Source organism: [Flexibacter] sp. ATCC 35208 (assembly GCF_001975825.1).
Lineage (GTDB): Bacteria > Bacteroidota > Bacteroidia > Chitinophagales > Chitinophagaceae > Chitinophaga.
Genome location: NZ_MTKN01000001.1, coordinates 115,343 through 157,558, shown reverse-complemented (window position 1 = coordinate 157,558; position 42,216 = coordinate 115,343). Strand labels below are relative to the sequence as shown.

The following is a 42,216-nucleotide window of genomic DNA, read 5'->3' as shown; positions in this document are numbered from 1 at the left end:
TTAAAAATTGAAGAATATCTCAATCATTTCAATCACCCAATTATCACTTCAAACTCACCTCCTTCACCCTCTCCAAAAACCATACACTCATCTCCCCCTCTCCCCTATTCGCCCAACTATAATAAGGTATCAACGTCACCCCCTCTTTTACCGTCTCCACCTCCTGCTCCTCCCGCTCTACATTCACCCTCTTCCCCTCTCCCTTCAACACCACTACCCCATTCAACAACCCCTTCTCCATCACCACATCCCACTTTCTCCCCAACTGAAACAAATTACTCACCTTCCCCCCATTGTCCTTCCACTCCGCACAATACACCAACGGCCCCCGCTGGATCGCCACCTTCCCCACATCATCCACCAACCTGCTATCCGCCAACACCTCCTTCACCTCCATCGGCAAATTCATCGTCACCACATCCCCCTTCTTCCACTGCCTGCTCACCACCGCATACCCCTTCTCCATCTTATATGAAACCGGCTGCCCATTTACATTTATCACTACAGCAGCAAAAGCAGTATCCCTAAACCGATACAACCCATCCGGTATCGCCTCTCCCTTCGCCCATCCCGGTACCCGCACATACAAATCAAATGCACTCGCCTTTACCGGATCTATTTTTAATACAATATTCCCCTCCCACGGATAATTATGCTGCTGCGTAACCACCACATCCGCATTATTCACTTTCAATTTCGCTGTACTATTTATAAACAAATTCACATACACCCTCTTCCCCTCCTGCGCATACATATAACCCGGCACTGATGGCAAAAACCGCACTAAATTCGTCGGACAACATGAACACTCAAACCACCCTGAACGACCCGGCTCTAAACTACCATGCTTCACCCCATCCGTCACCTGCATCGCATTCGTATAAAAGAACGACTTCCCATCCAACCCCAATCCTGATATCAACCCATTATACATCACCTTCTCCAACAAATCTATATACTTCGCATCCCCATGCAATAAAAACATCCGCTCATTCCAAAATGCATTCCCTATCGCCGCACACGTCTCATTATAAGCCGTCGCATTCGGCAACTCATAATCCTCTCCAAACCGCTCCCCTTCCGGCACCGCACCTATCCCTCCCTGTACATATATCTTCTTACCCGTCATATTATTCCATATCCTGTCTATCGCCGCCAAATAAGCCGTATCCCCATCTATCGCCGCTATATCTGCCATCGCTGCATACAAATACATCGCCCTTACCGCATGCCCTTCCGCCTCATCCTGCGCCGTCACCGGCTTATCATCCTGCCAATACTTCCCATTCTGCCACTCATTCTTACTCCTCTTATCATACGCCCGCTTCCCTCTCTCATCTATAAAAAACTTCGCCAGCGCCAGATAATCTTTCCGCCCCGTAATACGATATAATTTCACTAACCCCATCTCTACTACCTCATGCCCAGGCGCCACCCCTCTCTTCCCTGGCCCAAATGTTTGCACCAACAAATCCGCATTCTTCAACGCGATATCCAAAAAATTCTTCTTCCCCGTCGCCAGATAATGCGCACTCGCCGCCTCAAATAAATGCCCTGAATTATACAACTCATGACTCAACACATGCTCATTCACCCACCGCTCTGGCCCCGCCCACTCTGGTGGATGCAAAGGATCAATCGTCCTCGCCGTATACAAATACCCATCCGGCTCCTGCGCCTTCGCCACTATCGCTATCAATGAATCTACATACCGGTCCATTTGCTTATCCGGCGTCACTGCCATCGAAAACGAAGCCCCTTCTATCGTCTTGTAAATATCCGTATCATCAAATGTAAACTTCGTACAAAACTTCCCCGAATGCGCTGCCGCCATCTCAAAATTCTTTACCCTGCCGGTATTCTCACACCGCGCAAACGACGCCGGTATCGTTACGGTATGATTCACCTGAATACGCGGCAACCAAAAGTTGTCCGTCAATTTTACCGCTGTAAAATTGACTGCACGGATCGGGTAATCCGCTTGTTGGGCTGATAAGGTAACTGAATAGAACAGTGACAATGATAAAAATAATCGCTTCATAATCGTGCATGTTTATTATCAAAAAGTGGAAAAGGCTATCGCCCTCTCCCCAAAGACCTATCTCAAAAAATAATTCTTCCAAAAAAATTAAAAAAACGCGCTGTAAGTCTACAAAAATCCATCAACACCCTGCAAAATCTTTCCAATACATCACTAAAAAGCATTCAGTAAACTCACAAAAAAGCATCCACTCAATCCTAGTAACCCGCATTCTGCTTCAAATTCGCATTCTTATTCAACTCCGTCCTCGGTATCGGATACAAACTCCTATAATCCCCATTCGGACTATGCGAAAACCAACTCTTCTTCGTAAACACCCCAAACCTGATCATATCCTGCCTCCTTCTCCCCTCCTGACTAAACTCCCATCCCAACTCATCCAAAAACCGCCCATACACCACATCACTCCCCCCCTGAAAACTTGAATCCAAATGATTCCTCAACCCATAATCATACTCACTCCCCTTCAACAAATCTGCCCCCGTCACCGTCGCCTTTGATGGATTCGTTGAAAATGACCGCTGCCTTACCGTCGTCACCAACGTCGCCGCATCTGCTGTATTTCCCGTCCGTAACAAACTCTCCGCCTTCATCATCAACACATCCGCATACCTGAACAACGGCCAGTCATTACTCAACTGCACCTGCGCCTTCTGCTTTATCTCAAACTTCCCCAATCTATACCCATGTATCTCCTCCGATGCATCTATCCCCGGTACCGCATTGATGTAATTCAATGGCTGCCCTGAATAAGCCCCCATTGTACAATTCAACACCTCCCCACCCGCACTGTACTGCTGCCCCTTTATCCAGTTATCCCTGAGCCGGTCATCATCTGCATCATACGTCTTTATAAACTGTGGTATCGCACATATCCCTCCCCACGGCGTTGACTTCAAATTATACGTCGCCTGGTTCGCCGGCTGCAATGTCTCCATATGTATATCAAATGCATTCCAGTTCGTCACATACGTCTCATCGAAAGGTAATGCGAAAATGATCTCTGGTGAGTTCTCATTCTCTGTAATGAACACATTCTTCTGCGCTGCCTCCAATGCAAACCCTACATGAGAATCTATCAACGTATCACACTGCTTTATACACGCTGCCCACGCCGGCACACCCGTATACACCTCCGCATTCAGGTACATCTTTGCCAACAACGCATGCGCCGCCCACTGATTGAATTTCCCATACGTCGTTCCATCATTCTTCGCACTCAACAATGGCAGATAGGTATTGATCTCATTCACGATAAAATCATATACCTCTTTCCGTGTGTTCTGTGTAGGCAGATATCCTGACGGCACATTGAACTCCGTCACTAACGGTACATTCCCATAAAAATCACACAACACATAATAATATGATGCCCGCAATACATGCAACTCCGCCAGCGTGGCATGCTTGGCCGTTGAATCTGATATAGGTATGATCCCTGACTCTAACTGATAGATCACCCTGTTACAATTCGTAATCCCCGCATATGCACGCCCCCATGTCTGCACCACTATATCATCATCCGCTGTCCAGGTATGCTCATGTATACGCAGATAAACACCCCCATCTACCCAACCATTCGGCCTCGCCGGTATCACCACTTCATCTCCTGATACTTCCTGCGCACGGAACAATCCATTCCAATCATTCATCACATACCGCCAGTTTACATACGCTGCCCCCACCAGACTCGCCAAATCTTCTGTAGTCGGATCAAACTGACTATCAATGATCTTATTATAACTGGTATCTTTTAGTTTGGTACAGGCCATTGCAAACAGCACTGTTATCCATATGTATCTTTTCATTGCTTTGGTTTTAAAAATTCAGATTCACACCTACAGTAAATGTTCTTACAGAAGGATACTTATCCCTGTCATCCACGCCCGGCGCCAGTCCCAGCCTGTTCACTTCCGGATCTATCCCTTTGTAACCTGTGAGTGTCAGCGTGTTCAGTGTGGATACATATACCCTCGCCCCATGGATGTACTTACTCTGAATGTGATTGAAATTATAGCCTAAAGTGATGTTATCTATCTTCCAGAAATCTCCGTTTTCCACATAGTTACTATTGAACTCCAATGGCATATCCGTACTCAATACTGCCTTGCCCATTACCTTGTCATACGCTGATTTCAGACGATTGTACTGCTGCAACCCCGTGTTCTCATAATACATGCGCTGAAAGTTCAGTATCTGGTACTTGAACGCCCCACGCATGGTCACACTCAGATCAAAACTCTTATAGCGGAATGTATTATTCCACCCTCCATAATACCTTGGCAAACCATTCCCCAATACCCGCTTATCTTCAAATGCATGTTGATATGAAGCATAATCTACCGGCTTCCCATCACGACCTTCATAGATCCACTTTCCATCATTTGATATATCTACTACTTTAAAACCATAGAAGTCGCCGATATTACGACCCACTCTCACAATATTGGTAAATGTCTGAATCGGCTCTCCCGTACTACCCGTGGTGATGTAATCCACACTCGCCTGGTACAACTCATTGGAAAGTGTGATCAGTTTGTTCGTATTGGTTGAGAACATCAGACTCGTACTCCATTCAAAATCTTTCGTCTTCACCGGAATGATATTCACCATTACTTCCAGCCCTTTGTTTTCCATCTTACCCACATTCGCACGGGTGCTGCTATACAAGTTCGGAGGACTAGGCACCGCATAATCATACAGCAAACCATTGATCCTCCTGATATAATAATCCACATTCCCACTCACCCGGCCATTGAACAATGTATAGTCTACTCCAAAGTTGGATTCATGCTTCTCTTCCCAACGCAGTTTATCATTCGGATTCTGTGAAGGACCCAGTGTCTGTATCCATACCCCATTGTTATACACATAATCGCCATAACTCAGGATACCCACACCCAGAAACAGATCTGTAGGCTGTGTACCCGTCACCCCATAACCCGCACGAAGCTTCAGGTCTGTGAGCCAGCTGATGCCTTTCATAAATGGCTCATTGCTTACTCTCCAACCAAATGATACCGCCGGAAAATTACCCCATGGCTGCTTCGTTCCATACAACTGACTCGCTGCCTCATGTCTCAGTGAAGCCAGCAATAAATATTTATCATCATAACTATAAGTCGTACGACCAAAGAAACCTATCAGGTTGGTTTCTGACTTCTCACTAAATTGCACAGCCAGCCCTTGTTTCAAGGCATACCCTATACCAATGTCATTATATGAAAAACGATCTGTCGGAAAATCCCAGTTCTGCATATAAGAATTCCGGTAGTCTGTTTCCTGGTAACTATACCCACCCATCACACTGAATTTATGCTTGCCGATATTCTTATTATACTGCGCCGTTAGTTCCATCAATCGCTGCACATTCTGTAATGAACCTACTGAAGCATATCCATTCCTGCCATCACGCAAGGTTGATATGTGTTGCTTGGTCTCTGAATAACCACGCTCTTCATTGTAACGGGTATAAGAAAACAACGCTGACAGTTTCAATCCCTCTATTGGCAACAACGTGATGGTACTGTTCATACGCGTATTCTGTGAAGTGTTTTCTCCACTGCTCTCATACAATCTTGACAAAGGATTTTCATAGTTGAACAAACCTGTCTGTTCAAACCACTTACCTGTTGAGTCGTATATTGGAGATGTCGGATTCCTTATCAATGCCTGTCTGTAGGTATACCCGTTAAAACTAATGCCATCACCTGTAGTGGTGAACTTATTATTTGAATTCAATAAACCTACATTGATGCGCAGCTTATCGTCCAGCATGCTATGATTGATATCCACTCTACCTGTAAAAGTATTGTTGTCAGACTTTTTCATAATCCCTTCCAATGAACGATAGTTCACATTCGCGAGGTAATTCGTCTTGCTGTTACCACCACGGAATGTCAGGTTATGCACATGCGTGATCGGGGTCTGTGTAATCGCTTTCTGCCAGTCCGTACTGGACCCCAGATCCCATGATTTATCACGCGTACCATCTGCTATCTGTTGACGGTAATCTGCAGCTGTCAGCATATCCATTTTACGGGCCACCGTCTGTGTACCCACATAACCACTATAATCTACGGTGTTGGTATACGCACCACCTGGCCTTCTGGTGGTTACAATGATCACACCGTTCGTTCCACGTGTACCATATATCGCCGCTGCTGAACCATCTTTCAGTACATCCATAGATTCTATATCTTCCGGCGCCACTGTTTTCAGATCACCAGGTATACCATCGATCAGTATAAGCGGACTACTATTCGCACCTAACAATGTGGTATTACCTCTTAATAAGATCTGTGTACCACTGGTAGGATCGCCACTTGGTGCAGATACAGAAAGACCGGCTACTTTACCTTGTAATAACTGTCCCGCATCGAGTACATTTCCCTTTACAAAACTTTCAGATTTCACAGTAGCAACGGAACTGGTCAGATCGCCTTTACGCTGACTACCATACCCAATTACCACTACATCCTGCAGGGAGTTTTCACTCAGTGCCAATCTGATCGTGAGCTGACTGGTACCTTTCACCGGAACTTCCTGTGTTTTATAACCTACATAACTGATGACCAGTGTATCATTGTCAGTAGAACTATTCAAAGAGAAAACACCTTTCTCATTAGAGATCGTACCCGCATGAGATCCTTTAACAGAGATACTCACACCTGGCAACGGCTCTCCCTTTTCATCTGTCACCACACCAGAAATAGGCTTTACAAAAACAGCAGGAATAGATTTTTTAATAATGATGTAATGTCCATCCTGTATATAAGCAAGATCGTTTGGCGCCAGTACTGCATCCAGGATCTCTTTGAGAGAGCGTTCTTTATCTTCCAGTGATGGAACCGACGCCTGCTGGGCTACAGTGCCGTCAATGATAAAAAGCAGTTCAGTGTTGCGTTCAATTTGTTTTAGTACTTTATTCAGTTTGGCGTCATGGATATCCAGATGGAGTCTGATGGCGCTCAGGTCCTGCCCGCGGCCATCGCGGGCTACCAACAGCAGCGTCGTTGTACATAAAACCAGTATGACCAGGAACAGGAAGCGCATGATCTTTAATAACGGTTGAAAACGTTCGTATAAGGGAATAGGAACCCCGCTTAAAATACCGCAGTATTTCATATCTTTAAATGCATTTTGTATGATGAAATAGAAGTACAATGCCGTAGCGCTGAGGCATCTGAAGTTTGCAGACCGTGGATGCTGAAAGCGCTATGTTCTTTCTATCATGAAGAATCACCGGCGGGCATGCTGATAAATTTCATAACGGGAATATTTAATCAATAAAAAAACTATCCTTAATTACTACAGCCACTACCTGAAATAGTTACCTCCCTCTTATCTTCACTGATGCTAAATGTGGAATTGTTAATCTTACACAACATGGATAAAATGAATGGCAGATTGGCTGCCTGGTCAAAACTGGCCAGGAAAGTACAGTGCGCAAGTGCCGGATTTTCAAAGTGAACATCGACATCATACTTCCGGCTTAAGCGATGGGCGACTTCTTCAAAAGTTTCATTGTTGACTTCAAAGCTGCCGTCTATCCAGGCTTTATATACGACTGCGTTTACCTGTTTTTCCCTGATCGCTCCTGTGATTGGTTCCAGCGCAATCTGTTTGTTGGCAGTGAGCACTTTCAATTGCTGATGTTGATCTTCTACCTGTACTTTGCCGGTGGCGACGGTGATGAGGACTTTAGGATCATTTTTGTAAGCTTTAACGTTGAAAGATGTCCCTAAAACTGTGGCGGTACAGGGGCCAGCTTTTACGACGAAAGGGCGGCCTGCAGCCTGTTTGATATTGAAGAAGGCCTCGCCTTCCAGTGTTACTTCTCTTTTATTGTCAGTTTCGTTATACGTAAGTTTACTATCTGCATTGAGCCATACTTCAGAGCTATCTGGCAACAATAATCGATTTTGGTGTTCGCGGGGAACATAAACAGCCATTTGCCTGGTAACTGGTTTTTTATAATAATGATAGCCAGCGGCAAACAATAGCAACACCGCAGCAGCGATGCTTACCCATGTAAAAGATTTTCTTCGGGAACCAATTTGAATCCCCTCCCTGATCCGTACCCCCATCTGTGCATCCGGTACTGGCGTGGGCATGGCTTCCCGGGCCTGGTACCACTCCTGCAAACGCTGTATTTCAGCAGGGGTAGCAGTGCCATTGAGCCATTTTTCAGCTAGTTCCTGAATGTTTTCTTTTGACATGGGAATTGCCCTTTTATAGGTAGAGTATATTTCAAAAGGTTTACCCTTGGTCCGACGAAAAAAAATTTCACATAAATAAAGTAGTGTACAAAGTACCCAGTTTTAACCGCACTGTTTTCAGTGCACGGGTCAGATGCCCCTCAGCAGTTTTGACGGAGATATTAAATGATTGGGCAGATTCAGAGAGCGCATGATCTTTCAGTTTATTATCCGCAAAAACCAGGCGGCTTTTTTCAGGCAGTTCTGCCGCAATGGTATCCACCAGTTGCAACAGTAAGCGGGCATTCACAATCGCTTCTATATCGGGTGCCGACTGCGTCATGGCAGCCATTTCCTGCATACGCGTGCGAATGGTTTCCTGACGGGCATGATAATGGAAAATAGCGTAACGGGTAATAGCGAAGAGATAACTTTTTAAAGTCGTAACTTCAATGGAATGCCGCTTCTCCCAGAGAATAATAAATGTATCCTGTACAATTTCTTCGGCGATTTCCTTCGAAGGAAGACGTTTGTAAGCCATACGGAACAGCACCTCCCAGTAGCGGGAGTATACTTCATTAAAAGCCGGAATAGAATCCGCTTTTATCAAATTCCATAAATCGGAATCCTGATGAAGATGCGCATTTTTCACGTGGTACTTATAAAGTATATATTATAAGTGTGTAATCTACAATTATTTTTTCTTTTATCCAACATTCACCGCATTCATCATGGTGCACCCCACCACACCCGCAGTCTCCGTACGCAATCTGGTTTCACCCAGTGACACAGGTTTAAAACCCTTACCCAGGGCCAGTGAAATTTCTTCAGGCGTAAAATCGCCTTCTGGCCCGATCAGCAACAGCGAATCTTTCCCTTTTTCCATAGCTTGCCAGAGATGTTGTTTTTGTTCTGGCAGACAATGCGCGATGAATAATTGCTCAGAAGGCGGCTCATTCACCAGTTTATCAAAATTGGCTGGCGTAGTCAGTTCCGGTAAATAATATTGCTGGGATTGCAGCATGGCAGAAACAAGGATGTTTTCCAGCCTGTCTGCCCGGAATTTCTCCTTTTCAGAACGATGACTGATCAGCGGGATAATAGATTGTATACCAATCTCTGTGGCCTTTTCCAGGAACCACTCGATACGGGAAGTATTCTTTGTAAACGCAATCGCTATTCTTACAGGCGCAGCCACCGCTGGCATCAGGGTGTATTGGGAGATGGTTATGACACATTTCTTGCGGTTATCGTCCGTAATCACCCCCTGGTACCGTCCCCCTTTTCCATCGGTCAAAATCACCTCATCCCCTGCTGTATGGCGCAATACCATGATGCAATACTTGGAACCAGGTTCATCCATTGTGTAAGTGGCTGCAGATGGCAGCAGTTCTTTTGCGTAAAACATGGGTGCAAAGCTATTTAATTGGTACGAGAAAATGATGCTGACTCTTCTGAATCGTATGACCGAACCAAATCAATCAAATTACTGTCTGATGTATCAAACATCATCTCTTATCCTCTTATCCTCTTTTCCCCTTCAGTCGCAATTTCCCCCTTTATTGACGTACTCCCCCCTCACAATTTTCTGTGAACAAATCTATATTTACAATTGTAAATTATACTATATGAAAACGACTAAGATCATTTACTGGGTTACCACCTCTATCTTCTTCCTCTTCGAAGGCGTGATGCCTGCCATCTATGGCAATTCTCAATTAGCCAAAGAAGGGTTTGTACATCTGGGCTATCCTGAATATTTCCGGGTACTCCTCACCATCTTCAAAGTAACGGGAGCGCTGGTATTAATTCTCCCCTTCTTCAAAGGCAGGATCAAAGAATGGGCATATGCCGGCTTTACTTTTAACCTGATCAGCGCAGCAGTTTCCCATGCCGCAGTAGACGGTCTTTCCAACGGCCAGACCTTCTTCCCTATATTTGTCATGCTGATTTTAGCGATCAGCTATTTCACCTATCATAAAATATTTGGTGTATCTTCAAGGTAATAAAAATTATATGCCACGAAAGACCGCCATTGTTATATTACTTGCATGCCTGTCTGCTACCGTTCACGCACAAACTACCGCTCTCCGGAAAACGATCGATTCTATCGCCACACATTCCAATGCACATATCGGCGTAGCTGCCTTATTGCTGGAAACCGGTGATACTCTTACTTACAGAGGCAATGATCATTATCCTATGCAAAGCGTGTATAAGTTCCCCATCTCCCTGGCCATCCTGCATCAGGTAGATATCGGGAAATATAAACTGGATGAAAAGATCCTCATTACCAAAGACGACATTATGCCCATAGGACATAGCCCTATCCGTGATGCACATCCAAATGGCGGTGTGAGCATGACCCTCAGGGAAATATCCAGGTACAATATCATGGAGAGCGATGGCACAGCCTGCGATGTATTGCTGCGCTTATTAGGAGGAACTAAGAAAACAAACGCTTACATTAAAAGCCTCGGTGTAAAAGGTATCAACATCGCCACCACCGAAAAGGAACAACAAAGCAATGATACCACCCAATATCGTAACTGGGCAACGCCAATAGGTATCACCCAATTATATAAGATCTACCTCCAAAATAAAGTATTGTCCAGCGCATCATACAATACCCTCTGGAAAGATTTAGCCGGATCTTACCCGGGCGCAAACCGCATCAAAGGGCTATTGCCCAAAGGCACAATAGTGGCTCATAAAACCGGCACCTCCGGCACACATAATGGATTCACTGCTGCCACAAATGATAGTGGTATCATTATCTTACCAAATGGGAAACACCTGATACTGACAGTATTCGTATCCGATTCAAAAGGAAGTGATGCTGAAAGAGAAGCCTGGATCGCCCAAATTTCCAAAGCAATATTTGATCACTGGACCAGGTAATCACTACCTGGTTCTCCACCTCCGGATTATATTATCAAAGATCCGCTGTAATACACTCTTTTCATCCACCATTATTTCTCCCACACCTTCCATCTCCCCCCGGTAGTCTAACCACTGCCTGCGGGTAGTATACAATCCCTTTTCCAGCCGCAGATCAGCCATATAAACGCTGTCCTGCGCCTTGATAGTAGTAACCCTCGCCTTCAGAGATCCATATTCCTCAAATGGATATTCGGCAAATTTCAGCAATACCTCCTGCCCCGGTTGCACCTTCCCGGATTTGTACCTGCTGATCAGGGCCTTTACAAGATAAGTGGTATCGCCGCCTGTGACTCTCCGGGTCAGCCACACACTGGATGGAATCGTATCCGGCAACCGGATGAATGCACCTCCTGCCAGTACGATCAACACTCCAAATGCAATCGCCGTAATCCCCCTCCTGATCACCCAGGAAGGCACCCTCCCGATGATCTCCTGTACTTCTTCACTATGTTCATTGAATTTCAATTCTGCTGGCATACTACAAGGATTTAATTACCCAGTTCAAGCTGGTTTTTTACAAGCGAAAAATAATGCCCTTTCTTCATGGTCAATTGCTGATGATTGCCAATTTCCACAATCTTCCCTTTCTCCAGCACCACTATCTGATCTGCATTTTTTACTGTGCTCAACCTGTGCGCAATAATAAACACCGTTCGGCCCGTAAAAAACTTCTGCAGGTTTTCCATGATGATCCGTTCATTATTAGCATCCAGCGTACTAGTCGCCTCATCCAAAAATATAAACTTCGGTTGCTTATAGATCGCCCTGGCAATCAGGATACGTTGCTTTTGCCCCGAACTGATATCGTTGCCCGATGTACCAATCTTAGTATTTAATCCCAATGGAAGATTGTTGATAAACTGCTCAATGTTCGCCATCCGGATTGCATACAACAACCTCTCCCGGTCTGCATCTTCCTGTACCGTTATGTTCTTTGCTATCGTATCTGCAAAGATATACCCATTCGTCATCACCACCCCACATTGATCTCTCCACCACCGGGGAGATACATTGCCCATAGCCGTATTACCAATATAGATCTGCCCTTCTGCCGGCTCATAAAATTTCAACAACAGCTTCATCAATGTCGTCTTTCCACTACCACTGGTGCCCACTATAGCAGTCACCTTTCCCATCGTCAGGTCCAGGTTGATATGATTCAGCACATGTGCCGACGAAGGCCCCCCGTATTGGAAGGAAATATCCTGCAACCGGATAATGCCCTCCCTCGAAGGTTTTGTTTCTGCAAGGATGTCTACATGATGCCCATTCAATGGGGCCTCCGAAACGGCCACCAGCTCATGATCCGGCGTTACCTCATCCGGCTTCTCTTCTTCCTCACGGGTATGAATTTCACTCAGTCTTTCAAGGCTGATCTTCGCATCCTGCGCACCCTGTATAAAGTTAATCAACTGATCTACCGGCGAATTAAGTTGCCCGATCACATAAGATACGCTCAACATCATACCAAGCGACATATGACCATTCAATACCTCACGGGCTGCAATATAAGTAGCCAGTATATTCTTTAACTGTGAAAAGAAATTAGACCCTACCAACTGATACTGGTTGATGGCCAGTCCACTCACATTGATCTTAAACATCTTCGCCTGTATCCGCTCCCATCCCCACCTGAACGTGGTTTCACTATTGTTCATCTTGATCTCCTGCATACCGGATACGATCTCAAACAAGGTATTCTGGTTATCTGTCAGCTGCTGAAACCGCGCATAATTCAACTCTCTCCGCTTCTTCTGATAAAACAATATCCAGACAATAGCACATACTGAACCACCAAAGAATACCCAGAATACCGTAAGACTATATACCGCCAGTACGACAGCAAATACCACCAGGTTCACCAGCGAGAACAAAGTATTAAATGACGTGCCCGTCAGGAATGATTCTATCTTATTGTGATCGGCTATCCGCTGACTAATATCACCCGGCATCTTGGTGTCAAAAAACCTGACCGGCAATTTCATCAGCTTACTGAGAAAATCAGATATGATTGAAATATTGATCCTGCTACCAACATGCAACAATAACCATCCCCTTATCACATCTATCGCCGTATTGCCTGCAAATAATGCCAGTTGTGAAAACAATATTAGCGACACAAATTCCGGATGCTGCTGGTTTATACCATAATCCACCAACGCCTGCGTCAAAAAAGGAGCGATCAGTGACAATACACTACCCACTAACATTCCCAATAACAACTGCCAAAAATAACTTCTATAAGGACGAACATAATTCAGCAAAAACGAAAAGCTCTTTACCTCTTTTTTTTCCCCCTCGTTATCATAAAACGATGCAGTCGGAGACATCAACAATGCAATTCCACAATTATCAGCCGTTCTGACCCACGCCTTTATAAAAGTAGCCTTATCCACCTTTACCAATCCAAATGCAGGATCCGCTACCAGTATCTTGCCGTTTCTCCTGCTGTTATAATCCTGCGGTGGCAACACTACAAAATGGTTCTGGTTCCAATATAATATACATGGCAGGGTTGCCTCGCTATCCAACTGCTCAAACGACAATTTCGCACCTACCGTGCGGAACCCAATCTTAGTCGCCAGGTCACTGATGTTTTTTAAATTCACACCCTCCCTGGTCATATAAGAATGATCCCTCAATGTCTGCAATGAATAGTGCTTACCATACCAGGCAGCAATCATCTTCAGACACGTAGGTCCGCAATCCATTTTATCAAGTTGCTTATATATCGGGAATCTCCTACGCATTTAGAGGTTGCTTATGACTGTTAAAATCATTCAGGGCAAAGTTCGTCGCACTAATATCCTTTCTTAAATTTTCCTTCACATGCAGCTTTTCATCCAGGTGATTTTCCAGTTTCAACAACAATGCTTCTTTCTTTGCATAATCACTGCTTTGAATCAGCACCAGCATATCCTGGAACAGGGAAATCTTCAGCAGGTCGAACATCATGCTGGCCGGCTCATTCATAAACTCTATAAAGTTGTCTACAAACAATGGATAGTCCTTTTTCCTGAAACTATTCTTCACTTCCAGCCAGTTGGATATAATCACACGCTCAATAGTATCTGCATTAATTTCCAGCCCCTCAAAAATCGCCGTATACATATCAGGACAATCCGGAAAATTTGCCGCCATCCTGATCGTCATAGACACCATCGCCCTGAAAGTTTCATAAGTATAATACTCTCTTGCATATGGAATAGCATTCCATATAGCAGGATCATGGTAAATGCCGCCTTTCAGTGAGCCGGGTACACCATTGAACAGGAACTTCATAAGGTCATTCGCTACCTTACAGCCAGTACGCCAGTCGCCACTGCGCAGGTAAGAACGTGAAATATTCCTGTACTGCTCCAGGCTGCGAAAGAACAAGGAATGAATGCCAATATTGATCAGGTAATCATTCATCGCCACACATTCCATACTGAAATCTACTGCCTTGTCATACTGTTTTATCTTATGATAATACAATGCTTTTACGGACAGTCCCCATTGCTTGGCATACAGGTATAGGTGTCCGTTCAATTGCCTTTCAATCGTATTTTCCAATTCAAAAAATCCGGATAATCCAACCTCTCCTTGCGATACCACAATATCCTTTGCAATATCTCCGAACTTCCGGGTTAGCACATATACACTCTCCATTTCTTCCTCGCCGGTGCTATAGGGCAACATTTCTTTGTGCTGCAGAATAGCAATTAGTTTTCCATAGTTATAAAGCATGGTGATTTCCTTTGTACTGGCAGGTAAATCATCACATACAGCCATTAAAGTATCCAGTGAACGGTGAAGTGCTTCCATACAACAACTTTTAAGAGGTTAAGCGATCATGAGTAACTTTCCAATAGGAGGTAATGATTTATCATCATATCGCATCAATGCTATACCAATTCCAATCACCCCCCATCCAAAACATACATGCCAGAAATCCGAAGCTTCAAGCAATCTGCTCCTGTAACCGGCATATGGACCTCCATGAAGACCGTAAAAAGGTATCTGCTCATACCAGTAATCTGCCCGCTCCAGGTATCTCACATCATTTGTTTTTTCATATACCTTTTCGAATGTAGCAGCCAAACCCGCCGCCCCGTATACATACCCGGCATCCAGGGTCAGATTATCCTCCCGCGATCGCAACAAACAATCTTCCAACGCTCTTTCGGCCTGCTCCTTTACAGATGTATCCCGCAATGCACCTGCTGCCCGATACAAACCATAAGCTGTTCCAAGATCACCATAGCACATCGCAAACTGCTTCGGTTCCACTTTATCATTCCACATCAAAGGAAAAATACCACGTACCTGTGTTCTTATCTGTTTGCTCACAAAGTGTGCTGTCCTTTTCAATATATCCTCACATATTTTCACTTCAATACCCGCTTCCATCACGCTGCTCACAATATTCATAATAGCAGCACTACCATGCGAAATTCCAATGTATACCCTGTCATGAATAGAAGGAGATTTCCAATAATAATCGCCGTCTTCATCCGTATAGGCTTTATCACGCAGTCCTCTCACCAACGTAACGAGATTCACTGCCACAGCAGGATTCGTTTGTATACGATACATAAAATAATGCCCTGCCGCCAGTGCGCCACTGTTATAATCAAAGTCACCCATGTCGATCTTACTGACCATAAGCGTAGCCAGGGCTTCATCTATATTTATCAGAAAATCGTCTATATCAATATTCAGCAGGTTCGTTTCCCGAAGAAATAATAACATGCGACCTATCTGTCCCAAATGGTTATCCAGTGAATCTGTTGCATATACCCGCCTGAAATCACCGTTTAGAAATGCCAGCCCCTCCTCTAAATATTTCATAGCCAGGTCCAGGTAAGTATCATCCTGCTTATACTTTGCATAATAACTGTAGAATAAGGTATACCCCGCAAGCCCTGTATCGAAAGTGGCATTTTGTATCAGGTGCTCAACACCTGTAATACCTTCCCTGATGCGTTCAATTTCTTCACTGATCACTACGTCTTTTTTAATGGTCGTCTCCATAGGTTAACTCACGTTTATAGATAAAGACAATTGTTTCCCCATTGCTACCAGTGAATCATAATACCTGTAAAGCGTATCATATACCACCAGTTCATGAACACGGTGCCTTGCCAAAAAGGTCCTGTTCATCGTCATATGTATATAGCTGTTGAGCAGGCCATCCAGCTGTTGCACCTTACCTTTTAAATTCTTAATAGTGGCAGCATGCATGTCGCCTCTCACATTATAACTCTCCATCGCCGCCAGTACCTGTGTAGTTCTCCTGGCTGGTACAAACACTTCCTGTATCAGCAATTTATTATTCCTGTATTTATTGCTCAGTGACTGATCACACCTGATAGCGCTCTCCCTGCTTCTACCTGCAAACTCCCTGAAAAAGTAATTCCGTAGCTGCTTCATAAAATCCTTTTTCTGCATCAGGTCATACTGAAAGTTATCCAATAGCTGATCTACATTATACAGGGCCATTTGCCAACGCAGCTGTTCGCCCCGCTGCCCCTGCAGGTGATCAAGCATATTGATCACAGCCTCACTGTCATAGCAAAAAAGCGATTCACTGTCTTCCATGGTAAGCGCACCATAGCGCTCCAGCTCACGCTGGTAAGTATCCATCATACATTTAAATACCTGTCCAGATTCTATAAGGGGTTCCAGTTCCGCATTCAGTCTTTCTGCAATCCGGTACCAGCCTTCCTGGTCAGTTCCTCTCAGCAGGCGTAAACGGATATGGCTATCCGGGTCATTATAGCGGATAAAGAACCATTTTTCAATCGCACCACTACCTTTCCATTCCTGTACCAACGGTTGGATAATATCCCTGAGCAACAGGTCCATCGTTTTAAAACCACTGTAGATCTTAAAATATAACCACTTGCTACCCGGGCCAAATGTGCGCTGACAACCTACTGATGAATCGATCAGTTCTTTTGCAGGTGGCTCCGCAAACACCGGACTGGACACAGACATAGGGATCACCATCTCATTGCCGTAACTCCCCTTTTCATCTTTTATAAAACAATTTTCAGGTGTCAACAGGTGTTCTAAAAAAGTAACCCCACCCTTTCTCATGGCCTGTATCACATGTCCTTTACAAAATTCGCTGGTGGTATCTATCAGCAATTCATTATCCCCCTCTGAAAGGATCACATAGCGGGGTACCTGGTATTTTTCCAAAAATGCATGCAGTATATCCATCAATGCTTCGTCCGTACTGTTCCTGGATCTGGCCAGGAACCATTTTTCCCTGTGCAGGATGATCTTTTTATATTCCACCCTTGGCAAATGAGGCTCCGGCGCATAGTTGTACCATTGCCACCTGAAACCCGTGTTCACAAACATCGACTGCAGATCTGTCAGAAAGCGCACAAATGGCTGGGCCAGGTCTGTATTAAATGCATTGGTATGGCAAGGCAGGATTTCTTTGTTCAATCGCCTGGACCGCACCACAATCCGGTTATTCCTAATGGAGACGAGGATGTCGTTGACATCAATCCTATAGGCCGGTTCTACGGCAGACTGACTCAGAAATGCAATCTCATAGTTCCGTTGTGCAGGACGAAGCGACAGGTTCGCAAAATGGCCTTCCGGCACATAAGCAATTTCCGCCATGATCCGCTCTCTGTTCACCTCCTGCTCGGTGCGGGTGATATGCAACATTTTTTCTTTCAGATGACTGTCCCCATGCGCAAAACGGGCCATCAGTTTGGCCGCAGAAGGCGCATGCAACTGTGTGGCCAGAAATGCATATTCCCCCCTGTCAATCGCTTCGCAGGAAACTGCCAGCAAACTGCCGAACATATAACAGGATGCTGACTGTGTAAGCCGGTCTGCCTCTTTCCTGGATCTTAACATCTCCAGGTCAGCCGCAGTGAGTGTGATAACCTGTCCACCGGTTTGCCACCAGCTACGCATCTTATTTTCCACCAGGTCTTCAAAAGCCAGTCGCTTACGGGCAGCATCCCCACCACCTGGTGTGATCGCCAGTTTTTCAATCAAAGGCATGTATTCCACATTGCCGGTAGTAGCCAGCCCATAGCCAATGCCTACATCCGGGTCCAGGGCCAGTACCAGTGGAATTTCCGCCTGTTCATACCGCTCTGCAAATTTCTTCATAAAGGTTTCCAGCTGGGAAGGAACATAAGAAGGAATGGCGCTGCTCAGTTCATAAGACGCCTCCGCCAGCTCACTGATCACCTGCTTGTTCAGGTTATTCTGCTGCATATTATAGAACATGTCTGTTTGCAGCACCTCCAGCCCATTCACAGGTATCACGCTCCCGGCCTTTTCTTCCACTGCCTGAAAACCGGGCAGCGAGATCTTTTCATCCTTCATGACGTGCAACGCTTCTTGCAATGGTACACACATCTGCCCCTGCCCAAGCTCCTGAAGGCGCTGAATAAAGGCAGGTACAAAATTTTCGTTGGCAATAGCAGGCGTCAATTCATGTGTAAGTACCTGCGAAGCAATCAGACCATTGATAAAATTGCTGATGGCCTGCTCGTCAGAAATAGTCTTACCTATTTCGGCTGTCAATACTGGAATGGTCACACCCTCCTTTGCCAGCTCCAGTACCATATCAATATAATCGCTGGCGGTCAGTGCACTCAAAGCGTGATTGCGCTTACCTGCCACCATGGTATATTCTACATACAGGTAGCGATACCCCACCTTGTACAAGGTGTTATTCACATAATACCTGATCTGCTCTTTTATTGCCGGCTGCTTGGCCAGCTGATGCGTGAGTTCATTGATATAACTCATATCAAACCGCGTCGCTTTCCGTATTTTATTACTATCAAAGCTGACCCCACTTTGCTGCTCATGAATGCTTCCACAGGCAGAACCGGCAAACAGACCAAAGGGTGTACTGCGGGTACACATGCGGGAGTAATACTTTTGCAGTCCCGTCAATAATTTCTTCAATTTTTTGGGAGATAATTCCTCGCCTTCCAACCATTTTTGGAGAGACATATATAAATCCCTGGATGAAATATAAATGGCCTCAGAAAAATAAGGGTCACGACAAAGCTGCTTCACTGCATCCAGGTTGCCCTGATCCAGCAGTTCATTCAGATACAGGATCTCCTCGATGGGTTTTGCCGGGGTACGCAGCAAATAAAAATCTTCTAACACGTAATCCTTCATACAAAAAGTTTAATAGGTTCTACCTTTCTCTTCAGTATTACTGAGCTTACTTTGCTGCCTGTTCTTGGTTTTACCAAACTTATAAGAGACAGACACACGCACCTTCCGGGCATCAAAATAATTGTTGTAATAAGTGGTTACACCATCTACCGTACTATGGAACCGTGTCTTCATGGTTCTGAAAATGTCGGTCGCATTCAGACCAAGAATTAACTTCTTTTGATAACACAATACTGTGACACCAAGGTCCACTCCATAATAAGCATCAAATTTGTTCACACCTGACAGCTGTGGAAAAGTATAGGTAGCATCCACGCCCCCCATAACAGTCTTCCCTTTATTGAAATAAAAAGTATTGCTGGTAGATACATCAGCCCCCCATCCATGCTGACTGGCAGTATTTGCTAATTTAGAGCGGGTATCGATGTAATACACGGCAGCCGTGCTGGAGTTTTCCCACCAGTTGCCCACATTCACATTCACAGTTTCATTGATCCCATAATTACGCTGTGAATAATAGTTTTGTCTCGTGAGGCGGGATACCTTCGTCACTTCGTCCGTCAACAGGATCTGATCATATACATTGTTTAGTATATTGGCCTGTAGCCGGGTAATGAACATATTGTTGTGTATATAATTCAGCTGAAAAGTATTGTTATAAAAAGGCTGCAGGTAGGGATTACCTTCATAATAAAAATACTCGCTGATGTATTGTTTAAAAGGATTCAGATACCAGTAGTTCGGCCTGTTGATCCGCTTTCCGTAAGAAAAAGAAAAGCTGTTCTGCTTATCTTTTGTATACCCGATATAGAAAGTGGGGAATAATTTCAGGTAATCATTCTTAGTCGTCTGATCCTGGGTGACAGAGATGCCGGTAGTCTGTGTATACTCCGCACGCAGCCCCACCTGGAAAGCCCATTTACCTTTATTTTTCAGGGCATTGACATACAGCGCTTCAATCCTTTCTTTATAGGTGAATGAGTTACTCTTTGTCGTATCATATTTATACCCCAGGTCAGTATAGTTATAATAATTAGTCCCGCTTTTAGTATCAATATAACTGAACTTGCCACCAAAAGAAAAGGTCACAAACCGTGGCCGCAGGTTCACATCTGACTGTAGTGTAAGAGCCTGTACATCCTGTGGAGCCGTATTCCTGAACCGGTAGCTGTTGGTCATTTCATCATCCGGGCTCAGTACATCACTTTGGGTGAACTGTTCCAACCTGTTATTGAAAGTAAAATATCCACCATCCATACTGAACTTTCCACCCAGCGAATCAAACTTATTTTCATAATGCAGGTTGAAGTCGTGACTTTGGGTATGCCGGTCAATATTATTCTTTGCATCTATGAGGGAATCCAGTTTGCTGAGACCGATAGTCGTATTAGAACGCTCATTAGTAATGGTTTTCCTGCTGGAATAAATGTAGGTGAACCCAATCAGCTGCCGCTTATTGATAGTATAATCAACAGCCGTTCGGGACAAAATATTTTTATTATCGTTCACTGATTTTCTATGTTGATCCCAGGTCTGATCAGTATAGTAAGTAACAGGATTGGTCAGTTCGTTATACAAAGATTTTGTCCCGTTCAGACTGGTACTGATATTCCATTTATTTCTATTCAGGTTCAGTAGTACACCTCCGTTCTCCCCACTGTAAAACGCCTGGGTAAAAGCACCATTTACGCTGCCACTGAAACCTTCCTGTCGTTTCTTTTTTGTGACAATGTTGAGGAGACCATAACTTCCGCCTGCATCATATTTAGCAGGAGGATTAGGGATCAGTTCAATTCTCAGCACTTCACTGGCAGGCATACTGCGCAACATATTGATCAGGTCATCACCGGATATATGCAATAAGCGATCGTCCAGCAATACATTGAGCATCCCCGCTCCCCGCAGGGAAAGTGAACTGTTGGAGACCCTTACACCGGGCATTTTGGCCACAGCATCCAGCGCTGTAGCACCGGTTAAGGCAACATTGTTTTCCACATTCAGAATGGTTCTGTCCAGTTTTTCTTCCAGCACTGGTTTCCGGCCATTCACCGTAACGTTCTTCAGCGTAGTAACAGATACGCTCATAATGATAACCGGGAGGCTGATATTCGTGTCACTGACATTGATAGCATGCAGATATTCATTAAAAGCAAGACGTTGAATATGGAGGAGATAACTGCCCCTGTCAATATTCTTCAGGAGAAAGGTACCATCATTGTTTGACTGTGCGGTATACATCACCTTATGATCCGCACTATTCATCAATTGCACCCTGGCTCCTGCCACAGGTAAATGAGCGCTGTCCTGCAATGCCCCGGAAATAGTGAGCTGTTGTGCCATAACCGGTAGCGTGACAAATAAAAAATACAGAAAAATGAAATATGGCTTAATTGTAAACATCTGAAAAAAAATGTTGTAATATCCCCCTGCATTTACGTACAGGGGGATGATAACCAGTATGATTATAAAAGCTTACGCTTCATCAGTCAGGCTGGTGCTTGCACCGGAACCGCAACCACCGCCACCACCACTACCGCCGCTGCCACAGCTGCTGCCGCCACCACCACAACCGGTAGAACCAGCTGCTACATCTTCACTAATACCACCATTAATTTCCCGCAACTGCTGTTCGTCCAGCTTTGCAATAGTTTCTTGATCCAGGGATAATGGATTTAATATTACCTTTTTCATATAATAGATCTTTTTAGGAGTAAAATGGATAATTATTCGGCAGAATCAACAAGACATTGACTACCACCCGCACCACAACCGGTAGACGTGCCAGTGCTGCATTTACTACCACCAGACCCGCAACCACTGGAGCTTCCGTCCACTTCTTCACTGATACCACCAGTGATTTCCATAAGTTGCTTTTCATCCAGTTTCGCTATGGTTTCCTTATCCAGTGCTAAAGGATTTAACTGAATTTTTTTCATATAAACCTGCTTTAAATTCTACGGCAAAAAACTCCCTGCTACACGAGCAGGGAGGAATTACAGGGGCAATTAAGATTAAGCTTCTTCTGCCAGACAGGTGCTTGCACCAGATCCGCAACCAGTAGAACCACCACTGCCGCAAGTGCTTGCACCGGAACCACAACCAGTGGATCCAGCAGCTAATTCGTCGCTAACACCGCCAGTGATTTCTAATAATTGCTTTTCATCCAGTTTAGCAATTGTTTCCATGTCGAGGGCAAGAGGGTTTAACGCTAATTTTTTCATATCAGATGATTTTTTTAAATAATGATGAAGTCTCTACTCTTTTGGGTCAGGATTTTCGAGTTCCACCTGTGTTGCGCAACAATAACTTTCCGGATTTAATATGCGGATTAAACTGGTTTCAGAAGAAAAAAAGGTCCCGATGCCTTTACGATGTAGTAAAGCACACACTACACCCCTTACTATAGAAGTGGAAAGAAACAATAAGTCGTCCCCTTGGGCAAAAGAATAGAAGCATTCATGACGACATTACATCCCCACAAAGTTGAACATAGCAATTCAGATAACTAATGCATGAGGAAACCATTTGCACTGTTCGTACATGCAGTTGCATCCAGATTTGGCTCTCTTATTATTAGTTTATGAAGTTGCATTTCATCTAAGGATAAGCAGTAAAAATCTTCCTCAACAAACTCTTCATCGGTGAATACGGGATCATCATTCTTTGAACACGGGTTAAAACTTATTCATCGAACTTTAGCTTAGATTTTTATGAATTTTAATGGCTAATAAAGTGATTATTTTGCACTGGTTGTAATCGACTACAATTCAAATATAATTAGAAAATGATCTCAAAAATTCGTGTCAAAAGAATATTTTTATCATGTAAAATGGAATGAAAATTGCTAATTGCACCTTCCCAACTCACGAAGTATTAAATACAGCAGCATCGCGGGTATTATAAGTAAACAAAAACCGTGAAATCACGGTATAAAAAACCGGTAAATCACGGTATAAAGTCACACGAAAAGATACGTGCTTTTCTATTTTAACATTTCTTTTTTTATTGAGTAGTTCATCTTTCAACTGCGTTTCAATCTCGAAATCCTGCATACCTGCTTTCAACATCCCTTTTGCCTTGCCCACCAACTTCCTATACAACTTTACATCTCTTATACTTAATTCCCGATACACCCGCGAAGCAAGCGGAGAGGCTATCTTCATCAATGCAGCATCTGCCATGAGTGGTTTAAATGCAGGATCAGTTTTCACCCTCTTCCCCGTCAACGAACTTTTCATACGCAGCACGAACCGCCCACTCCTCATCGGAGCAAGTGTCATACCCTGTTTGGTACGCTGCTTAAAAGGTCGTTTCCCATGTATAATCATACTATGAATATACCGCTAAAAGGTCACTAAACCGCTGTAAAAGCGTTCAATTGAGTAGTCTTATGCTGAAATCTCAGGAACAACAATACCGAAGCTGTGAGTAGTCCCAATAATAACCCCCACCAGATACCCTGGATGCCATAGCCCCAATATATCCCTAACAAATATGCAACCGGTAAACCCAATACCCAATACGCCAATAAGGTAATCACAGTCGGAATCTTCACATCTCCCAATCCCCTCAATATCCCCAATCCAACCACCTGCGTACCATCAAACAACTGAAAGAACGCCGCTATCAAAATCAAATGCGCCGCTATCTCCACCACCGCCGGATCATTGATGTACATCAGCGGCAATACCCTGCATCCCACTAAAAATATCAACGCCGTCGTACCCATCATGATCAACACCATATGATAACTCGCTATCGCCGATAACCGTAACTCCCTCAACTGCTTCGCCCCAAAATGATTCCCACTCTTAATCCCCGCAGCCGCCGAAATTCCACTCGCCATCATGTAAGTGATAGAAGCTAAATTGATCGCTATCTGATGCGCCGCCTGCTCCCTTGCGCCAATCCATCCCGCCATAATAATCGCACTGCTAAACGCACTGATTTCAAATACATACTGCAACGCTACCGGGGTACCAATCCCCAATATCTTTTTAATCGTCTGCCATGATAAATACTTTGCCGCAAACGCCTTCAGATAAGGCTTGAAACGATGGGCCGTCAACACATACCAACACATCGCTACCGCCATCAGTATACGATCTGTCAAGGTGCCAATCCCTACACCAATCACCCCCAACCGTGGCAATCCTCCAATGCCATACACCAACGCAATCCCCACCACAATGTTGACAATGTTCCCAATAATACTGATATGCATGGCCTGCTTCGTAAACCCAAGCCCCTCTGCAAATTGCTTAAATGACAAAAACACCATCAATGGGAAATAAGACACCCCCAATAATTTCAGAAAAGGCTTCGCCTGCATAGCCACCGCCGGTACCTGGTCCAGTTTATACAGGTAATTACTCCCCACATAGATCAATGTACTCATCACCACGCCCATCACTAAATTGATCACAAGACTATGTCGCAACAGATCTCCACAGGCATTCTTATTCTGCCTGCCATACTCCTGCGCGATCAATGGGGTCAATCCATACGACATCCCAATGCCTATCACCATGCAAATAGAAAAAATACTACTCCCCAGCGCCACTGCCGCCAGCGGTACATCGCCCGTATGCCCTATAATAATGGTATCAGAAAGGGCCACCATCGTATGCCCCAGCTGACTAATAACGACCGGATATGCCAGTTTAAAATTGTCTTTATAATAAGTTTGATACTTAGTCCACACGCTGTTAAAATTTGATAGAAATAAATGGGAATCCGCTAAAAGAAATAAACCCCATTTCCAGTAATAAAAAAAGGCGCTTCGGTGAAGAAGCGCCTTGTATCGTAAACCTTTTTATTGCTAAAAAGGCGCCTCTTCATCGAAGTCCATATCATTCATACGTGATCCTTTCTGGATGTACAGCTTTGCTTCGTCCGTAGCACCACCATATGAATCCTTACCTGAATTACCAACCGGCATAAAGTTGCCGCCGCCGCCACCAGGATTCTCCAGACTACCATCATCCTCAAAGCGCTGGAATTCCAGTATCGCTCTCAGCTTGATCGTATCCAGCTGACCATTACGGTGTTTCGCTATACGCACGTGGGTTTCACCTTTATTGGATTCACCCATCTCATTGGTATTGATTTCATAGTACTCAGGACGGTACAGGAACATTACCATGTCAGCATCCTGCTCGATCGCACCAGATTCACGCAAGTCAGACAGCTGTGGCATCTTGTTACCATCCTTTCTCTTTTCCACATCACGGCTCAGCTGTGACAATGCAATGATCGGTACATGCAGTTCCTTCGCCAACCCTTTCAGATCACGGGATATCTTGGAGATCTCCTGCTCACGGTTACTACCCTTACCATCTGCATGACCACTCATCAGCTGCAGGTAGTCAATGATGATCACACCTACGCCATGGTTGTGTACCAGACGACGGGCTTTCGCTCGCAATTCAAAGATGTTCAGTGCCGGGGTATCATCAATAAAGATCGGCGCCTTCGCCAGTCTTTCGATACCATGCGTCATCAGCTTCTTCATCTCGTACTCTTCCAGCTTACCACGGGTGATCTTTTCCAGCTTAATCTCTGACTCGGCAGAGAGAATACGCTGTACGATCTGCCCGGAAGACATTTCAAGGCTGAACACGGCCGCACCTTTCGGAAAGCGGGGATGCAACGCAGCATTTCTGGCCAGGTTCAGTGCAAACGCTGTCTTACCCACCGCCGGACGTGCCGCGATGATGATCAGATCCGTTGACTGCCAGCCATAAGTTACCCTATCGAGAGAAGGGAACCCGGAAGGTACCCCTGTGATATCATCACCTTTGTTACGCAGATCTTCGATACGCTTCATGGTATTCACCAGTACGCGGTCGATACTGTCATAGTTCTTACGAAGGTGATTGTTCGTCACCTCAAAGAGTTTACTTTCGGCGGAGTCGAGCAGGTCGAATACGTCGGCAGTATCTTCGTATGATTCAGATAAGATCTCTCCTGAAATACGGATCAACTCTCTCTGAATGAACTTTTGCAGAATAATACGGGCATGCGCCTCAATATTGGCGGATGATACCACCATATTTGTAAGACGGGTGATATAATAGGGTCCACCTACTATCTCCAGTTCGCCCATTGATCGTAACTCTTCTACCACTGTGAGGATGTCCACAGGCATGGACTTACCCGCCAGGCGGGTCATGGCAGTAAAGATTTTCTGATGTGCCTCTACATAAAAACATTCACCTTTCAAGATCTCTACCACGGTGTCAAACGCCCCTTTTTCCAGCATAATGGCTCCCAATACGGCCTCTTCCATATCCTTTGCCTGAGGTGGAATTTTACCGTACATCATGGTAGATACATCAACGGACGGCTTGCGACGTACATTGCGGTCTTTCTTTAGATTGAGATCCATTTATTTTTTATCTGATTCTGTTAACCAAAAAAACTATATGTCGTGGCTATCCTTAGTTTCTTTTACAATTTTTTGTACCTGTTATGTCCTTCTCGATTTCGAAATTGTAAAGCTTTTTAGGGCCGTAAAAACTAAGGTAACCGCATTTATTCATTTAACAAGGATTGATTGCTGATATAGTTTATAAGACACAATTCACAGGATATACACCCGCAAAATGTCAGTTATCCACTGACTGCAAATCACTTATTCACATTATTAACGCACAATCCCCATACAAAGGTGCACATAATCACAAACATTGTTAAAAAAGTTTTTCCCCATTGGTTTGGAGATATGCTTGATGTGATTACCGGCGGACTTATCCACATCCTGCAAAGATCGCTCCTTTTTAGTTGAGATTGCTAACACTTCTTAGTCAGTTTTGTGCAATGCGACCAACATTGGCACATTCGTACATTAATTTTACCTTTACGGACTTATTAATTAATCAAATGACTATTTCATACAATTGGCTGTGTGACTATTTGCCGGTGAAACCAACACCGGAGGAACTATCTGTGATCCTGACACGCATAGGTCTGGAAGTTGAAAGCCTGGAAGAATTCGAATCTGTTAAAGGCAGTCTGGAAGGACTTGTCATCGGAGAAGTACTCACCGCAGTACCACATCCCAATGCTGACAAACTGAGACTGACTACTGTCAATATCGGTGCCGCTGAGCCCCTCAACATTGTTTGTGGTGCGCCGAACGTAGCTGTTGGACAAAAAGTAGTGGTGGCCCCCATCGGTGTGACCATCTACCCTGCCTCCGGCGAACCGCTGACCATGAAAAAAGCAAAGATCCGTGGCGAAGAAAGCCATGGTATGATCTGCGCTGAAGACGAAATCGGCCTCGGTAGCAGTCATGCAGGTATCCTTGTGCTGGATCCTTCCCTGACCCCAGGTACCCCTGCCCGCGAAATATTCAAACCTTTCGAAGACTGGGTGTATGAAATCGGCCTCACCCCTAACCGCATGGATGCGATGAGTCATCTGGGCGTGGCAAAGGATGTGTGTGCTTACCTGAACAATACCGGCAATACGCTCGATAACAAAGCGAAAATCCCTGCCCTGGCTCCATTGCCTGAAGCAAAAGACCGCTACGACATCGCCGTATCCATCGAAAATACTACCGCCTGCCCTCGTTATGCAGGTATCACCCTCACCGGTGTGAAAGTAGGTCCTTCTCCAGAATGGCTGGCACATCGCCTGCAGGCAATCGGCATCCGTTCTATTAATAATGTAGTGGATATCACCAACTTCATCCTGCATGAAACAGGTCAGCCATTGCACGCTTTCGATGCTGATACTATCAAAGGCCGCCAGATCCGGGTAAAGAACCTGCCACAGAATACCCCCTTCGTCACCCTCGACGAAAAGGAACGTAAACTGGATGCCGCTGACCTCGTGATCTGCAATGCAGACAGCGAACCAATGGCCCTGGCCGGTGTATTCGGTGGCCTGCACACAGGTGTATCCGATACTACCACTAATATTTTCCTGGAAAGCGCCTGCTTCGCTGCTGCCAGCATCCGTCCTACCTCTTTCCGTCATGGATTGCGCACTGACGCTGCTGCCCGTTTTGAAAAAGGTGTGGATATCTCAGGTACCGTATACGTTTTACAACGTGCCGCTGCCCTGATCTGTGAACTGGCCGGTGGCCAGGCTGCCTCAGGCATCATAGATGTATACCCTGCACCTAAGCCAGCTGTGGAAGTGGAAACCTCCTGGAAATATATCCAGAAGTTAAGCGGTAAAGCATACCCTGCTGACAAAGTTGAACGCATCCTGGTGAGCCTTGGATTCACATTCCTGTCTAAGACTGAAGAACGCTTCCGCGTAGCAGTGCCCTACTCCAAACCAGATATCAGCATTCCTGCAGATATCGTGGAAGAAGTAATGCGCATAGATGGTCTGGATAATATTGACATTCCTACCCAGGTGCTGATCACCCCGTCTCCGGCTTCCCGTCCTGACAAGGAAAAGATCCGTGAAAAGGTGGCTAACTACCTGGCATCGAATGGTTTCAATGAAATCTTCACCAACTCCATCACGAACAGTAAGTACTACTCACCCGAGGTACTGGCTACGACCGTTCGTATGATCAACAGTCTGACCGAAGACCTGGACATCATGCGTCCTTCCATGCTGGAAACCGGTCTGGAAAGTGTATCGCACAACCTGAACCGCAGAAATGACAACCTGTTGTTCTTCGAATTCGGTAATACTTACGCCACCAGCGGCGAACATAAATATGAAGAAACAGCTCACCTGAGCCTGTACCTCACGGGTCAGAAGGTGGCAGAAAGCTGGTTGCACAAAGCAGCACCGGTTGACTTCTACTTCCTGAAAGGTTATGTGCAAAACGTATTGCAACTACTGGGTATCAAGGGATTGCAATGGAAAGAAGGAGAACAGCATACCTGGGAGATCGTAGTAAAAAACAAATCGGTAGTGACCCTCGGTGCTGTGGACAATGCAAAACTGAAACAGTTCGACATCAAACAACCAGTATGGTTTGCAGATTTCAACTGGCTGAATTTGTTAAGCCTGTTGCAAAAAACAGAAAGCTTCTATAAAGAGATTCCTAAGTTCCCATCCGTACGTCGTGACCTGGCACTTATCCTTGACAAACAGGTGAAATACGCTGCAGTAGAGGCCGCAGTAAAAACTGTGAAGTCTCCACTCCTGCAGAACGTAAACCTCTTCGACGTATTCGAAAGCGAAAAGCTGGGTAATAATAAGAAGTCTTACGCAGTAAGCTTCACCTTCCAGGATGCGCAAAAGACGTTGACTGACAAGGAGATCGATGCGGTAATGGAAAAGCTCATCAAAACCTTCCAGACACAACTCCAGGCTGAGATCAGAAAATAATTAAAATGCTCCACGCAGGTATCATAGCCCGGGTGGAGCATTTTTTGTTAAAATCTCTTGAATATTAATCTCCGGTAGTTTCTATTATCAATTCATAATCCGTAATTTGTACTCATAAGTACATTTGAACATTGGCTTTGGAGCAACACATACTACGAATTGAAGAAAAGCTGCAACAGTTGCTGAAAAAGCTGCAACAGGTGCAGTCGGAGAATGTATCGCTCAAAGAAACGTTGCAAATCAAGGACAACGAACTGATAATGAAGCAACAGCAGCTCGATGAGCTGGACAATAAGTTACACTTGGCCAGAATCGCGGGTGCTGCACAGGGTACTCCCGGAAACAAGGAAGATGACGAAGAGTTTAAGAAGGAAATGCGCAATAAGATCAATGAATATATCAGGGAGATTGACCGCTGTATCGCCTTATTAAACATATAAACGACACAACCATGGAACCGCTGATCCCCATTAATATTATCGTAGCAGACAGGTCCTACAGATTAAAAATCAAGCCGGAAGAAGAAGAGGAAGTACGCCGGACTATGAAGGAAGTGAACGAAAAGATCATAGAATTCAAAACTGCGTATGCGGGCAAAGACTTACAGGATTACATCGCGATGGCGCTGATCATGTACTCGACCCATCCTGTTACCCACGGTGGAAAAGTGCAGGCTGGTCTGCAACCATTTCTGGAGGAGAAGCTGCAACATCTTGAGACATTGATCGATGAGCACTTAAAATAAATTCAACCAACCTCGGTTCAGGAAATGCAAAAGAGTCCCTATTAATAATTTAAAAATGAAGGAAATATATTAATATGCACCCTGAAAAGAAGATGTTTTGTAATAAGAAATGTTGAGTCCGGTAAGTGATGGATGATAGGAAGGGGCTGAAATGTTTTGAAAAAGTGGATTTCTAGAAAGTAATATATTCTAATATATAAATACGATATAGCAATTTAACGTTCAGCAAATTACTGTCGCTTCCCCGTTCATGAAAGCTGCGCCTGATGGCCCATACGGGGGTCTGGCCGGCCAAAATACCTACAAATCCTCAACTGTACTGCATTGCAGCACATTCTTTTTTGTATTTTCGTGAATCAGTTCTCACCCTCTACCTTTTCCACGGAATAGGGATGTGGCCAGGAATGCAACATAAATCAAGTTAAAATTATTGAAATGGAATCTACTTTAATCGTAGCAATAACAGCAGTAGCTGCGTTGATCATAGGAATACTGCTAGGCAAGGTTATATTTGCTAAGAACACACAAATAAAAATACAGGAAGCCGAGGCTCAGGCACAAAAGATCGTAGAAGATGGGAAAGTAGTCGCTGAGAATGAGAAAAAGAACAGAATTCTGGAAGCAAAGGAGAAATTCCTGCAGTTGAAAAGTGAGCATGAAAAAGAAACCCTGGCGCGCAACCAGAAAATGGCAGATGCAGAAAACCGCATCAAACAGAAAGAACTGAGTCTGACACAGAAGACAGACACCTTAACGAAACAGATGCAGGAGAATGAGGCGATCAAGGAAAACCTGACCCGCCAGATGGAGCTGGTAGCTGTAAAACGTACCGAACTCGAAAAACACCAGGAAGAACATATTCGCCGTCTTGAAAAAGTAGCGGCACTTACAGCAGAAGAAGCACGTCATCAGCTCATCGAAAGCCTGAAAGAAGAAGCCCGCTCACAGGCCCTCTCCCACATACAGGAGATCATCGAAGATGCTAAACTGAAAGCAAACAAGGAAGCTAAGAAAATCATTATACAATCCATCCAGCGTACAGCTGCAGAGCAGACCATCGAAAACGCAATCACTGTTTTCAACCTGGAAAGTGATGAAATCAAAGGCCAGATCATTGGTCGTGAAGGTCGTAACATCCGCGCTATCGAAGCGGCTACCGGAGTTGACCTGATCGTAGACGACACCCCTGAAGCTATTGTATTATCTTCTTTTGACCCACTGCGTCGTGAAATCGCTCGTCTGTCCCTGCAAAGACTGGTACAGGATGGTCGTATTCACCCTGCACGTATCGAAGAAGTAGTTGAAAAAACGAAGAAACAACTGGAAGAACAGGTAATGGATATCGGTGAAAGAACCGTGATCGAACTGGGCATCCATGGTCTGCACAAGGAGCTGATCAGACTTGTAGGTAAGATGCGTTTCCGCTCTTCTTATGGTCAGAACCTGCTCATGCACTCCAAGGAAACAGCTAACCTGTGTGCGGTAATGGCAGCAGAACTGGGTCTGAACCCTAAACTGGCAAAACGTGCTGGTCTGCTCCATGATATTGGTAAAGTACCTGATGAAGAAACTGAACTGAGCCACGCCCTGCTGGGTGCCAAGCTGGCTGAGAAATATGGTGAGCATGCAGCGGTAGTGAATGCGATCGGTGCACACCACGATGAAATGGAAATGCAATATGTGATCTCTCCGATTGTACAGGCTTGTGATGCCATCTCTGGTGCCCGTCCTGGTGCCCGTCGTGAAATCATGCAGAGCTACCTGCAGCGTATCAAAGACCTGGAAAACCTGGCGCTGGCACATGATGGTGTGGAAAAAGCGTATGCAATTCAGGCAGGTCGTGAACTGCGCGTGATCGTAGAGAGTGAGAAAGTGACAGACAACGATGCAGATCGTCTTTCATTTGAAATCGCGAACAAGATCCAGAATGATATGCAGTATCCTGGACAAATTAAGGTGACCGTGATCAGGGAGAAACGTGCTGTTAATGTAGCGCGCTAATTCAGTAGAATTAATATATTTAAAGCAGGCCTGGAAGTTAGATTCCAGCCTGCTTTTTTAATTCCACTAATTACTTAACTCAATGATTATGCATCCCTTAGAATCACAGATCGAAGCAGCTGTCAATTTTCTTTCTCCTTTTAATGTTGATAAAGCCCGCGTAGGGATCGTATTGGGCACAGGTCTGGGCCAGCTGGTACAACATATTGTTGTGAGCAAGACAATCTCATACTATGAGATACCCCATTTTTCCTTATCGACGGTAGAGTCGCATAAGGGTCAGCTGATCTTTGGTAAGATTGGTGAGACCCCTGTTATTGCGATGCAAGGGCGATTTCATTATTATGAAGGGTACTCCATGCAGCAGATTACATTTCCGATACGGGTAATGAAGGCATTGGGGGTGGAGAAACTATTATTGAGTAATGCCGCGGGTGGGATGCGACCGGCGTTTAAGAAGGGGGATATGGTGCTGTTGGATGATCATATTAATTTACAGCCGGAGAATCCGCTTCGGGGGTTGAATTCCACGGTGTTTGGCGTGAGGTTTCCGGATATGAGTATGCCTTATGATGAAGAGTTGGGAAAGTTGCTGAAGGCGGCGGCGCATAAGGTGGGGTATTTTTTGAGGACGGGAGTGTATGTGGCGGTACCTGGGCCTAATTTGGAGACGAGGGCGGAGTATCGGTTTTTGAGGATGATAGGGGGTGATATGGTGGGGATGAGTACGGTGCCGGAGGTGATAGTGGCGAATCAGATTAAGTTACCGTGTGCAGCGGTGAGTGTGATTACGGATGAGTGTGATCCGGATAATTTGCATGCGGTGAGTATAGAGGAGATAATAGAGGTGGCAGGGAATACGGATAGGAAGTTGAGTGAGATATTTGTGGAGGTGGTGAAGCAGTTGTAGGGTGGCGTGGCGTAGCTGGCGCCAGGCTTTTTCTAGAGGTGGTTTTGGGGAGGTGGCTTTTGGGGAGGTGGCCTTTTATCGAGGTAACTTTTTCTCGAGGTGGCTTTGGGGAAGGTGGCTTTGGGGGAGCCAGCCGAAGGACTTTTTTGCTGGATTTTTTTACTGGCCGCAGGCTCCTTTACGGCCCCCAAACAAAAACGCTTTTGCCATCCGGCAAAAGCGTTTTTGTTGTTTATTTTGAATGAGATGGATGATCATCATCTTCTCCTTTTTCTTCGTCTTCGTCGTTATTTTCATCTTCGTCATCGTCTTCTTCATCCTCCTCATCGTCTTCATCGTCTTCATCCTCATCGTCGTCGTCTTCTTCATCCTCATCGTCATCTTCCTCCTCGTCATCATCTTCTTCATCATCCCCTTCCTCCTCATCTTCTTCCTCGTCATCTTCTTCCTCGTCATCCTCTTCCTCGTCATCCTCTTCCTCGCTATCCTCTTCTTCATCACCATCCACAACATCTTCATCCTCCTCCCCATCTTCACCATCCTCCTCTTCCATCTCTTCCTCCGTCGGATCCGGCACATACACCACATCCTCAATATGTATCGTCTCTATAATCACATTATCAGGATCCTCTTTTTTATCTTCTTCATCTGCTGCCGCAGGCTCTTCTTCACTCCCTTCTTCACTTTCAGCTGCAGGTTGTTCAACCTCTTCCTCCGCCACAGGCAGTTCTGTCACTTCGCCCTCTTTTGTTTGCTCTTCCACCTCTTCCTCCCCCAACGGCAGTTCCAACTGCCCACTCACCTCATCCTCAATTACCGGCAAAATATCCCCCATCAACTCTCCATTCTCAGAAACTGACAGTATCAGATTATCATCCTCCTGTCCATTTCCTCCTACTCCCGTCATAAACGTCGGCTGCACCCCCTCTTCCTCAAACACTTCCTTCAATTTCGGCAGATCCGAAGCTGAATTCAACCCGAAATAATCCATAAACGCCTTCGAAGTAGTATACAACAGCGGCTTCCCTGGCAAAGTCTCACTCCTCCCGGAAATCACAATCAACTCCTTCTCCAACAATTTAGTAATGGAATAATCCGTACTCACCCCACGAATATGCTCAATCTCCCCTTTTGAAATAGGCTGCTTATACGCCACAATCGCCAACGTCTCCAACGCCGCTGTAGACAACCTTTTCAGGAACTTATCCCCATTCAGCTGCGCCACAGTCTGATAATATTCTTTCTTGGTCAGAAACTGAAACCCTCCCCCACTCTCTCTCACTTCAAACGCATAAAACTCCGAGCTATACTTTTCCCGTATAGCCTCAATTGCCGTCTCCACCTGGTCAACAGTAACCCTGTCTTCCAAAAAAGCCAGTGCATTATTCAACAAGTCGGTGATATCCAGCACAGGCAGGGGTCTGTCAGCAGCGAATATCAGTGATTCAACATGAGGTATGATCTGTGAGATTTCCATTATCCGGTTTTCAATTGCTGGCGTCAGCGCCTATAAGCTAAAAAGTCAAAGACCGAAAATACAGTCTTTGACCTTTATGAAGAAATCAAAAATTATCGTTGTTAATACGATGTGTATAAGTCAGGCTATTACCCTTCCAGAAAAACTACACCACTCACAATCTCAATGAATTCAGTTGTCACATGGGGTTGTAGCAGATCTTAAGTCAGAAGATTAACCTTCCAGCGCTGCTGCACCACTCACGATCTAAATCAGTTCGCTTGTTATGCAGGGTTGTAACTGGCCCTCATTCAGGCTATTAGCCTTCCAGCGCCGCTGCATCAATCACAATCTAAATCAGTTCGCTTGTTATGCAGGGTTGTAACTGGCCCTCATTCAGGCTATTAACCTTCCAGTGCCGCTGCACCACTCACGATCTCAGTCAGTTCGGTTGTAATCGCCGCCTGACGTGCACGGTTGTAGCTGATCTTATAGTTACGCAACAGTTCATTTGCATTCTCTGTCGCCTTATCCATCGCCGTCATACGGGCACCATGCTCAGAAGCATTCGCATCCAGCATCGCTTTGTACAACTGTGTATTCAGGATCTTCGGCATCAGTTCAGCAATCAAAGTTTGCTTTTCCGGTTCGAAGATAAAGTCAGCCTTCGCAACTTTCTTGCCTTTAGCAGCCGGAACTTCTTCCTCCACCTTTGCGATTGGCAGGAATTGTTCAGCTTTATAAAACTGGGTAGCAGCATTTTTGAACTGGCTATAAATGATCTCAACGGCATCATATTGACCGCTGGTGAAACCATCCATTGCAGCTGCAGCCGCTTCCTTCACGTGATCGAAATCCAGGTGAGCGAACAGGTGCCAGTAAGTGTCGTTCATTTTGTAACCATTCTTACCAAAATGCTCCCAACCTTTCTTACCGATAGGCAGGATAGTTACATGACCTTTTTCAAACTGTTCCTGGTATTTTTCACGGATCACCTGCTTAGTCAGCTTGATCAGGTTTGAATTGTAAGCACCACATAAGCCTCTGTCCGAGGTTATTACAACTAGTAATACCTTTTCAACAGGACGCTCTGCTGCCAATGCCAGGTCAATGCTGCCTTCACTGTTGGAAACAATGTTTTGCAACATTTCCTGCAATTTAACGGCATAAGGACGCATCAGTAAAATTGCATCCTGCGCACGACGCAGTTTCGCAGCACTCACCATTTTCATAGCCTTAGTGATCTGCAGGTTGGACTGTGTGGACTTAATTCGGTTGCGAACTTCTTTAAGCTGACCGGACATAATGTTTTATGTATTACGTAAAGTTTATATGACTAAAAGCCCTTTAGGAGCTCCAGAATTTGGCTGCAAAGGTAATAAAAAGTAATTAAGATTGATAGGATTGTGGATAGTTTGGTGTGAAACCAATGTGATCTTCGTCATATATTAATAAAACTGTATGATTGGTCGCAACAAACAAAAATAATCATAAAATAACTATCTCCGGGAGGTAAAGAATCCTCTTACAGGAACTGATTCTTTCCTGTATTCTGTAATTTTCAATTATTTATTTATCCGGCTATTTCCCTGCCGCCGGCACCGACTCCGTCTATGTCTCATTCAAATTATCATTATTCTCTTCCCACTCACTTCCCCGGCACCAACTCCGTCCATGTCTCATTCACATTACCATTCTTCACCTTCCCACTCACTTCCCCGGCACCGACTCCGTCCATGTCTCATTCCCCTCCTTATCCACATACCCCACTTTCCCATTCAACTTAATCAACCCTCTCCCATTCTGGAAAATAACCGCATTATCATACTTACGCGCAATCACCTCCCTATTTGCCATATCTATAAACCCAAACTTCCCACTCACCCCAACCGGCGCATACCCCTCATTAAAATTCCCTACCCTGTCATACATAACCGGAATCACCACCTCTCCTTTATCATTCACAAACCCAAACTTATTATCCTGCTTCACCCATGCCAGCCCATCCTTAAATGGCCCTACTTTATCATATTGAGTTCCAATAATCTGTCCCGTCTTCAAATTAGCACGCCCACATTTCTCCCCATTATAAATCAATACACTATGATGGCTCACCCCACTTATCATATCATAAGCTGGTTTCAGAACTACCTTCCCCTTACTGTTCACCATCCCATAAAATTCCCCCACCTTAATCCTCGCATATCCATCCTTTTCTGGCTTTACCTCCTCATAAACCGGCGCCACCCATTCCTTTCCCGTACTATCCAGCAATCCCTGCTTCTGTTTCTTACTTACAAAAAAGAATTGCCCCTTCACCCATGCAGAATCATACTTATAAGCAGAATGCTTTCCATTAGCAAAGACAATTCCATACTTCCCTTTTGCCTTCACAGGTGCTGCTCCACCCACGAATTCACCCACTGCCTCATACTGAGCAGGGATCTTTTCATGACCCGCGGCATCATTGAAGCCATATTTTCCATCTTTCTGGAATTTCACCAGGGAATCAGCTTGCTGCGCATGAGCGAAAATTGCCGGACACAGGAGTAAAGAGAGGAGGAAATATCGTTTCATAGGAAAAGGATTGTATACCAAAAATAATAAATATCATTGAATTATGCGTAAAAAGGCCTTCGCATGAGCAAAGGCCTTTTCTTTAAAAACTTTTAAAGCTTTAAAAACATTAAAACTTAAAAAAGATGATAAAATACTAAAACTTTAAAACGTTATAACACTAAAGCTTTAAACCATTAAATCACTAAACCATTAAATCACTAAATCTTTAAACCACTAAACCTTTAAACCTTTAAAATCTTCAAAAAACGCTAAAAACCTAAAAGCATACCAACTCATAATTTAATCTCCGTTCCCAACACCTTCAAAAAAGCAGCTATCCATTGTGGATGCGCCGGCCATGCAGGTGCCGTCACTAAATTCCCATCCGTCACCGCCTCATCTACATTCACAGCAGCATAATGCCCACCGGCAATTGTCACTTCTGGCCCTACTGCCGGATAAGCTGTCAATGTCCTGCCTCTCACCACATCCGCCACTGTCAATATCTGTATACCATGACAAATCGCAGCAATCGGCTTATCTGCATGCGCAAAATGTTTTACCAGTTCTATTACACGTGCATCGAGTCTTAAATATTCTGGTGCTCTTCCACCTGCAATCACCAATGCATCGTATTTATCAGGTTTTGCATCCGAAAAAGAAGCATTCAGGATAAAGTTGTGACCACGTTTTTCACTATACGTCTGATCACCTTCAAAATCGTGGATGGCGGTGATGACTTTATCCCCTGCCGATTTATCAGGACATACTGCATGTACGTTATGACCAACCATCAGTAACATTTGAAATGGTACCATGGTTTCGTAATCTTCTGCATAGTCTCCGGTGAGGAAAAGGATGTTTTTTTGAGCCATGAGAGAAGGGGGTTTTTAAGGGTGAGATTAAAGATAGTGAATAAATCTTTTTATGCACAACTGCAACTTTTCCCCACCTAAAGCGACTAATAAACAACAAGTAAAATCATTTTTATGGAGACACGTTTTGATGAAGTCATCTTGCTTTTAAAACAGGCAAGAAGCAACGCCATCAAGCAAGTTAATATTGAATTGATCAATATTTACTGGCAGGTAGGGGCGTATATAAGTAATAAAGTTGAAAATGCTATTTGGGGTAACAAAACAGTAACTGAACTAGCAGATCATATTGAAAAACATCATCCGGATCTGAAAGGCTTCACTCGTAGAAATCTGTACAACATGAAGCTGTTTTACGAGGCCTATACACCGTCATTATCTGATGATAATCAATCTGATATAATTATGCAGACAGTGTCTGCACAATTTAACCAAACAACTAATATCACAACACAATATAAATTGTGCGGTCACTGACCGCACAATTTATACTCACAACTTTAATACCCCGCATTCTGCCCAAACTCATTACTACTCCTATCAATCTGATCCTGCGGTATCGGCCTTAACACATGCTTCTCCACTATATTCAACCCGCCCTGTGGATTATGCAACCTCACCCTCTCCAACAACTTCCCCGTCCTCACCAAATCAAACCATCCCATCTGCTCCCCTACCAACTCTCTCCCACGCTCATCCAATATAAAATCAATACTCAAATCCCCCTCTCCAATCTTCATCGCCTCCTTATGCACATCCGTCTCCGCATCACTCGGCCCCACCTTCGCAGCACGCACACGCAATGTATTGATATATTCCACCGCCGTCGCATTATCCCCCTTCTTCATATACGCCTCCGCCGCTATCAAATAATCCTCCGCCAACCGATAAGCTATAAATGGCCGCACACCACTCGCCTGATTATCCGGCCGCAACGCATCCGCAAACTTATTCAATGATGGATACAACTTCTCCGTATAATTACGAGGCGGCACATACAAATACTTCTTACCCGCTATCTCCCCATCCGTCACATCCACCCCAGGCATATACACCGAAGTATCCCCCACCTTCAACTTATCTGTAGCAACATTACAGTACCAAACCCTCGTAAAAAACTTCTCATACCGCCCATCATTCACCCGATCCCTATACAACGTATCCAACAAAAACTTCGTCGGTCTAAACCGCTTCCACGGCGTCCCATTCGCCAAATCCCGCTTCATTCCCGCCAACACATCATACTGCATCAAAAAGAACCTGCACGCATTATTATCCGACGAATTATACAACGCATCATTCACATACTGCACCGCAAACACCGTCTCATTATTCTTCTCATTCCCCTGCGCCCATACCTGCCCCACATCCGGCAATAACTGAAATCCATACTGTGATATCACCCTTGTCGAATACACCGCCGCACTATCATAATCCGTACCCACCGCCGAAGCAGAAGATGCTCTCGTTAAATACACCCTCGCCAATAAATGCTCCGCCGCCGGCTTCGTAGCCCTCCCCCAATCTGTCTGCGACACCGGCAACACCGCCGCCGCATATTGCAAATCACTGATCACCGATGCATAAACAGCAGCCACCGGATCACGATGCGCCTCCGTCACAATCGAAGTATTCTCTTTCAAATTCAACGGCACATCACCAAACAACTGCAACAATATAAAATAATAATTCGCCCTGCAAAACCGCGCCTGCGCCACTCCCGATAGCTTAACTGCCGAATCAAGTCCCGGTATCGCATCCGCCCTCGTCGTCACCACATTACACACATTGATCGCCTGATAAAACCCATTCCAGATCTCCTTCAAATGCGCATAACTGGGATTCAACTGCGACGTATACTGATTCACAAACTTAAAATCCCCATCCGACCCATTCGTATACGTATCCGTTCCAAACACACTCACCGTCATCCCCCGCTCTGTACTATAAAAATTTCTCAAACCCGCATAACTACCACTCACCGCCGTCGAAAACCCTCCCGGCGTATTATAAAAATCATCCGTCACATTCGTCACCACATCCTCATCCAACATCTTATTACACGATACCACCACTATGAATATTAAGAATAAGTACTTTTTCATGATCAAAATAATTTAAGAAATTAAAACGTTGCGTTTACGCCAAATTGCAACATCCACGTTGCCGGCGCATCTATACCAATCAAATTCACATCCTCCGGATCTATCCCCTTCCACTTCTGCCTGTATGGCGCCAGTATCAACGGCTGCTTCACATCCAATGAAAATCTTAACGACTCCATCTGCCACCTATCCATCACCTTCTTTGGCAACGCATACCCCAATCCTATATTTCTAATCTTGAAATAAGATCCATCAAAATAACTCAACGTATTATAGTTATTAGGCCGCTCCTGGTTTGAATTCGGACGTGGAAATTCATTCGATGGATGTGCAGGCGTAAAGTAATTCACATCCAGGTTATTATACCTTCCAAACAATGTATTATAGGTCGCATAAAAATCACTCTTGATCATACTCCCCATTCTCGCAAACGCTACTATCGACAAATCAAATCCTTTATAACTAAACCGCTGCGTCATACCTCCAGACCACTTCGGCTGCGATGATCCTAAGATCACCCTATCCTTATCATTCAATACCTTGTCATTATTCACATCGGCCAACTGTATCTCTCCCTGATGCTGTGTATACACCTGTGCCGCAGCTTCCGTCTGCCAGATGCCCACCTTCTTATAATCGTAATATACATAGGTTGGCTGCCCCACAAACCATCCATTCCCTATATCCTGTGTCTTGCCCTCTCCCAATGCCAATATCTTTTCCCGGTTTATAAAAAAGTTCACATCCATAGTCCAGCTAAACCCACTCTTCGATTCTATATTCACGGTCGAAATTCCTACCTCTATCCCTTTATTCTGCGTCTCCCCTGTATTCTCCAACACATAATCAAACCCATTACTATACGGCAGGAATCGCTGTAATAACAAATCTGTCGTCTTCTGTTGATACACTTCCACCGTACCACTTATCCTTCCCTTCAGCACACTAAAATCCAACCCAATGTTCGAAGATGTTGTCGTCTCCCACGTCAGATTAGGATTGCGCAATAAGATGGGCGAATACCCCAACGTTCCCTTATTATTAAATGAATAAGTCGTTCTGCCTAACAAACCCTGCGTGGCATAAGGCGGTATCCCCGTATTCCCGATCTTACCATAACTCGCACGTAATTTCAAATTATCAAAGAATGTTGCACCCTGCATAAAATGCTCTTTCGTAATATTCCAACCCAATGCGACTGAAGGAAAATACCCCCACTTATGTCCCGGTGCAAAACGGCTGGAACCATCCGCACGCAAAGTGAGTGTTACCAGGTATCTATCATCATATCCATAATTCACACGACCCATATAAGAAAGGATCGTCCACGTACCCAAACTACTTCCTATCCCCGTCACATTCGCTGCCTGCCCCAATCCATAATACTGCTGCCACTCCACCGGAATACCTCTCACTGATGCTGAACTACTATCCTCCCGCTGCCTTTGCACACTATACAATGCCGTCACACCAAGATTATGTTTCTGCCGGAAAGTCTTGTTATAAGTCAACAGATTCTCTACTGTATACGCCCAAACAAACTGGCTTTGTTTGGTAGCCGTCGCATCTCCTCCTCCTATGAGCAGGTCTGTACTATTCTTTCCTAAAAACAACCCATAATTATTCTGCTGTAAATCTGTCCCTACATTCAGGCGATATTTCAAACCATCGAGAATGGTCACTTCGCCATACAGACTATTGAAGAACCGAAGATGATACAAATTTTCTACCCTGTTGCCTGGTACATAATTCAACAATGCATTCGGCTGCTGGTTATCACCCGTCGGATATGTAATGAGATGTCCATTGGCATCATAAGGATCTGCTATCGGCAACATTTTCAATGCATCTCCCATACCATTATAACTACTGCCTTTGCGCGTACTATAGGCAGCCAGCATCGAAGTTCCTACTGT

The 42,216-nt window shown here is 44.8% G+C and carries 32 protein-coding genes (1 of these 32 running past the window's edge); 8 read left to right on the top strand and 24 right to left on the bottom strand.

Annotated elements, in window-relative coordinates:
- Positions 1-43: 43 nt before the first annotated feature.
- From BW716_RS00630 to BW716_RS00605, 6 genes are all read right to left on the bottom strand, one after another.
- Positions 44-2,041, bottom strand: a complete 1,998-nt coding sequence (locus BW716_RS00630; RefSeq protein WP_083720162.1) for a glycoside hydrolase family 127 protein — start codon at positions 2,039-2,041, stop codon at positions 44-46.
- Positions 2,042-2,238: 197 nt separating this feature from the next.
- On the bottom strand, positions 2,239-3,849 hold the full coding sequence (locus BW716_RS00625) for a RagB/SusD family nutrient uptake outer membrane protein (RefSeq protein ID WP_083720161.1): 1,611 nt from the start codon (positions 3,847-3,849) through the stop codon (positions 2,239-2,241).
- Positions 3,850-3,859: 10 nt separating this feature from the next.
- On the bottom strand, positions 3,860-7,168 hold the full coding sequence (locus BW716_RS00620) for a TonB-dependent receptor (RefSeq protein WP_083720160.1): 3,309 nt from the start codon (positions 7,166-7,168) through the stop codon (positions 3,860-3,862).
- A gap of 176 nt (positions 7,169-7,344) precedes the next feature.
- On the bottom strand, positions 7,345-8,262 hold the full coding sequence (locus BW716_RS00615; RefSeq protein ID WP_083720159.1) for a FecR family protein: 918 nt from the start codon (positions 8,260-8,262) through the stop codon (positions 7,345-7,347).
- A 67-nt stretch (positions 8,263-8,329) separates the two neighbouring features.
- Positions 8,330-8,893, bottom strand: coding sequence for a sigma-70 family RNA polymerase sigma factor (locus BW716_RS00610; protein ID WP_083720158.1), 564 nt, complete (start codon positions 8,891-8,893; stop codon positions 8,330-8,332).
- 54 nt (positions 8,894-8,947) lie between these two features.
- Positions 8,948-9,649, bottom strand: coding sequence for a 16S rRNA (uracil(1498)-N(3))-methyltransferase (locus BW716_RS00605; RefSeq protein WP_083720157.1), 702 nt, complete (start codon positions 9,647-9,649; stop codon positions 8,948-8,950).
- 220 nt (positions 9,650-9,869) lie between these two features.
- Between BW716_RS00605 and BW716_RS00600 the strand changes: the two genes are divergently transcribed.
- Both BW716_RS00600 and bla read left to right on the top strand, forming a co-directional pair.
- Positions 9,870-10,247: a DoxX family protein gene (locus BW716_RS00600; RefSeq protein WP_083720156.1), complete on the top strand. Its 378-nt coding sequence runs from the start codon at positions 9,870-9,872 to the stop codon at positions 10,245-10,247.
- 10 nt (positions 10,248-10,257) lie between these two features.
- Positions 10,258-11,142, top strand: a complete 885-nt coding sequence (bla, locus tag BW716_RS00595) for a class A beta-lactamase (protein ID WP_083720155.1) — start codon at positions 10,258-10,260, stop codon at positions 11,140-11,142.
- A 3-nt stretch (positions 11,143-11,145) separates the two neighbouring features.
- Here the strand turns inward: bla and BW716_RS00590 are convergent, their stop codons facing one another.
- The 12 genes from BW716_RS00590 to dnaB all read right to left on the bottom strand — a co-directional run bounded on the left by BW716_RS00590 (position 11,146) and on the right by dnaB (position 26,734).
- On the bottom strand, positions 11,146-11,661 hold the full coding sequence (locus BW716_RS00590; protein WP_083720154.1) for a hypothetical protein: 516 nt from the start codon (positions 11,659-11,661) through the stop codon (positions 11,146-11,148).
- Positions 11,662-11,672: 11 nt separating this feature from the next.
- Positions 11,673-13,934: a peptidase domain-containing ABC transporter gene (locus BW716_RS00585; RefSeq protein ID WP_083720153.1), complete on the bottom strand. Its 2,262-nt coding sequence runs from the start codon at positions 13,932-13,934 to the stop codon at positions 11,673-11,675.
- Positions 13,927-14,991: a hypothetical protein gene (locus BW716_RS00580; RefSeq protein ID WP_083720152.1), complete on the bottom strand. Its 1,065-nt coding sequence runs from the start codon at positions 14,989-14,991 to the stop codon at positions 13,927-13,929. The genes BW716_RS00585 and BW716_RS00580 overlap by 8 nt, the downstream gene beginning before the upstream one ends.
- Positions 14,992-15,009: 18 nt before the next feature.
- Positions 15,010-16,200: a lanthionine synthetase LanC family protein gene (locus BW716_RS00575; RefSeq protein ID WP_083720151.1), complete on the bottom strand. Its 1,191-nt coding sequence runs from the start codon at positions 16,198-16,200 to the stop codon at positions 15,010-15,012.
- A 3-nt stretch (positions 16,201-16,203) separates the two neighbouring features.
- Positions 16,204-19,344, bottom strand: coding sequence for a lantibiotic dehydratase (locus tag BW716_RS00570; RefSeq protein ID WP_083720150.1), 3,141 nt, complete (start codon positions 19,342-19,344; stop codon positions 16,204-16,206).
- A 9-nt stretch (positions 19,345-19,353) separates the two neighbouring features.
- Positions 19,354-21,684: an outer membrane beta-barrel protein gene (locus tag BW716_RS00565; RefSeq protein WP_179090945.1), complete on the bottom strand. Its 2,331-nt coding sequence runs from the start codon at positions 21,682-21,684 to the stop codon at positions 19,354-19,356.
- A gap of 132 nt (positions 21,685-21,816) precedes the next feature.
- Positions 21,817-22,035: a class I lanthipeptide gene (locus tag BW716_RS36610; protein WP_083720148.1), complete on the bottom strand. Its 219-nt coding sequence runs from the start codon at positions 22,033-22,035 to the stop codon at positions 21,817-21,819.
- A 32-nt stretch (positions 22,036-22,067) separates the two neighbouring features.
- Positions 22,068-22,280 carry a class I lanthipeptide gene (locus BW716_RS00555; protein ID WP_083720147.1) on the bottom strand — a complete coding sequence of 71 codons (213 nt, stop codon included), beginning with the start codon at positions 22,278-22,280 and terminating at the stop codon, positions 22,068-22,070.
- A gap of 75 nt (positions 22,281-22,355) precedes the next feature.
- Entirely contained in the window at positions 22,356-22,565 is a 210-nt protein-coding gene (locus BW716_RS36605; RefSeq protein ID WP_083720146.1) for a class I lanthipeptide, read from the bottom strand.
- A 642-nt stretch (positions 22,566-23,207) separates the two neighbouring features.
- Positions 23,208-23,672 (bottom strand): hypothetical protein, encoded by a 465-nt coding sequence (locus BW716_RS00545; RefSeq protein WP_083720145.1) that lies wholly within the window; start codon positions 23,670-23,672, stop codon positions 23,208-23,210.
- Between the two features lie 26 nt (positions 23,673-23,698).
- Positions 23,699-25,048, bottom strand: coding sequence for an MATE family efflux transporter (locus BW716_RS00540; RefSeq protein WP_083720144.1), 1,350 nt, complete (start codon positions 25,046-25,048; stop codon positions 23,699-23,701).
- Between the two features lie 117 nt (positions 25,049-25,165).
- Positions 25,166-26,734, bottom strand: a complete 1,569-nt coding sequence (gene dnaB / locus BW716_RS00535) for a replicative DNA helicase (RefSeq protein WP_083720143.1) — start codon at positions 26,732-26,734, stop codon at positions 25,166-25,168.
- A gap of 494 nt (positions 26,735-27,228) precedes the next feature.
- Between dnaB and pheT the strand changes: the two genes are divergently transcribed.
- From pheT to BW716_RS00510, 5 genes are all read left to right on the top strand, one after another.
- Positions 27,229-29,649 carry a phenylalanine--tRNA ligase subunit beta gene (gene pheT / locus BW716_RS00530; protein WP_083720142.1) on the top strand — a complete coding sequence of 807 codons (2,421 nt, stop codon included), beginning with the start codon at positions 27,229-27,231 and terminating at the stop codon, positions 29,647-29,649.
- Between the two features lie 137 nt (positions 29,650-29,786).
- Complete coding sequence (locus BW716_RS00525; protein ID WP_143708671.1) at positions 29,787-30,089, top strand: hypothetical protein; 303 nt, start codon at positions 29,787-29,789, stop codon at positions 30,087-30,089.
- A gap of 11 nt (positions 30,090-30,100) precedes the next feature.
- Positions 30,101-30,394 carry a cell division protein ZapA gene (locus tag BW716_RS00520; RefSeq protein ID WP_083720140.1) on the top strand — a complete coding sequence of 98 codons (294 nt, stop codon included), beginning with the start codon at positions 30,101-30,103 and terminating at the stop codon, positions 30,392-30,394.
- Between the two features lie 435 nt (positions 30,395-30,829).
- Entirely contained in the window at positions 30,830-32,395 is a 1,566-nt protein-coding gene (gene rny, locus BW716_RS00515; RefSeq protein WP_083720139.1) for a ribonuclease Y, read from the top strand.
- Between the two features lie 88 nt (positions 32,396-32,483).
- Positions 32,484-33,305 carry a purine-nucleoside phosphorylase gene (locus BW716_RS00510; RefSeq protein WP_143708670.1) on the top strand — a complete coding sequence of 274 codons (822 nt, stop codon included), beginning with the start codon at positions 32,484-32,486 and terminating at the stop codon, positions 33,303-33,305.
- 232 nt (positions 33,306-33,537) lie between these two features.
- Here the strand turns inward: BW716_RS00510 and scpB are convergent, their stop codons facing one another.
- The 4 genes from scpB to BW716_RS00485 form a co-directional block, all read right to left on the bottom strand.
- On the bottom strand, positions 33,538-34,782 hold the full coding sequence (scpB, locus tag BW716_RS00500; RefSeq protein WP_083720136.1) for an SMC-Scp complex subunit ScpB: 1,245 nt from the start codon (positions 34,780-34,782) through the stop codon (positions 33,538-33,540).
- Between the two features lie 383 nt (positions 34,783-35,165).
- Positions 35,166-36,065, bottom strand: a complete 900-nt coding sequence (gene atpG, locus BW716_RS00495; RefSeq protein WP_083720135.1) for an ATP synthase F1 subunit gamma — start codon at positions 36,063-36,065, stop codon at positions 35,166-35,168.
- A gap of 406 nt (positions 36,066-36,471) precedes the next feature.
- Positions 36,472-37,338 carry a WG repeat-containing protein gene (locus tag BW716_RS00490; protein ID WP_083720134.1) on the bottom strand — a complete coding sequence of 289 codons (867 nt, stop codon included), beginning with the start codon at positions 37,336-37,338 and terminating at the stop codon, positions 36,472-36,474.
- 275 nt (positions 37,339-37,613) lie between these two features.
- Entirely contained in the window at positions 37,614-38,195 is a 582-nt protein-coding gene (locus BW716_RS00485; RefSeq protein WP_083720133.1) for a DJ-1/PfpI family protein, read from the bottom strand.
- A 114-nt stretch (positions 38,196-38,309) separates the two neighbouring features.
- On the opposite strand from BW716_RS00485, the gene BW716_RS00480 reads away from it, so the two are divergent.
- Positions 38,310-38,672, top strand: coding sequence for a DUF1016 N-terminal domain-containing protein (locus BW716_RS00480; protein ID WP_083720132.1), 363 nt, complete (start codon positions 38,310-38,312; stop codon positions 38,670-38,672).
- A gap of 23 nt (positions 38,673-38,695) precedes the next feature.
- Here the strand turns inward: BW716_RS00480 and BW716_RS00475 are convergent, their stop codons facing one another.
- Together BW716_RS00475 and BW716_RS00470 are read right to left on the bottom strand one after the other, a co-directional pair.
- A complete protein-coding gene (locus BW716_RS00475; protein WP_083720131.1) occupies positions 38,696-40,300 on the bottom strand; it encodes a RagB/SusD family nutrient uptake outer membrane protein in 1,605 nt (534 codons plus the stop codon).
- Between the two features lie 20 nt (positions 40,301-40,320).
- Positions 40,321-42,216 carry the 3' portion of a TonB-dependent receptor gene (locus tag BW716_RS00470; protein WP_083720130.1) on the bottom strand. 1,104 nt of this gene lie beyond the right edge of the window, so the window shows 1,896 of its 3,000 coding nt (coding positions 1,105-3,000); the start codon falls outside the window, past its right edge — the gene reads right to left on this strand; it ends in the stop codon at positions 40,321-40,323.

What these genes read in the sequence shown, in the direction of transcription:
- BW716_RS00630 (WP_083720162.1), bottom strand. Translation starts at nt 2,041, where the DNA reads ATGAAGCGATTATTTTTATCATTGTCACTGTTCTATTCAGTTACCTTA.
- BW716_RS00625 (WP_083720161.1), bottom strand. Translation starts at nt 3,849, where the DNA reads ATGAAAAGATACATATGGATAACAGTGCTGTTTGCAATGGCCTGTACC.
- BW716_RS00620 (WP_083720160.1), bottom strand. Translation starts at nt 7,168, where the DNA reads ATGAAATACTGCGGTATTTTAAGCGGGGTTCCTATTCCCTTATACGAA.
- BW716_RS00615 (WP_083720159.1), bottom strand. Translation starts at nt 8,262, where the DNA reads ATGTCAAAAGAAAACATTCAGGAACTAGCTGAAAAATGGCTCAATGGC.
- BW716_RS00605 (WP_083720157.1), bottom strand. Translation starts at nt 9,649, where the DNA reads ATGTTTTACGCAAAAGAACTGCTGCCATCTGCAGCCACTTACACAATG.
- BW716_RS00600 (WP_083720156.1), top strand. Translation starts at nt 9,870, where the DNA reads ATGAAAACGACTAAGATCATTTACTGGGTTACCACCTCTATCTTCTTC.
- bla (WP_083720155.1), top strand. Translation starts at nt 10,258, where the DNA reads ATGCCACGAAAGACCGCCATTGTTATATTACTTGCATGCCTGTCTGCT.
- BW716_RS00590 (WP_083720154.1), bottom strand. Translation starts at nt 11,661, where the DNA reads ATGCCAGCAGAATTGAAATTCAATGAACATAGTGAAGAAGTACAGGAG.
- BW716_RS00585 (WP_083720153.1), bottom strand. Translation starts at nt 13,934, where the DNA reads ATGCGTAGGAGATTCCCGATATATAAGCAACTTGATAAAATGGATTGC.
- BW716_RS00580 (WP_083720152.1), bottom strand. Translation starts at nt 14,991, where the DNA reads ATGGAAGCACTTCACCGTTCACTGGATACTTTAATGGCTGTATGTGAT.
- BW716_RS00575 (WP_083720151.1), bottom strand. Translation starts at nt 16,200, where the DNA reads ATGGAGACGACCATTAAAAAAGACGTAGTGATCAGTGAAGAAATTGAA.
- BW716_RS00570 (WP_083720150.1), bottom strand. Translation starts at nt 19,344, where the DNA reads ATGAAGGATTACGTGTTAGAAGATTTTTATTTGCTGCGTACCCCGGCA.
- BW716_RS00565 (WP_179090945.1), bottom strand. Translation starts at nt 21,684, where the DNA reads ATGGCACAACAGCTCACTATTTCCGGGGCATTGCAGGACAGCGCTCAT.
- BW716_RS36610 (WP_083720148.1), bottom strand. Translation starts at nt 22,035, where the DNA reads ATGAAAAAGGTAATATTAAATCCATTATCCCTGGATCAAGAAACTATT.
- BW716_RS00555 (WP_083720147.1), bottom strand. Translation starts at nt 22,280, where the DNA reads ATGAAAAAAATTCAGTTAAATCCTTTAGCACTGGATAAGGAAACCATA.
- BW716_RS36605 (WP_083720146.1), bottom strand. Translation starts at nt 22,565, where the DNA reads ATGAAAAAATTAGCGTTAAACCCTCTTGCCCTCGACATGGAAACAATT.
- BW716_RS00545 (WP_083720145.1), bottom strand. Translation starts at nt 23,672, where the DNA reads ATGATTATACATGGGAAACGACCTTTTAAGCAGCGTACCAAACAGGGT.
- dnaB (WP_083720143.1), bottom strand. Translation starts at nt 26,734, where the DNA reads ATGGATCTCAATCTAAAGAAAGACCGCAATGTACGTCGCAAGCCGTCC.
- pheT (WP_083720142.1), top strand. Translation starts at nt 27,229, where the DNA reads ATGACTATTTCATACAATTGGCTGTGTGACTATTTGCCGGTGAAACCA.
- BW716_RS00520 (WP_083720140.1), top strand. Translation starts at nt 30,101, where the DNA reads ATGGAACCGCTGATCCCCATTAATATTATCGTAGCAGACAGGTCCTAC.
- rny (WP_083720139.1), top strand. Translation starts at nt 30,830, where the DNA reads ATGGAATCTACTTTAATCGTAGCAATAACAGCAGTAGCTGCGTTGATC.
- BW716_RS00510 (WP_143708670.1), top strand. Translation starts at nt 32,484, where the DNA reads ATGCATCCCTTAGAATCACAGATCGAAGCAGCTGTCAATTTTCTTTCT.
- scpB (WP_083720136.1), bottom strand. Translation starts at nt 34,782, where the DNA reads ATGGAAATCTCACAGATCATACCTCATGTTGAATCACTGATATTCGCT.
- atpG (WP_083720135.1), bottom strand. Translation starts at nt 36,065, where the DNA reads ATGTCCGGTCAGCTTAAAGAAGTTCGCAACCGAATTAAGTCCACACAG.
- BW716_RS00490 (WP_083720134.1), bottom strand. Translation starts at nt 37,338, where the DNA reads ATGAAACGATATTTCCTCCTCTCTTTACTCCTGTGTCCGGCAATTTTC.
- BW716_RS00485 (WP_083720133.1), bottom strand. Translation starts at nt 38,195, where the DNA reads ATGGCTCAAAAAAACATCCTTTTCCTCACCGGAGACTATGCAGAAGAT.
- BW716_RS00480 (WP_083720132.1), top strand. Translation starts at nt 38,310, where the DNA reads ATGGAGACACGTTTTGATGAAGTCATCTTGCTTTTAAAACAGGCAAGA.
- BW716_RS00475 (WP_083720131.1), bottom strand. Translation starts at nt 40,300, where the DNA reads ATGAAAAAGTACTTATTCTTAATATTCATAGTGGTGGTATCGTGTAAT.